Annotated in this window: 52 protein-coding genes and 1 pseudogene; 30 read left to right on the top strand and 23 right to left on the bottom strand. The window is 59.5% G+C overall.

Annotated elements, in window-relative coordinates:
- Positions 1-124: 124 nt before the first annotated feature.
- Both ACR52_RS03550 and sctC read right to left on the bottom strand, forming a co-directional pair.
- On the bottom strand, positions 125-340 hold the full coding sequence (locus ACR52_RS03550) for a FliM/FliN family flagellar motor switch protein (protein ID WP_048720586.1): 216 nt from the start codon (positions 338-340) through the stop codon (positions 125-127).
- An 11-nt stretch (positions 341-351) separates the two neighbouring features.
- Positions 352-1,845 (bottom strand): type III secretion system outer membrane ring subunit SctC, encoded by a 1,494-nt coding sequence (gene sctC, locus ACR52_RS03545; protein ID WP_236692115.1) that lies wholly within the window; start codon positions 1,843-1,845, stop codon positions 352-354.
- Between the two features lie 250 nt (positions 1,846-2,095).
- Between sctC and ACR52_RS03540 the strand changes: the two genes are divergently transcribed.
- From ACR52_RS03540 to cobA, 8 genes are all read left to right on the top strand, one after another.
- A complete protein-coding gene (locus ACR52_RS03540; protein ID WP_048720583.1) occupies positions 2,096-3,322 on the top strand; it encodes a CmpA/NrtA family ABC transporter substrate-binding protein in 1,227 nt (408 codons plus the stop codon).
- 13 nt (positions 3,323-3,335) lie between these two features.
- On the top strand, positions 3,336-3,911 hold the full coding sequence (locus ACR52_RS03535) for an ANTAR domain-containing response regulator (protein ID WP_048720582.1): 576 nt from the start codon (positions 3,336-3,338) through the stop codon (positions 3,909-3,911).
- Between the two features lie 344 nt (positions 3,912-4,255).
- Positions 4,256-5,467, top strand: a complete 1,212-nt coding sequence (locus ACR52_RS03530; protein ID WP_048720581.1) for a nitrate/nitrite transporter — start codon at positions 4,256-4,258, stop codon at positions 5,465-5,467.
- The gene (locus tag ACR52_RS03525) at positions 5,467-7,137 is read left to right on the top strand and encodes a bifunctional protein-serine/threonine kinase/phosphatase (RefSeq protein WP_048721327.1); all 1,671 of its coding nucleotides are present in this window, start codon (positions 5,467-5,469) and stop codon (positions 7,135-7,137) included. Before ACR52_RS03530 ends, ACR52_RS03525 begins: the two co-directional genes overlap by 1 nt.
- A 234-nt stretch (positions 7,138-7,371) precedes the next feature.
- Complete coding sequence (nirB, locus tag ACR52_RS03520; protein ID WP_048720579.1) at positions 7,372-9,825, top strand: nitrite reductase large subunit NirB; 2,454 nt, start codon at positions 7,372-7,374, stop codon at positions 9,823-9,825.
- Positions 9,822-10,139 carry a nitrite reductase small subunit NirD gene (gene nirD, locus ACR52_RS03515; protein WP_048720577.1) on the top strand — a complete coding sequence of 106 codons (318 nt, stop codon included), beginning with the start codon at positions 9,822-9,824 and terminating at the stop codon, positions 10,137-10,139. Before nirB ends, nirD begins: the two co-directional genes overlap by 4 nt.
- Positions 10,139-12,847 carry a nitrate reductase gene (locus ACR52_RS03510; protein WP_048720575.1) on the top strand — a complete coding sequence of 903 codons (2,709 nt, stop codon included), beginning with the start codon at positions 10,139-10,141 and terminating at the stop codon, positions 12,845-12,847. Before nirD ends, ACR52_RS03510 begins: the two co-directional genes overlap by 1 nt.
- Positions 12,848-12,857: 10 nt before the next feature.
- Positions 12,858-13,601, top strand: a complete 744-nt coding sequence (gene cobA / locus ACR52_RS03505; RefSeq protein WP_048720573.1) for a uroporphyrinogen-III C-methyltransferase — start codon at positions 12,858-12,860, stop codon at positions 13,599-13,601.
- A gap of 60 nt (positions 13,602-13,661) precedes the next feature.
- Here cobA and ACR52_RS03500 read toward each other — a convergent pair whose 3' ends face one another.
- The 8 genes from ACR52_RS03500 to ppsA form a co-directional block, all read right to left on the bottom strand.
- Positions 13,662-14,642: an OmpA family protein gene (locus tag ACR52_RS03500; RefSeq protein ID WP_048720571.1), complete on the bottom strand. Its 981-nt coding sequence runs from the start codon at positions 14,640-14,642 to the stop codon at positions 13,662-13,664.
- A gap of 107 nt (positions 14,643-14,749) precedes the next feature.
- Positions 14,750-15,340 carry an RNA polymerase sigma factor SigX gene (gene sigX / locus ACR52_RS03495; RefSeq protein ID WP_048720569.1) on the bottom strand — a complete coding sequence of 197 codons (591 nt, stop codon included), beginning with the start codon at positions 15,338-15,340 and terminating at the stop codon, positions 14,750-14,752.
- 87 nt (positions 15,341-15,427) lie between these two features.
- Positions 15,428-16,252, bottom strand: a complete 825-nt coding sequence (locus tag ACR52_RS03490; RefSeq protein ID WP_003175519.1) for a mechanosensitive ion channel family protein — start codon at positions 16,250-16,252, stop codon at positions 15,428-15,430.
- Positions 16,253-16,254: 2 nt separating this feature from the next.
- Complete coding sequence (locus tag ACR52_RS03485; protein WP_005790375.1) at positions 16,255-16,500, bottom strand: hypothetical protein; 246 nt, start codon at positions 16,498-16,500, stop codon at positions 16,255-16,257.
- An 86-nt stretch (positions 16,501-16,586) separates the two neighbouring features.
- The gene (locus ACR52_RS03480) at positions 16,587-17,582 is read right to left on the bottom strand and encodes a zinc transporter ZntB (protein WP_048720558.1); all 996 of its coding nucleotides are present in this window, start codon (positions 17,580-17,582) and stop codon (positions 16,587-16,589) included.
- Between the two features lie 25 nt (positions 17,583-17,607).
- Positions 17,608-18,099, bottom strand: coding sequence for a ribonuclease E activity regulator RraA (rraA, locus tag ACR52_RS03475; protein ID WP_017527456.1), 492 nt, complete (start codon positions 18,097-18,099; stop codon positions 17,608-17,610).
- 188 nt (positions 18,100-18,287) lie between these two features.
- Entirely contained in the window at positions 18,288-19,277 is a 990-nt protein-coding gene (locus ACR52_RS03470) for an alpha/beta fold hydrolase (RefSeq protein ID WP_048720554.1), read from the bottom strand.
- A 106-nt stretch (positions 19,278-19,383) separates the two neighbouring features.
- Complete coding sequence (ppsA, locus tag ACR52_RS03465; protein ID WP_048720551.1) at positions 19,384-21,759, bottom strand: phosphoenolpyruvate synthase; 2,376 nt, start codon at positions 21,757-21,759, stop codon at positions 19,384-19,386.
- Positions 21,760-21,937: 178 nt separating this feature from the next.
- On the opposite strand from ppsA, the gene ppsR reads away from it, so the two are divergent.
- Positions 21,938-22,756, top strand: a complete 819-nt coding sequence (ppsR, locus tag ACR52_RS03460) for a posphoenolpyruvate synthetase regulatory kinase/phosphorylase PpsR (protein ID WP_048720549.1) — start codon at positions 21,938-21,940, stop codon at positions 22,754-22,756.
- Between the two features lie 153 nt (positions 22,757-22,909).
- Here ppsR and ACR52_RS03455 read toward each other — a convergent pair whose 3' ends face one another.
- On the bottom strand, positions 22,910-24,334 hold the full coding sequence (locus ACR52_RS03455; protein ID WP_048720547.1) for an aminotransferase-like domain-containing protein: 1,425 nt from the start codon (positions 24,332-24,334) through the stop codon (positions 22,910-22,912).
- 160 nt (positions 24,335-24,494) lie between these two features.
- On the opposite strand from ACR52_RS03455, the gene ACR52_RS03450 reads away from it, so the two are divergent.
- Genes ACR52_RS03450 through ACR52_RS03430 form a run of 5 tightly spaced genes read left to right on the top strand, consistent with a single transcriptional unit; the run spans position 24,495 to position 29,977 of the window.
- Positions 24,495-25,388 carry a DMT family transporter gene (locus tag ACR52_RS03450; RefSeq protein ID WP_161799284.1) on the top strand — a complete coding sequence of 298 codons (894 nt, stop codon included), beginning with the start codon at positions 24,495-24,497 and terminating at the stop codon, positions 25,386-25,388.
- A 35-nt stretch (positions 25,389-25,423) separates the two neighbouring features.
- Complete coding sequence (moeB, locus tag ACR52_RS03445; RefSeq protein WP_048720545.1) at positions 25,424-27,286, top strand: molybdopterin-synthase adenylyltransferase MoeB; 1,863 nt, start codon at positions 25,424-25,426, stop codon at positions 27,284-27,286.
- A gap of 15 nt (positions 27,287-27,301) precedes the next feature.
- Positions 27,302-28,216: a PLP-dependent cysteine synthase family protein gene (locus ACR52_RS03440; protein ID WP_048720543.1), complete on the top strand. Its 915-nt coding sequence runs from the start codon at positions 27,302-27,304 to the stop codon at positions 28,214-28,216.
- Between the two features lie 37 nt (positions 28,217-28,253).
- The gene (locus ACR52_RS03435; RefSeq protein ID WP_048720541.1) at positions 28,254-29,246 is read left to right on the top strand and encodes a serine O-acetyltransferase; all 993 of its coding nucleotides are present in this window, start codon (positions 28,254-28,256) and stop codon (positions 29,244-29,246) included.
- Between the two features lie 2 nt (positions 29,247-29,248).
- Entirely contained in the window at positions 29,249-29,977 is a 729-nt protein-coding gene (locus ACR52_RS03430; protein WP_048720540.1) for an alanyl-tRNA editing protein, read from the top strand.
- A gap of 157 nt (positions 29,978-30,134) precedes the next feature.
- On the opposite strand, the gene prpD is transcribed toward ACR52_RS03430, so the two are convergent.
- From prpD to ACR52_RS03400, 6 genes are all read right to left on the bottom strand, one after another.
- On the bottom strand, positions 30,135-31,619 hold the full coding sequence (gene prpD, locus ACR52_RS03425) for a 2-methylcitrate dehydratase (RefSeq protein WP_048720538.1): 1,485 nt from the start codon (positions 31,617-31,619) through the stop codon (positions 30,135-30,137).
- Positions 31,620-31,814: 195 nt separating this feature from the next.
- The gene (prpF, locus tag ACR52_RS03420) at positions 31,815-33,005 is read right to left on the bottom strand and encodes a 2-methylaconitate cis-trans isomerase PrpF (RefSeq protein WP_048720536.1); all 1,191 of its coding nucleotides are present in this window, start codon (positions 33,003-33,005) and stop codon (positions 31,815-31,817) included.
- A 10-nt stretch (positions 33,006-33,015) separates the two neighbouring features.
- Positions 33,016-35,625, bottom strand: a complete 2,610-nt coding sequence (acnD, locus tag ACR52_RS03415; protein ID WP_048720534.1) for a Fe/S-dependent 2-methylisocitrate dehydratase AcnD — start codon at positions 35,623-35,625, stop codon at positions 33,016-33,018.
- A 136-nt stretch (positions 35,626-35,761) separates the two neighbouring features.
- On the bottom strand, positions 35,762-36,889 hold the full coding sequence (gene prpC / locus ACR52_RS03410; RefSeq protein WP_048720533.1) for a bifunctional 2-methylcitrate synthase/citrate synthase: 1,128 nt from the start codon (positions 36,887-36,889) through the stop codon (positions 35,762-35,764).
- Between the two features lie 42 nt (positions 36,890-36,931).
- Entirely contained in the window at positions 36,932-37,840 is a 909-nt protein-coding gene (prpB, locus tag ACR52_RS03405; RefSeq protein WP_048720530.1) for a methylisocitrate lyase, read from the bottom strand.
- Complete coding sequence (locus ACR52_RS03400; protein ID WP_048720528.1) at positions 37,837-38,550, bottom strand: GntR family transcriptional regulator; 714 nt, start codon at positions 38,548-38,550, stop codon at positions 37,837-37,839. The genes prpB and ACR52_RS03400 overlap by 4 nt, the downstream gene beginning before the upstream one ends.
- A gap of 270 nt (positions 38,551-38,820) precedes the next feature.
- On the opposite strand from ACR52_RS03400, the gene rloA reads away from it, so the two are divergent.
- The 4 genes from rloA (at position 38,821) to pabB (ending at position 43,464) form a co-directional block, all read left to right on the top strand.
- Positions 38,821-39,366, top strand: a complete 546-nt coding sequence (gene rloA / locus ACR52_RS03395; RefSeq protein ID WP_048720526.1) for a retropepsin-like aspartic peptidase RloA — start codon at positions 38,821-38,823, stop codon at positions 39,364-39,366.
- A 5-nt stretch (positions 39,367-39,371) separates the two neighbouring features.
- A complete protein-coding gene (gene rloB / locus ACR52_RS03390; protein WP_048720521.1) occupies positions 39,372-40,904 on the top strand; it encodes an osmotic stress tolerance membrane protein RloB in 1,533 nt (510 codons plus the stop codon).
- On the top strand, positions 40,904-41,890 hold the full coding sequence (locus tag ACR52_RS03385) for an alpha-L-glutamate ligase-like protein (RefSeq protein ID WP_048720519.1): 987 nt from the start codon (positions 40,904-40,906) through the stop codon (positions 41,888-41,890). Before rloB ends, ACR52_RS03385 begins: the two co-directional genes overlap by 1 nt.
- A 230-nt stretch (positions 41,891-42,120) precedes the next feature.
- Positions 42,121-43,464, top strand: coding sequence for an aminodeoxychorismate synthase component I (pabB, locus tag ACR52_RS03380; protein ID WP_048720517.1), 1,344 nt, complete (start codon positions 42,121-42,123; stop codon positions 43,462-43,464).
- Between the two features lie 205 nt (positions 43,465-43,669).
- On the opposite strand, the gene thrH is transcribed toward pabB, so the two are convergent.
- Positions 43,670-44,287: a bifunctional phosphoserine phosphatase/homoserine phosphotransferase ThrH gene (gene thrH, locus ACR52_RS03375; RefSeq protein ID WP_048720515.1), complete on the bottom strand. Its 618-nt coding sequence runs from the start codon at positions 44,285-44,287 to the stop codon at positions 43,670-43,672.
- Between the two features lie 152 nt (positions 44,288-44,439).
- On the opposite strand from thrH, the gene ACR52_RS03370 reads away from it, so the two are divergent.
- The 3 genes from ACR52_RS03370 (at position 44,440) to ACR52_RS03365 (ending at position 46,416) form a co-directional block, all read left to right on the top strand.
- Positions 44,440-45,174 carry a phosphoadenylyl-sulfate reductase gene (locus ACR52_RS03370; RefSeq protein ID WP_048720513.1) on the top strand — a complete coding sequence of 245 codons (735 nt, stop codon included), beginning with the start codon at positions 44,440-44,442 and terminating at the stop codon, positions 45,172-45,174.
- A 347-nt stretch (positions 45,175-45,521) separates the two neighbouring features.
- On the top strand, positions 45,522-45,674 hold the full coding sequence (locus ACR52_RS30885; protein ID WP_173439180.1) for a hypothetical protein: 153 nt from the start codon (positions 45,522-45,524) through the stop codon (positions 45,672-45,674).
- Between the two features lie 13 nt (positions 45,675-45,687).
- Complete coding sequence (locus ACR52_RS03365) at positions 45,688-46,416, top strand: aspartate/glutamate racemase family protein (RefSeq protein WP_048720511.1); 729 nt, start codon at positions 45,688-45,690, stop codon at positions 46,414-46,416.
- Between the two features lie 69 nt (positions 46,417-46,485).
- On the opposite strand, the gene ACR52_RS03360 is transcribed toward ACR52_RS03365, so the two are convergent.
- Entirely contained in the window at positions 46,486-47,412 is a 927-nt protein-coding gene (locus tag ACR52_RS03360; protein ID WP_048720510.1) for a LysR family transcriptional regulator, read from the bottom strand.
- 126 nt (positions 47,413-47,538) lie between these two features.
- Here ACR52_RS03360 and ACR52_RS03355 point away from each other — a divergent pair, with 126 nt between their 5' ends.
- Complete coding sequence (locus ACR52_RS03355; protein WP_048721323.1) at positions 47,539-48,285, top strand: 3-oxoacyl-ACP reductase family protein; 747 nt, start codon at positions 47,539-47,541, stop codon at positions 48,283-48,285.
- A gap of 72 nt (positions 48,286-48,357) precedes the next feature.
- Here the strand turns inward: ACR52_RS03355 and ACR52_RS03350 are convergent, their stop codons facing one another.
- Positions 48,358-49,047, bottom strand: coding sequence for an HAD-IA family hydrolase (locus ACR52_RS03350; protein ID WP_048720508.1), 690 nt, complete (start codon positions 49,045-49,047; stop codon positions 48,358-48,360).
- Positions 49,048-49,391: 344 nt separating this feature from the next.
- Here ACR52_RS03350 and ACR52_RS03345 point away from each other — a divergent pair, with 344 nt between their 5' ends.
- From ACR52_RS03345 to ACR52_RS03330, 5 genes and pseudogenes are all read left to right on the top strand, one after another.
- Positions 49,392-49,718 carry a helix-turn-helix domain-containing protein gene (locus tag ACR52_RS03345; RefSeq protein ID WP_048720506.1) on the top strand — a complete coding sequence of 109 codons (327 nt, stop codon included), beginning with the start codon at positions 49,392-49,394 and terminating at the stop codon, positions 49,716-49,718.
- Positions 49,719-49,768: 50 nt separating this feature from the next.
- A pseudogene (locus ACR52_RS29070) lies at positions 49,769-50,003 on the top strand (DUF2784 family protein).
- A 54-nt stretch (positions 50,004-50,057) separates the two neighbouring features.
- Positions 50,058-50,636 carry a DUF4337 domain-containing protein gene (locus ACR52_RS03340; RefSeq protein ID WP_048720504.1) on the top strand — a complete coding sequence of 193 codons (579 nt, stop codon included), beginning with the start codon at positions 50,058-50,060 and terminating at the stop codon, positions 50,634-50,636.
- A gap of 115 nt (positions 50,637-50,751) precedes the next feature.
- On the top strand, positions 50,752-51,087 hold the full coding sequence (locus ACR52_RS03335; RefSeq protein WP_048720502.1) for a hypothetical protein: 336 nt from the start codon (positions 50,752-50,754) through the stop codon (positions 51,085-51,087).
- A 76-nt stretch (positions 51,088-51,163) separates the two neighbouring features.
- The gene (locus ACR52_RS03330; protein ID WP_048720500.1) at positions 51,164-52,204 is read left to right on the top strand and encodes a DMT family transporter; all 1,041 of its coding nucleotides are present in this window, start codon (positions 51,164-51,166) and stop codon (positions 52,202-52,204) included.
- Positions 52,205-52,472: 268 nt separating this feature from the next.
- On the opposite strand, the gene ACR52_RS30100 is transcribed toward ACR52_RS03330, so the two are convergent.
- Entirely contained in the window at positions 52,473-52,766 is a 294-nt protein-coding gene (locus ACR52_RS30100; protein ID WP_152687579.1) for a hypothetical protein, read from the bottom strand.
- A gap of 528 nt (positions 52,767-53,294) precedes the next feature.
- Here ACR52_RS30100 and ACR52_RS03325 point away from each other — a divergent pair.
- The 3 genes from ACR52_RS03325 (at position 53,295) to ACR52_RS29065 (ending at position 54,644) form a co-directional block, all read left to right on the top strand.
- Positions 53,295-53,498 (top strand): hypothetical protein, encoded by a 204-nt coding sequence (locus tag ACR52_RS03325; RefSeq protein ID WP_048720498.1) that lies wholly within the window; start codon positions 53,295-53,297, stop codon positions 53,496-53,498.
- Between the two features lie 575 nt (positions 53,499-54,073).
- Positions 54,074-54,400, top strand: a complete 327-nt coding sequence (locus ACR52_RS03320) for a type II toxin-antitoxin system RelB/DinJ family antitoxin (protein ID WP_048720496.1) — start codon at positions 54,074-54,076, stop codon at positions 54,398-54,400.
- Entirely contained in the window at positions 54,330-54,644 is a 315-nt protein-coding gene (locus ACR52_RS29065) for a type II toxin-antitoxin system YafQ family toxin (RefSeq protein WP_082143093.1), read from the top strand. Before ACR52_RS03320 ends, ACR52_RS29065 begins: the two co-directional genes overlap by 71 nt.
- Positions 54,645-54,706: 62 nt before the next feature.
- Here the strand turns inward: ACR52_RS29065 and ACR52_RS03315 are convergent, their stop codons facing one another.
- Together ACR52_RS03315 and ACR52_RS03310 are read right to left on the bottom strand one after the other, a co-directional pair.
- Positions 54,707-55,891 (bottom strand): hypothetical protein, encoded by a 1,185-nt coding sequence (locus tag ACR52_RS03315; protein WP_152687578.1) that lies wholly within the window; start codon positions 55,889-55,891, stop codon positions 54,707-54,709.
- Between the two features lie 47 nt (positions 55,892-55,938).
- The coding region (locus tag ACR52_RS03310; protein WP_236692114.1) for a hypothetical protein at positions 55,939-56,763 on the bottom strand (825 nt) is incomplete at its 5' end.

Below are 56,763 nucleotides of genomic sequence, written 5' to 3'. Positions count from 1 at the left end.
TCCTATACCGGCTAGCCCGCCAACGTCGTGACTATAGAAATCGGCACACGAGGCCACCCTAGGGAAAAACCCATACATCCGAGGTTATTTGGAAGCCGCATGTAAGACGCTTCGTCATTACCCATTACTGAGGCACGCCGTCGAGATAAACCTCATGCAACTCAACTCCCAATCGATCCTCCAATTGCACCAGTTCTCCCAGCGCCAGCAGCTTGCCGTTGACCCGGATCTCCACGCAGTCGCTGGCCGCGGGCGCCAGGGGTAATATCTTGCCCGGCACAAACGCCGACAGCTGCCTGCGACCGACCAACCGCTCCTGTAGCAGGATTTCCAGATGCATGAGCACGTGCCTTATTCACTGTTAGACGCCTCAATCGGACGCACAAACGCACGTTGTACCCGCTCGTATTGAGTTTGAGTCAAAGGCGGCGGCCCTACAGCGCCGCTGAGGACCTTCGGCTCGTTATCCACCGCTCGGGCCTGGATCACAAACAGACGCACCTCGCCATTGCGGCCCGCCATCGTGCCGCGTGCCGAGGCCTCAGTATCACGCTGGAAGCCCCCCACCCACAGGCGCCGCCCCTGAGGCACACGAATCACCGTGCTGATGCCCACACTTGCGACCACGGACGACTGCTTACGATTGCCGCCCTTGCCCAACTGCTGACCATCCTCGACGGTCAGCTGCATCTCGATTTCATTCCCGTGGGCGAATCGTGGCAACACACTGACCTGAGTGCCATACCGCACGGGTTGCCAATCGCCACTGTCTTCTCCAGGCCTTGGCAGGTAAAAGGTCTGGTTGTCCTGAAACACAGCCGGCACATTTTCCTGGGCAAGAATCACAGGCAGTGTCACCACCCTGGCCCGCCGCCGACGTTCCAGCTTATTGATCAGCGCCATGAGACGGTTATCTTCCAACGGCTCCAGCACGCGCGTCGCCGAGGCCGAGGTGTTGGCCTCGTCAATCCAGCCCATGTCCATTTTCTTGAGTTCCTTGCTGTCCACATCGATGAGCCAGAGCGACACTTCGATCGCGCGCTTGGGCATATCCAGCTCTGCGACGAGTTGCTCGATAAATCTCACCTGGGCAGGCTTGGCTTTGATCAGCAGGCTGTTGGTATCCGGATAGGCAATCACCGAAAGGCTCTCATCAGCCAGCAAGCTGGCCGGTCGTTGTGCGGTATTGCTGCGTTCGTTGCGGAGTACGCTTTCGATCATCGACGCCAACCCCGGCACATTGACCGTGTCATCCCCCATGGTGTACTGACGATCAGCCACGTGCGTGTTGAACACCTGCACCACACCGAATGTCTGTGCACCCAAGCGCAAATCGGCCCGCTGCCGATCCAGTAGTTGCGCCAGCCGCAACACCTGGTCGACATAGTTCGGTGGCCCTTCCACATATAATGTCCGCCTCCCGCTCTCTCGCAGGGGGTATCGTGAGTCATCCAGCCCAGCACGACGCATGAGCCCGCGCAACCTGTCGACGGAAATATGCCGCAGCGCCACCGCCGAGCTTTTCGCTTCACCGGCTTCATACAGGTAGAGCACTTGCCCGTCGCTGTGCCAAATCAGCCCCTGCTGCTGAGCAACCGCCTCCAGGACCTGCTGCGCCGAGCCAAAATCATAGGTCCCGGTGATACGTTGGCGGGCTGCCGCCCGACTGACAACGATGGGCAAGCCGAAGGGCACCGACAACGCGGTAAAAAACGTGTGAAGGCTTTCATCCTGCGCCTGGTAGGCCTCACCCCAGGCAGACGCGCAACCCAACATCAGCACGGCGCACAGCAGCCACCGGCAAAGCCAGTGAACAGTCGGGATTGTGGAGGATTCGGCGTACACCGGTAGGGTTTCCTGGGCGGTCTGGCGTAAAGAAGCGGCCATACTGAAAGCCTGCGGAGTTTCAATCTTGATGGAAAGTTGACGGCGTACTGCGCCTGTCGGCCCGTGGCATGTGCCTTGCTACGCACTCTGTAACAGAGCGCGTGCCAACGACGGTGCGGGCCTACAGACAAAGGCGTCGTTACCTGCAATGGCTTACATCGCCATCTGAGGGAACGACGCTTTTTTTTGAACGAAAAGGTAAGAACTGATGAACGATTCGGTCGGCAACAGCCCGATAAAAGACCCGCTGGCCTGGGTCAACGGCAGTGACGCCCCGGAAAAGAGCAGCCTCGACCTCGGCTTCATGGCCCTGAGCGATTGCGCCTCATTGGTGGTTGCGGCCACCCAGGGTTTCGCCCAACCCTACGGGCTGACGCTGAACCTCAAGCGCCAATCGTCATGGGCCAACCTGCGCGACAAACTGGTGAGCGGTGAACTGGATGCCGCCCATAGCCTGTATGGGCTGATCTACGCCGTGCACCTGGGTATTGGCGGTGTGGCGCCTACCGACATGGCGGTACTGATGGGCCTGAACCAGAACGGCCAGAGCATCAACCTGTCACACGGCTTGCAACAGCAAGAGGTGGTCACTCCTGAGGCATTGGATCGTCACGTGCACCAAAGCCGAACAAAACTGACCTTCGCCCAGACGTTTCCTACGGGGACCCACGCGATGTGGCTGTATTACTGGCTGGCCAGCCAGGGCATCCATCCTTTGGAGGATGTGAACAGTGTGGTGGTACCCCCACCGCAGATGGTGGCGCACTTGCAAGCCGGGCGTATCGACGGTTTCTGTGTCGGCGAACCCTGGTCCGCCAGCGCGGTGAAGCAAAACCAGGGCTTCACCCTGGCGACCACACAGGCGATCTGGCCGAATCATCCGGAAAAGGTTCTCGGCTGCACCCAGGCCTTTGTCGACCAGTACCCCAACACCGCTCGCGTGCTGGTGATGGCAATCCTCGAAGCCAGTCGCTTTATTGAAGAAAGCACCGCAAACCGCCGCTCCACCGCACAGTTGCTCAGTGCGCGCGAATACCTCGATGCCCCGCTCGACTGCATCGAACCGCGTCTGCTCGGCCACTATGAAGACGGCCTCGGCAACCAGTGGCAAGATCCCCATGCGCTGCGCTTTTTTGCCGATGGCGAGGTGAACCTGCCCTACCTCTCCGACGGCATGTGGTTCATGACCCAATTCCGACGCTGGGGCCTGCTGCGCGATGATCCAGACTACCTGGGCGTTGCTCGCCAGGTGCAGCAACTGACGCTCTATCGCCAGGCCGCCGATGCATTGGGCATCGCAGCCAGAGAGCAAGACATGCGCACTAGCCAGTTGATCGACGGCAAAGTCTGGGACGGCGCCGACCCCGCCGGCTACGCCCGCAGCTTCCGCCTCCATGCCATGGCGGATCACGCCGACCGCCAAGCCCTGCGCTGACAGGAGGACTGATATGTTGCGAATCCTGTTGATCAACGACACACCGCGCAAGGTCGGTCGTCTCAAGACGGCACTGATCGAGGCTGGGTTCGAGGTGATTGATGAGTCCGGCCTGACCATAGACCTGCCCGCGCGCGTCGAAACAGTGCGCCCGGACGTGATCCTGATCGATACCGAGTCACCCGGCCGCGATGTGATGGAACAAGTGGTGCTGGTCAGCCGCGACCAGCCGCGGCCGATCGTGATGTTTACCGACGAGCACGACCCGAACGTGATGCGTCAGGCGATCAAGTCCGGCGTCAGCGCCTACATAGTCGAAGGCATCCAGGCCCAGCGCCTGCAACCGATCCTCGACGTGGCCATGGCCCGTTTCGAAAGCGACCAGGCCCTGCGCGCCCAGCTGCACGCCCGCGACCAGCAGCTGGCGGAACGCAAGCGCATCGAGCTGGCCAAGGGCATGCTGATGAAAATGAAGGACTGCAATGAAGAAGAGGCCTACACCCTGATGCGCCGCCAGGCCATGAGCCGTCAGCAGAAACTGATCCAGGTGGCGGAGCAGATTATCGCCATGAGTGAGCTCCTAGGCTGATCTTGATCGTTCCCACGCTCCCGCGTGGGAATGCCGTCTGGGACGCTCTGCGTCCCGCCATCCGCCGCAGGTGACACGGAGCATCACGGGAGACATTCCCACGCAGAGCGTGGGAAGGATCAAGAAGGTGCGTGTTGGCTCAGCTCTTGCTAATGAATCATCACAGGTAACCAACGGCGGTTGCCCCTCCACGACAAAGACGTCGCACACCCGGTTTGCCCTCGCGAACCCGGTGGCGGCGTTTTTTCGTTTTGGCCCCAGTTGCACGGGGTCGGTGGGGCGGCCCTAGCCGGCTGTTCCATCACCAGGCCTTCTTACAAGACTCCCAACCGTTGAGGTGCGTGATGAAATCAAGCTTCTGGAAATCCGGGCACACCCCGACCCTGTTTGCCGCGTTCCTGTATTTCGACCTGAGCTTTATGGTCTGGTACCTGCTGGGCCCTTTGGCGGTGCAGATTGCCGCCGACCTGCACCTGACCACCCAACAACGTGGCCTGGTGGTGGCGACGCCGATCCTGGCGGGCGCGGTGCTGCGCTTTCTGATGGGCATGCTGGCCGACAAGCTGTCGCCCAAGACCGCCGGGCTGATAGGCCAGGTGATTGTGATCGTGGCGTTGTTCGGTGCCTGGAAACTGGGTATTCACAGCTACGAGCAAGCGTTGCTGCTGGGGCTGTTCCTCGGTATGGCCGGTGCGTCCTTCGCGGTGGCTTTGCCCCTGGCGTCGCAGTGGTACCCGGCTGAACACCAGGGCAAGGCCATGGGCATCGCGGGTGCCGGCAATTCCGGTACTGTATTTGCGGCCTTGCTGGCGCCGGTGCTGGCGGCCGCGTTTGGCTGGAACAACGTGTTCGGTTTTGCCTTGATCCCGTTGATCCTCACCCTGATCGTCTTCGCCTGGCTTGCGCGTAATGCCCCCGAGCGCCCGAAAGCCAAATCCATGGCCGACTACTTCAAAGCCCTGGGCGACCGTGACAGCTGGTGGTTCATGTTCTTCTACAGCGTGACCTTTGGCGGCTTCATCGGCCTGGCCAGCGCCCTGCCCGGCTACTTCAATGACCAATACGGCCTGAGCCCGGTGACCGCAGGTTACTACACCGCTGCCTGCGTGTTTGGTGGCAGCCTGATGCGGCCGTTGGGCGGCGCCCTGGCTGACCGGCTCGGCGGGATTCGTACCCTGCTGGTCATGTACAGCGTGGCGGCCGTCAGCATCGCGGCAGTGGGTTTCAACCTGCCAAATTCCTACGCCGCACTGGCACTTTTCGTCTGCACCATGCTCGGCCTTGGCGCGGGTAATGGCGCAGTGTTCCAACTGGTTCCCCAGCGTTTTCGTCGCGAGATCGGCGTGATGACCGGGCTGATCGGCATGGCCGGCGGTATCGGTGGTTTCGCCCTGGCCGCAGGGATGGGCGCGATCAAACAAAGCACCGGCAGCTACCAGCTGGCCTTGTGGTTGTTCGCCAGCCTGGGCGTGCTCGCCTGGTTCGGCCTGTACGGCGTCAAGCGTCGTTGGAGGACCACCTGGGGTTCGGCCGCCGTGACCGCCGCACGCGTCTGATGAGCCTGCAACTGAGCGTCGCCCAGGCCAGCGCCATCGGCCCACGCGCGGAAAACCAGGATGCCCTGCGCGTAGTCACCCCGGTGGCGGAATTGGCCGCGAGCAAAGGCTACCTGTGTGCGATGGCCGACGGCGTCAGCCAATGTGCCGACGGCGGCCTGGCCGCGCGCTCGACCTTGCAGGCCCTGGCGCTGGATTACTACGCCACGCCGCAAACCTGGGGCGTGGCCCAGGCGCTCGAACGTTTATTGTTGGCGCAGAATCGCTGGTTGCAGGCCAACGGAGGTGGCCAGCCGTTGCTGACCACCCTCAGTGCCCTGGTGTTTCGCGGCCAGCGTTTTACCCTGGCCCATGTGGGCGATTGCCGGGTGTATCGCTGGCGAGACGACACGTTACTGCGCATCAGCGAGGATCACGTCTGGGAGCAGCCGGGCATGCAGCATGTGCTCAAGCGCGCGCTTGGCCTGGATCAACACCTGGTGCTGGACTTTCTCGATGGCGAACTGCATGAGGGCGAATGCTTCCTGGTGCTCAGCGATGGCGTGTGGGCCACGTTGGGCGATCACAGCATCAGTGCGATTCTGCGTGAGCAAACCGACCTCGACCTGGCGGTGAACACACTGGTCAACGCCGCGCACCTGGCGGGCAGCCAGGACAATGCCAGCGCCTTGCTGGTGCGCGTCGACACCCTTGGCGCCGCCACCCTCGGCGACGCACTGGTGCAGTTGCAGCAATGGCCGCTGCCGCCGCCGCTGAAAGCCGGCCAGCACTTTGAAGGCTGGCAGGTGGAAAGCGTGCTGGGGCAGAGTCGACAGTCGTTGTTGTACCGGGTACGTGATGCCCAGCAGCAACCCTGGCTGCTGAAAACCCTGCCTTTAAGCCGCGACGATGACAGCGACGCCGGCCAAGCCTTGCTCTCGGAAGAATGGTTTCTGAGGCGGGTTGCCGGGCGCGCGTTCCCTGAAGTTCATGCCGCCAGCGGGCGTCAGCATTTGTACTACGTGATGCGCGAATATTCGGGGCAAACCCTGGCCGAACTGTTCGAGCAACAAGGCCCTTTGCCACTGGCACAATGGCAGTCCATCGCCGAGCGTTTGTTGCGGGCAATAGGCATGCTGCATCGCCGACAAATCCTGCACCGCGACATCAAGCCGGAAAACCTGTTGCTGGGCGACGACGGTGAATTGCGCGTGCTGGATTTCGGTCTGGCTTATTGCCCCGGGCTCTCCGAAGACCGCGCCCACCTGCTGCCCGGCACCCCGAGTTTTATCGCACCGGAAGCTTTTAATGGCGACCGCCCTACGTCGCAACAGGATTTGTACAGCGTCGGTGTCAGTTTGTATTACCTGCTGACAGGGCATTATCCCTACGGCGAAATCGAAGCCTTCCAGCGGCCCCGCTTTACCCAGCCCATCAGCGCCAGCCGCTATCGCCCAGATTTGCCGGACTGGCTGCCCCACAGCCTGGAACGGGCCGTGGCCGCTGCCCCTGCGCAACGCTATGAAACTGCTGAAGAATGGTTGCTGGTGCTGGAACAGGCGGACCGCCGCGAACTCAGTGTGCGGCCACGCCCGCTGCTGGAGCGCGAACCGCTGAAGGTCTGGCGAACCCTGGCCCTGGTCTCACTGCTGATCAATCTGGTGCTGTTGTACTGGCTGTTGCACCACTAAAGAGCAAAACGCTACGGCAGGCCGCGCGCACGCCCAATAAAACCGGGAGCGACGCAACTTGGCACAACCACTGCATTAGCTTTCCCAACAACACACATATAGCCGCCCCTTCAACGTCGAAGGGTCGAGCTTCCCGAGAGAACGGGACCAGGACAAAGGCGTCCTCGCTAGGTAACTAGCGGGGACGCCTTTTTTTGTTTGCGCAAGATTTGTCGAGCCATTGCGGAGAACGACATGAAAAAACTCAAATTGGTGATGATCGGCAACGGCATGGCCGGGGTTCGCACCCTTGAAGAACTGCTTAAGCTGAGCAGCGAGCTGTACGACATCACCGTATTCGGCGCCGAGCCTCACACCAACTACAACCGCATCCTGCTGTCGCCGGTGCTGGCCGGTGAACAGACCTTCGAAGAAATCGTGCTCAACGACCTGAGCTGGTACCTGGACAACAACGTCAAGCTGCTGCTCAACCGCAAAGTGGTGACGATCGATCGGGTCAAACGCAAGGTCATCGCCGACGACGGCACCGAGGCCGAGTACGATCGCCTGCTGATCGCCACCGGCTCGACGCCGTTTATCCTGCCGATTCCCGGCAATACCTTGCAGGGCGTGATCGGTTACCGCGACATCGCCGACACCCAGGCCATGATCGACACCGCCAAGACCCACACACACGCCGTGGTCATCGGTGGCGGCCTGCTTGGGCTGGAAGCCGCCAACGGCCTGATGCTGCGCGGCATGCACGTGACCGTGGTGCACATCGGCGAATGGCTGTTGGAACGGCAACTGGACAAGACCAGCGGCCAACTGCTGCAAACCGAGCTGGAAAGCCGTGGCCTGGTGTTTCGCCTGTGCGAACAGACCCAAGCCCTGCACGACGCTGGCAATGGCCGCGTCGGCTCGGTGCAATTCAAGAATGGCGACATCATCCCCGCCGACCTGGTGGTGATGGCCGCCGGGATTCGTCCTAACACCGAACTCGCGGAAAAATCCGGCATCCCGTGCAACCGTGGGATTCTGGTCAACGACACGCTGCAAACCTACGACCCGCGCATCTACGCCATCGGCGAATGCGCCAGCCATCGCGGCATTGCCTATGGCCTGGTGGCGCCGTTGTTCGAACAGGCCAAGGTCTGCGCCAACCACCTGGCCCAGTTGGGCTTCGCCACCTACAAGGGCTCGGTGACGTCGACCAAGCTGAAAGTCACCGGCATTGACCTGTTTTCCGCCGGCGACTTCATGGGCGGTGAAGGCACCGAGACCATCACCCTCTCCGACCCGATTGGCGGGGTGTACAAAAAGCTGGTGATCAAGGACGACATCCTGGTCGGCGCCTGCCTGTACGGCGATACTGCCGACGGCGGTTGGTATTTCCGACAGATCCGTGAGAACCACGCCATCGGCGAGATCCGCGATCACCTGATGTTCGGCGAAAACGCTCTTGGCGATGTAGGCCACCAAGGCCAGGACAAAGCCATGAGCATGGCCGACAACGCTGAAGTCTGCGGGTGCAACGGCGTGTGCAAAGGCACCATCGTCAAGGCGATCCAGGAGCAGGGGCTGTTCAGTGTCGATGAGGTGAAAAAGCACACCAAGGCGGCCAGTTCCTGTGGTTCCTGCGTCGGGCTGGTGGAACAGATCCTGATCAACACCGTGGGCGGTGCGGCTGACGTCAAGCCAAAGAGCGAAAAAGCCATCTGCGGCTGCAGCGACCTCAACCACGGGCAAATCCGCCAGGCCATCCGCGACCAGCACCTGCTGACCATTGCCGGCACCATGAGCTACCTGAACTGGCGCACGCCCAACGGCTGCGCCACCTGCCGGCCGGCGTTGAACTACTACCTGATTTCCACCTGGCCCGGCGAGGCCAAGGACGACCCGCAATCGCGGCTGATCAACGAACGGGCCCACGCCAATATTCAGAAAGACGGCACCTACTCAGTAGTCCCAAGGATGTGGGGCGGTGTGACCAATCCTTCGGAACTGCGGCGCATCGCCGATGTGGCCGACAAGTACAACGTGCCGATGGTCAAGGTCACCGGCGGCCAACGCATCGACTTGCTCGGCATCAAGAAGCAGGATTTACCTGGCGTATGGAAAGACCTCGACATGCCGTCGGGCCACGCCTACGGCAAATCCATCCGTACCGTGAAAACCTGCGTCGGCAGCGAGTTCTGCCGCTTCGGTACACAAAACTCCACGCAACTGGGCATCGAGCTGGAGCATGACCTGTTTAATATGTGGTCTCCGCACAAGGTCAAGCTGGCGGTCTCCGGTTGCCCACGCAATTGCTCGGAAGCGGGCATCAAGGACGTGGGAATTATCGGCGTCGACTCCGGCTGGGAGATGTACATCGGCGGCAACGGCGGGATCAAGACCGAAGTCGCAGAGTTCTTCGTCAAGCTGAAAACCGCCGAAGAAGTGCGCGAATACAACGGCGCGTTCCTGCAGCTGTACCGAGAAGAGGCCTTCTATCTGGAACGCACCGTGCACTACTTGCAGCGGGTGGGCATGGAGCACATCAAGAAAGCCGTATTGGAAGACCCGGCCCGCCGCCAGGCCCTCAACGAGCGCCTGCAGTTCTCGCTGTCATTCGAACAGGACCCGTGGAAAGAACGCCTGGAACAGCCGCTGCTGAAAAAGGAGTTCGACGTCATTCCCGTCAAACATTTGGAGGTACCGGCATGAACTGGCTGGATATCTGCGCCCTCGAAGAAATCAACGCCCTGGGCTCGCGCATCATCAGCGGGCCGAAAGGCGATATCGCGATTTTTCGTACCAGCGACGACGAAGTTTTCGCCCTCGACGACCGCTGTCCGCACAAGGGCGGCCCGCTGTCCCAAGGCTTGATCTACGGCAAACGCGTGGCCTGCCCGCTGCACAACTGGCAGATCGACCTGGCCTCCGGGGAAGCCCAGGCCCCGGATATCGGCTGCGCCCATCATCACCCCGCCCGCGTGGAAAACGGCCGGGTGATGCTGGCCCTGCGGGACGCCGGTTGATGAACCGCCAGACCACCGCGTCCACCTGCTGTTATTGCGGGGTGGGTTGCGGCGTGCTGATCGAGCATGACGGCGAGCAGATCCTCGGCGTGCAAGGTGACCCGAGCCATCCGGCTAACTTCGGCAAGCTGTGCAGCAAAGGTGCGAGCCTGCACCTGACCGGCGACCTGAGCGCCCGTGCGTTGTACCCGGAATTACGCCTGGGCAAAGGGCTGGCGCGTACGCGCACCGACTGGGACACCGCACTGGAACATGCGGCCAACGTGTTCGCCGAGACCATCGCCGAACACGGGCCGGACAGCGTGGCCTTCTATATCTCCGGTCAACTGCTGACCGAGGACTATTACAGCTTCAACAAGCTGGCCCGCGCGCTGGTGGGCACCAACAATATCGATAGCAACTCGCGGCTGTGCATGTCTTCGGCGGTGGTCGGCTACAAGCGCAGCCTGGGCGCCGATGCACCGCCATGCAGTTATGAAGACCTGGAGTCCAGCGATTGCGTGATGATCGTCGGCAGCAACATGGCCTACGCTCATCCGGTACTGTTCCGACGCCTGGAGGAAGCCAAGGCGCGGCGCCCGCAGATGAAAGTGGTAGTCATTGATCCAAGGCGTACGGATACCTGCGACTTGGCTGACCTGCACCTGGCAATCCTGCCGGGTACGGATGTCGCGCTGTTCCATGGGATTTTGCATCTGTTGTTGTGGGAAGACTGGATCGATGGCGACTTTATCCAGGCGCATACCGATGGATTGGCCGAACTGAAACGCCTGGTACATGACTACACGCCGCAGATGGTGACGCAACTGTGCGGAATAAGTGTTGAACAGCTGCGCCAGTGTGCCGAGTGGGTGGGCACCTCCAGCAGTTTTCTGTCGCTGTGGTGCATGGGGCTGAACCAATCCACTGCCGGCAGTGCGAAAAACAGCGCCCTGATCAATCTGCATCTGGCCACTGGCACCATCGGCCGGCCAGGTTGCGGGCCGTTTTCCCTGACAGGCCAGCCGAACGCCATGGGTGGGCGCGAAACCGGCAGCTTGTCGAACTTGCTGCCAGGCCATCGTGAAGCAGCCAATCCTGAACATCGCGCGCAGGTCGCTGCTTATTGGGGCGTAGATAAACTGCCCGCTGCGACCGGCCTCACCGCTATCGAACTGTTTGAACAGGTGCAGGCCGGGAAGATCAAGGCGCTGTGGATTGCCTGCACTAATCCCGCCCAATCACTGCCAGACCAGAACGCCGTGCGCGCAGCCTTGGCCGCGTGCCCCTTTGTGGTGTTACAGGAGGCCTTTCGCACGACTGAAACCGTCGCCTACGCCGACCTGTTGTTGCCCGCCGCCAGTTGGGGTGAAAAGGAAGGCACGGTCACCAACTCCGAACGGCGCATCTCCCACGTGCGCCGGGCGATCTTCCCACCGGGAGAAGCGCGGCCGGACTGGGCAATTACCGTGGATTTCGCACAGCGCCTGGAGCGTCGACTGCGTCCGGGGTTGAGCAGCCTGTTTGCCTTTGAGCAACCGGCGCAGATCTTCGATGAGTACAAACTACTGACCCGTGACCGCGACCTGGACTTGTCTGGCATCAGCCATGCCCTGCTCGACCAGATCGGCCCGCAACAGTGGCCATTTCCCACGGGCGCACAGACCGGAACGCCGCGCCTGTACACCGATGCTGTTTTCCCGACCGACAGCGGCCGTGCACACTTTGTCGCCGACCCCTACCACGCCGCCAAGGAGCAGCGCGACGCACGCTTCCCCCTGACCCTGATCACGGGCCGCCTGCGCGACCAGTGGCATGGCATGAGCCGCACTGGCACGGCGGCGCAGCTGTTCGGGCATGTCAACGAGGCATTGCTGAGCCTGCACCCGGATGAACTGCGCCGCCATCGCTTCAAGGAAGGTGACCTGGTCAACCTGAAAAGCCGGCGCGGCAACGTGATCGTCGCTGTCAGCAGTGATGACAGCGTGCGGCCTGGCCAAGCTTTTCTGCCGATGCACTGGGGCGACCGTTTCCTCAAGGGTGGCGTCAATGTCCTCACCCTGCCGGCTTTCGATCCCTTGTCGAAGCAGCCGGAACTCAAGCACAGCGGCGTACGCCTGGAAGCGGTGCAACTGCCCTGGCAGCTGTTTGCATTGATAGAAGGCAATGTGCAGCAGCATTTGGAAGCCTTGCGCCCGCTGTGCGAGGGTTTTGCCTACGTCAGCCTGAGCCTGGCCGGGCGTGAGCGGCCGGCGCTGCTGGTGCGCGCGGCGCACAGCGAGGCGCCCGATCTGCACTTGCTGACCCAAATAGACCAGCTGCTGGGCCTGCATGACGGCCCGGTGATGGCTTATGACGACCCGCGCCGCTCAATTGGCAAGCGCGTGAAAATCGAGAAAGGCCGTATTACTGCGGTGCGCCTGGCCGGTGAAACCCTGGCGCGCCATTGGCTGCAGAGCCTGTGGTTTGAAGGTCGTACCGACGACCAACTGCGGCGCTGGCTATTGGCGCCATTAAGCGCACCACCGGGCGCCGCCGCGGCCAGCAGCAAGATCCTGTGTAACTGCAAAAACGTCAGCGAAAACGCGGTGTGCGCCGGCATTGCCCGTGGCCTGGGCCTGGATGGGCTCAAACAGGAACTGGGGTGCGGCACGCAATGCGGCTCCTGTGTACCGGAAATCAAACGTCTATTGGCCAGCAACCCGCAGCCAATCGCAATCAGTGTGTGAGGGGAACAACATGAGCGCAAAAGTCTGGTTGGTGGGCGCTGGGCCCGGTGATCCGGAGCTGCTGACCCTCAAGGCGGTACGGGCGATGCACGAGGCCGATGTGGTGCTGATCGATGACCTGGTCAACCCGGCAGTGCTGGAACATTGCGCCAATTCGCGGGTGATCACTGTAGGAAAGCGTGGCGGCTGTCGCTCTACACCGCAGGATTTTATCCATCGCCTGATGCTGCGTTATGCGCGCCAAGGCAAGTGCGTGGTGCGACTCAAGGGCGGTGACCCGTGCATTTTCGGCCGGGGTGGTGAAGAAGCAATGTGGCTGCGCGAACGCGGGATCGAGGTGGAGTTGGTCAATGGCATTACGGCGGGCCTGGCCGGGGCGACGAATTGTGCTATTCCGCTGACGTTGCGCGGTGTCAGTCGCGGGGTGACGCTGGTCACGGCGCATACCCAGGATGACAGCCAGTTGAACTGGCGCGCATTGGCCGAAGGCGGCACGACGCTGGTGATCTATATGGGGGTGGCGAAGCTGGAGGAGATTCGCGAGCAATTGCTGGAAGGTGGCATGGCCGCGAACATGCCGGTGGCGATGATCGAAAATGCCTCATTGCCGCAGCAGCGCGAATGCCGCAGCGAACTGTCACGCATGCAGGAGGATGCACAGGCGTTCGCCTTGAAGAGCCCGGCGATCCTGGTCATCGGTAGCGTTGCCGCTGCAGAACAGGCTGCTTATGTCGCCGTAGCAGCAAGCGCCTGAGGTAAATCGCAGGCGAAAAAAAGCCCGGCCTAAGCCGGGCTTTTTTCTACCACTCAGTAATTACTGAGCTTGAGCTTCAACCGACGCTTCTACGCGACGGTTAACAGCACGACCAGCTTCAGTTGCGTTGTCAGCAACTGGGCGGGACTCGCCGTAACCTACGGAGGTGATACGGCCAGCAGCAACGCCGTCTTTAACCAGGACTTGCTTAACAGCGTCAGCACGACGCTGGGACAGCTTCTGGTTGTAAGCGTCTGGACCTACGGAGTCAGTGTGACCAGCAACTTCTACGTTGGTAGCTGGGTACTGAGCCATGAAGTCGGCCAGGTTTTTCACGTCGCCGTAGCTGTTAGGCTTAACAACGGCCTTGTCGAAGTCGAACTTAACGTCCAGCTCAACACGAACAACCTGAGCAACCGGAGCTTCTGGCTCTGGAACTGGCTCTGGAGCTGGTGCTGGGGTAGGAGCTGGAGCAGCTGCGCCAGCGTTACCGCCGAAGTTCACGCCCAGGCCGACCAGTGCGGAGTAGTCCCACTTGCCGTTGTCCATTGCGTAGTCAGCTTCAACACCGGCACGAGCGTACAGGTTGTTGGTGAAGTAGTACTTCACGCCGGTACCAACGATAGCCAGAGTGGACTGATCGCGACCGCTGTGGCCGTCAGCACGTACGTTGCCACGGCTCTGGTGACCGAAACCACCTTCTACGTATGGACGCAGGGAGTCAACGCCAGCCTGACCGAAGTGGTAGGTACCAACCAGGCTACCAGTGTCGCCTTTGATTTTCTGGCTGCCAGTACCGTCGTTCGAACGGGTGTGGTTGGTTTTGTCGTACGACAGGTTCAGCTCGAGGTCGTCGGTCAGGAAATAACCAATGCGAGCGCCTGGGTTGAAGCCGTCTTCGATGTGCTTAACGCTATCGTTGTACTGCTTCTTGTAGAACAGCTCGCCTTCAACTGCGCCTTGGCCTTGTGCCAGAACGCCGAAAGAAGTAGCGGCAATAAGAGAACCAATGGCCAAGCCCAAGGTGTTTTTCAGTTTCATCCGTTAAATCCCCATCTGGTGATTGTAAAGCAGTCCCACAAACCGGGGGACAACTCGGCGACAAGTCTAACAGAACTTGCCTACACGTAAGAGATATTTGCCACGCACTAAGTTTCAGTCTCGCCCGCAAATTTCTCACGTAATTTATCAAGAGCACGTTTGTAACGCATTTTTGTAGCACTCAAACCCATATGCATGATGTCAGCGATTTCCTGAAATTCCAGCTCTGCGACAAATCGTAGCACCAGAATTTCTCGGTCAATCGGGTTCACATGCACCAACCAGCGATCAAGCCCGGCCTTCTCCTCGGGTGCCGGCGTCTTTTCTTCAGACGCCTCCTCGAGGGGGTCCAGGCTCAAAGCGTCCATCAAGCGACGCTTTCGCCGTTCCTTCCGATACTGTGTGATGCACTCGTTGTACGTGATGCTGTACAGCCATGTCTTGAACTTCGATTTGCCCTCGAAGTTCTTCAGGCCATACAACACCTTGAGCATCACTTCCTGACAGACATCGTCCGCATCTCTATCGTTCCCTAAATACCTTGAACAAACGTTGAACAGAGTGCGTTGATATCTGCGCATCAATTCTTCGTACGCGCGAGTTACGTGAAACAGCTCCGTGTGCGAGCGCGCGACCAACTCCTCATCAGAGAGCTCACGGGGGTCATAGCGCGTGGACAGCGTTTGGGCTTTATTCAAAACAAGTCGTGCCGACAGTCAGGTCAATGTCCGCTGCAACCCGGTCAGCCGGGTTTGCGGCGGCGTACATTAGCAGGGTTTGCCGGGTTAGCGGCTACTGACCTGCTGTTCCAGGAGAATCCGGTTGGACAGCGATACCAGGTCGCCGTCATCGGTAAGCACCGTCGTCTTGACTGTGCCGATCTCCTCGATTTGCCCTTCGACCTCGCCCACACGCACCTGTTGCCCCACCTGATATAGCTCACGCACATAGATTCCCGCAAGAATCTGACCGGCAATTTCCCGGCTTCCCAAGCCCATGGCCAGCGCAACGGCCAGACCAACGGTAATCAAAACAATCACAATCACATGGTTGAGCAGGTCAGTTTTGACCTCCAGCTGGCTGATCGCGACGGAAATACTGATGATGATCACCAGCCCCTGGGCAATTCGCCCCAGGCCCGCAGCGTAGTCCAGACCCACCCCTTCAGCGGCCCCGCGCACCAGCCCATTGGCCAGTTGCGCGAGCAGAACGCCGACCAGCAACACCAACGCGCCGCCGAAAACCTTCGGCAAATACAGTGCCAGCATGTCGAGCGTAGCTGAAACTCGCTCAAGCCCAAGGGATTGCGCCGCAGAAACCAGAAAAATCAGCAAAACAAACCAATAAACGATCTTGCCGATCAGGGTAGAGATCGGCACCTGCAACCCGGCGCGGCCAAGCAACTTGGTCAGACCGGTGCCCGCCATCAGGCGATCAAGGCCAAGTTTTGCCAGCAACTTGGACAGCAGGGTGTCGAGCAGCTTGGCCACGACAAAGCCCAGCAACACCAGCACCAACGCACCAAACAGGTTGGGAATGAAATTCGCCACCTTGGTCCACAATGCGGTCATCGCGGTGACTAGGCTCTGGGTCCAGAGATCAAGTTCCATATTCAATCAGCCTTATCAGCAGTGCGAGCAAGAGGTTTACGACGGGAAACGGGCGAGACATGGGCCGAACCATTGTTCAGGGCCATCATCAACGCCGGCAGCCAGCGGCCGAGCAGACCGAACAGGTCACCCGCCCCTACCTGACGGTTGGCGGTTTTCAACACGCGGCCCAGGCAGGCATCGTCGTCGCGGTTGGACGGCGAGGCATTGAGCATGTCACGCAAAGACTGTTCGAACGGATCGTGCATAAAAACCTCTCGCAAGTGATTTAAAAGACGAGGGTAAAATTCTCGGGGTCACATAGGACCCTTCCTACGTTCAGGTCATGTTCAGGTCAAACCCAGCGTAATCGACGAAACAGCCACCACTGCCCGAGCGCCACCGAGACCATCAGCAGGCAGGCAATCACGAATCCGTAAGGGCTGGCAGAGAACGGTATCCCTCCCACATTTATACCCAGCAGACCGGTCAGAAAACTCATCGGCAAGAAGATTCCGGTGATGATCCCGAAGCGATACATGGTGCGGTTCATGCGCACGCTCAAGCGCCGGTCTTCGGCCTCAAGCACAAGCCCCACGCGCTCCCGGGTCAGTTCAAGCTCCTCCAGATAGCGCGTCAGGCTGTTGTTCAATTCGTTCCAGTAGTCGGCATCGTCGTCACAGAACCACGGCAACTTGATCCGCGTCAGCTGGGCAAAAATATCCCGCTGCGGCGACAGAAAACGCTTGAGCCCGGCCGCTCGTCGGCGAATCTGCAAAATGCTGCCATGCTCCGGTGTATACCGTTCGTCGGTATCGAGTTTTTCTTCCTCTATATCGACGATCTCGGACAGGTCGGAGACCAGATCCTGCACTTTATTCGTCAGGTACTGCGCCATATAAAGGATGAGTTCCGACGCGGTTTTTGGCCCTTTACCGTCCGTCAGTTGCACCAGCAGCTCATCTGTGGCGCGTAGCGGGCGCAAACGCAGGGAGATCACCCGGCTGGCGGCGGCGAAGATACGCACCGAGACCATGTCTTCCGGCTCCGCACCCGGGTTGAGGTTGACGCCGCGCAGAAACAGCAGCAGTTCGGCGTCCGGCAACGGCAACAGGCGCGGGCGGGTATTCTCCTCCAGCAGCAGGTCACAGGCGAATTCGCTCAAGCCACTGGATTTGCGCAGCCAGGTCTGGGTCTGGGGATGACTGCGATCCCAGTGCAGCCACAGGCTTTCCTGGGGCTGCAGTTGCAATTCGTCGAGCTCAGTCCGGGCAATCGAACGCGCACCGCCTTTACCGTCCAGCACCAGGGCATGTACCAGCCCCCATTGCGCGTTTTCTTCCTCGAACATCCTCACCCCTGTCGGCTATTGCGGTTTATTCAGGCATTTTCAGCGGGCTGGGCGACACGATCACGCCATTATTGTCGGCGTAGATGTATTCACCTGGGCGGAACGTCACGCCAGCAAACGTGACCACCACATTCAGGTCGCCGATGCCGCGTTTGTCGGTCTTCATCGGGTGGCTGGCCAGGGCCTGCACGCCCAGGTCGGTCTGGGCAATCACGTCCACATCGCGAATGCAGCCGTAGATCACCAGCCCTTCCCAGCCGTTTTTCGCGGCCTTCTCGGCGATCATGTCGCCCAGCAACGCGCGGCGCAGCGAACCCCCACCGTCGACCACCAGCACCTTGCCGGCACCCGGCTGATCAGCCTGTTCCTTGACCAGGGAGTTATCTTCGAAGCATTTGATGGTGACGATCTCGCCGCCAAAGGAATCTCGGCCGCCGAAGTTGCTGAACATCGGCTCGACCACCTGCACCAGTTCCGGGTAGGCGTCGCACAGGTCGGGGGTCACGTAATGGTTCATTGAAAAATTCCTTTCCGTCAAAGAGGTGTCTTTCGAAAGAAGCGCCAGCCCAAGCAGGTGCGAAACATCCCACTCGTTTCGCCGCAACGCAATAGCCACTGCGCGACTGAATATGACCAGAAGCGTTTAACGCGTCATAGCTTAGCCGCAACCACACACGAGCGAAACGCCCTTTGCAGAGCCCTGCATCAAACGGTAGCGAGTGCCTCGGCCTGAACGCCGAACAACGGTGTCAGCGGGTCATTCAGCCACTGCGCCACCAGCGGCCAGACTTCAGCCTGTGCGGCTTTGCTGACGAGCATCTCTACATGCCCGAAATCGCCGGTAAAGCCTTGCCGGCGTCCCAGGCACAGGTATTGGCGATGCTCGGAGCCGACTTGTTCGAAGAGCTTGCGACAGGCCCAGTCCGGGTCCTGATGGTCGCCTGCGGCGCTGACTGCCAGCAGCGGCACGTCAATGTCTGCGAGGCCCTTCCACCAATCGTGCTTTCCTTCGCCAAAGCGACCGAACAGGCCATTCCAGCGCATGGCTTCGATCATCACACCCGCTGGCTCGTCCTCCGGGCCACGCTTGAGCCGCGAGCCGGAGACTTCGCCGAAGCGTTTCAGGAACAATCGGCCGGTCCACTCCAACGGTGGAATTTTCAACGGCCAGTGGGTGCGACTGACCTGGCAGCCAAACAAGGCCACCGAGGCCACCGCAGGCGCGCCAAGGTGCTGGCCACCCAGGGCCGCCGCCAACGTCGTACCGCCGAGAGAATGACCAATCCAGTGAGGAATCTGCGCGCTTTGCTCACGCACAAACGCGCCGATAGCCGGTAGATCATAGCGTGCGTAATCGGCGACGCGATTTTTGGCGTAGTCATGGTTGCGCTTGGACAGGCCGTGGCCGCGCATTTCCGGGATCCACACATCGAACCCCTGCCGCGCCAGATAAGCGCCCAGGCCGATGCCCTTCGGCGAGTACCAGAATCGTCGATTGGAAAAACTGCCATGCAACAAAATAACCGGTATACCCCGGTTTTCCGGGACATCGGCCAGGCCCAAACGGGTCACGGCCAGCTCGACGGTAGCGTCGGGGCTGTTGCCGGGTTTGAGGCGATACACATCTTCACTCAGGTCGCCACGACGTTCAGCGCTGATCAGGGCGACGGGAAACAGATTGCTGCTGCTTTGCATAATGCTCTTGCACAAAAAAGGGCGGCGTCCGGTAGGAGTTCCGCCCTGTACAGATAAGAATGCCGGTCAACCTTAACGATTGACCGGCACTTTTGACGTAACGACCTTAGGCGGGCGCTTGGCCTTCAGCAAGGAAGAACCAGGTTTCCAGCACGGAATCGGGGTTCAGCGAGACACTTTCGATGCCCTGTTCCATCAGCCATTTGGCTAGGTCAGGGTGGTCGGAAGGGCCTTGGCCGCAGATACCGATGTACTTGCCGGCCTTGTTACAGGCCTGGATGGCGTTCGCCAGCAGCTTCTTGACCGCAGGATTTCGCTCGTCGAACAAGTGGGCGATGATCCCCGAGTCGCGGTCCAGGCCCAGGGTCAGCTGAGTCAGGTCGTTGGAGCCGATGGAGAAACCGTCGAAGAACTCCAGGAACTCTTCGGCCAGGATCGCATTGGACGGCAGTTCGCACATCATGATGACGCGCAGGCCGTTTTCTCCGCGGGACAAGCCGTTTTCGGCCAGCAGGTCCACCACCTGGCTCGCTTCGCCCAGGGTGCGCACGAACGGCACCATGATCTCGACGTTGGTCAGGCCCATCTCGTTGCGCACGCGCTTGAGGGCACGGCATTCGAGTTCGAAGCAGTCACGGAACGCTTCGCTGATGTAACGCGAGGCGCCACGGAAGCCCAACATCGGGTTTTCTTCTTCCGGCTCGTAGAGCTTGCCGCCGATCAGGTTGGCGTATTCGTTGGACTTGAAGTCCGACAGACGCACGATGACCTTTTTCGGGTAGAACGCCGCCGCCAGGGTGCTGATGCCTTCCACCAGCTTCTCGACATAGAAGCCTACCGGGTCGTTGTAGCCGGCAATGCGCTTGTCGACGCTTTCCTTGATGTCCAGCGGCAGGCCGTCGTAGTTCAACAGGGCCTTGGGGTGCACCCCGATCATGCGGTTGATAATGAACTCCAGGCGGGCCAGGCCCACCCCGGCGTTCGGCAACTGCGCGAAGTCGAAGGCGCGGTCCGGGTTGCCGACGTTCATCATGATCTTGAACGGCAGGTCCGGCATGGCATCGATGGAGTTTTGCTTGATGTCGAAGCCCAGTTCACCTTCGAAGATGAAGCCGGTGTCGCCTTCGGCGCAGGAAACGGTCACGCCCTGGCCGTCTTTCAACAGTTGGGTGGCATTGCCGCAACCGACGACCGCAGGGATGCCCAGCTCACGGGCGATGATCGCCGCGTGGCAGGTACGCCCGCCACGGTTGGTGACGATGGCACTGGCGCGCTTCATGACCGGTTCCCAATCCGGGTCGGTCATGTCGGAGACCAGTACGTCACCAGGCTGGACCTTGTCCATCTCGGACACGTCCTTGATGATCCGCACTTTGCCTGCGCCGATGCGCTGGCCGATGGCACGGCCTTCCACCAGCACGGTGCCGGTTTCTTTGAGCAGGTAGCGTTCCATGACGTTGGCCGAGGTACGGCTCTTCACGGTTTCAGGACGGGCCTGCACGATGTACAGCTTGCCGTCGTCACCGTCCTTGGCCCACTCGATGTCCATCGGGCACTTGTAGTGCTTTTCGATGATCATCGCTTGTTTGGCCAGTTCAGTGACTTCAGCGTCGCTCAGGCAGAAACGCGCGCGCTCGGCCTTGTCGACATCAACGGTTTTCACCGAGCGACCGGCCTTGGCCTCGTCGCCGTAGATCATCTTGATGGCCTTGCTGCCCAGGTTGCGGCGCAGGATGGCCGGGCGGCCGGCCTCAAGTGTGTGCTTGTGCACGTAGAATTCGTCCGGGTTCACCGCGCCTTGTACGACGGTTTCGCCCAGGCCGTAGGCGCCGGTGATAAACACCACGCCACGGAAGCCGGACTCGGTGTCCAGGGTAAACATCACGCCGGCAGTGCCGGTTTCCGAACGCACCATGCGCTGCACACCGGCAGACAAGGCCACCAGCTTGTGGTCGAAACCCTGGTGTACGCGGTAGGAAATGGCGCGATCGTTGAACAGCGAAGCGAACACTTCCTTGGCCGCGCGGATCACGTTTTCCACGCCGCGAATGTTGAGGAAGGTCTCTTGCTGGCCGGCAAAGGAGGCGTCGGGCAAGTCTTCGGCGGTGGCCGAGGAGCGCACGGCGACGGCCATGTCCGGGTTGCCGGCCGACAGGGTGGCGAAGGCGGTACGAATTTCGGCGTTGAGCTTCTCGGGGAACTCGGCTTCCATGATCCATTGGCGGATCTGGGCGCCGGTCTTGGCCAAGGCGTTGACGTCATCAACGTTCAAGGCATCCAGGGCAGCGTGGATCTGGTCGTTGAGGCCGCTCAGTTCGAGAAAATCGCGGTAAGCCTGGGCGGTGGTGGCGAAACCACCGGGCACCGAGACACCAGCGCCTGCAAGATTACTGATCATCTCGCCGAGGGATGCGTTCTTGCCCCCCACGTGCTCTACATCATGGACGCCGAGCTTATCGAGGGAAACTACGTACTCTACCAAGGTGATCTCTCCACTTTCTGTATTGGAAAAGCTCAGGACGCCGGCTGCTCAGTAGGAGCATTCGCCAGCGCTTGTGGCCTGGACCTGGAAAATAAGTGAGAATGCGGCCCACTGCGGGACGGCAAAATCGCGCCTATCATATCCAAGATTCGCCATCAGCTTAAGGCCCAGGGCTCAAATGAAACGATCTGCTTTCTTTATCTCCGACGGCACCGGCATCACAGCCGAAACATTGGGTCAAAGCCTGCTCGCGCAGTTCGAAAACATTACCTTCGCCAAATTCACGCGGCCTTATATCGACAGCGTGGATAAAGCGCGGGCTATGGTACAACAAATCAATCTGGCGGCTGAAAAAGACGGCTTTCGCCCGATCATTTTCGACACCATCGTCAATCAAGACATTCGTGAGATCCTCGCAACCTCCAATGGTTTCATGATCGACATTTTCTCGACCTTCCTGGCGCCGCTGGAACAAGAGCTGAGTGAACACTCCTCCTATTCCGTAGGAAAGTCCCATTCCATTGGTCATAATTCCAACTATATGGAGCGCATCGAGGCGGTGAACTTCGCCCTCGACAACGACGACGGCGCCCGTACTCACTACTACGACAAGGCCGACCTGATTCTGGTGGGCGTGTCTCGCTGCGGCAAAACGCCCACCTGCTTGTACATGGCCATGCAATTCGGTATCCGCGCAGCCAATTACCCGCTGACCGAAGACGATATGGAACACCTCACGCTGCCGGCCGCCCTGCGTTCGCACCAGCACAAGCTGTTCGGCCTGACCATCGACCCGGATCGCCTCACGGCCATCCGCAACGAGCGCAAGCCCAACAGCCGCTACTCCAGCTATGCGCAGTGCGAATTCGAAGTGCGTGAAGTAGAAAATTTGTTCCGTCGCGAGAATATTGCGCACATCAATTCCACGCATTTTTCGGTGGAAGAGATTTCGGCGAAGATTCTGGTGGAGAAAGGCGTGGAGCGGCGCTTCAAATAAGCCAGAAGCCACTCCCCCCTGGGGGGCGAGCTCATTGTGGCGAGCGGGGTTTCTGTGGCGAGGGAGCTTGCTCCCTCGCCACAGGTACAGTGTTTGCCCTTGACTGAACGACATTGGCGCAAGCCTGCTTGTCACAACCGGCCAGCTCGCTTCCTACAGGTGAAACCGCCCGCCGCCCTGCCCCAGCGCCGTCGCCAGCGCATCAAACCCCTCGCGCAACAACTGATCATCCCCGGACGTGTTGCAGATGCTCGCACGAATAAACTGCGGCACCGCCGTCTGCCCCACGGCAAATGCCTCGGCGGTGGCGATCAGGTAATTGTTCTGCTTGAGCTCTGCCTCTATTTCCGACGCGCGCCAGGGCTCCGGGACTTCAATCCAGAAGTGCGGGCTGTTGAGGTGGGTACGGTATTCCAGGCCCGCCAACAGGTCTTGAACCAGCGCCTTGCGTCGGCTGATTTCGTTGATCTGCTGGCGCAGCAGGTATTCGGCCGTGCCGTTTTCGATCCATTGGGTGGCCAGTTCCAGGGTCACCGGCGTGGCCATCCAGCAGGTCGAGCGCAGGGCTGCGGAGATTCGGCTGACCAGCGCCGGCGGCGCATGCACGTACCCGACGCGTAAGCCTGCCGAGACCGCCTTGCTCAGGCTGCTGATCAAAATCGTACGCTCGGGCGCGAAATAGCTGAGGGGCGGCGGACGATCCTCAACCAGCACGCCGTGGGCCTCATCCTCAAGAATCAGCAGGTTGTGCTCGCGGCACACCTTGACCAAGGCTTCCCGCCGCGCAAACGACAGCACCGCCGTTGTAGGGTTTTGGATGGTGGGCGTGCAGTACAACGCCGAAACCCGGTGATTTCGACAGACTTCATCCAACGCACTCGGTAGCACGCCTTCTTCATCCATTTCCAGGCCGATCAGCCTTACACCGAGCATGCGCGCGGCAGTGATCAGCCCAGGGTAAGTCAGTTGTTCGGTGACCACTGTGTCGCCCGCCCGCAACAACGCCATCATCGCGCAGAGCAAGCCGTGCTGGCCGCCATTGACGCAGATGACCTGTTCGGGAATCGGATGGAAATCACGCTGCACCAGCCACTGCGCACCCGCATCGCGGTAACGCGGCAGGCCGGCGTCCGGGGTGTAGGCGCTGATGTCCTGAAGAAACTTGGCGTTGGTCGACAGGGTTTGGAAGCTCTGGGCCAGGAAGGCTGTCTCCTGCCCTGGAATGTGCATGTTGCGGCTCATGTCGAAGTACTGGCGCGGCTCCTCGCTGAAGTTGCGAAAGCCTTCATCGCGCTGGCGCTCCATCCCACGCTTGCGCACGAACGTACCGTCACCGACCCGCGCCACCACCAACCCCAGGCGTTCGAGTTCGCCGTAGGCCCGGCTGATGGTGCCGATAGTCACGCCCAGATTGTCGGAAAGCACCCGATGGGGCGGCAGTTTTCGTCCTGGTTCAATCAAGCCTTCAAGGATGCCCCGTTCCATGACATCGGACAGGCGCTTGTACTTCACCCCCTGCCCGTTGGACAAGCCCTCACGCATAATTGACACCATGTCAATATTTGTTTTGACAGCCATCTTTCGCCCTAATAGTGTGCTTTTACGGGTTCAATCGCCAAATAAAATAACTCATTACAAGTTCAATATAGAGTTCAATTCTGGCTCAGGGAAGTAATAAACGATGCCAATGTCCGCCGTTCTCGAAAACACAGCAAAAGCAAAAACTCAAAAACAGTGGTTGGCCGGCCTGGTGACCAGTGTGATGTTCCTCATCGTATGCCTGAGTTGGGGCACCACCTGGCTGGGGATCAAGATTGCCGTGGAGAGCGTGCCACCGCTGACGTCCGCCGGCCTGCGCTTCCTGATCGCGTTCCCGCTGTTCCTGTGTTTCGCCCTGGTACGTCGCGAGCCGATCCTGTTCCCTCGTGAGAGCCGCTGGTTCTTCGTGTTCGTGACGCTGTCGTACTTCAGCGTGCCCTACTACCTGCTCAACTACGGCGAGATGCACGTCTCGTCAGGGCTGACCGCGCTGCTGTTCAGCTGCATGCCGGTGTTCATCCTGATCTTTTCCGCGCTGTTCCTGCGCGAGCGCATCTACTTCTCCCAGGTGGTCGGCATCGGTATCGGCTTCGGCAGCCTCTACATGATCATCAAGAGCCAGGGCTTGCACCTGGACCACGCCGAGTTCTTCGGGGTACTGGCGATTCTGACCGCTGCGATCATGCACGCCTTGTGCTACGTGATTACCAAGCAAAAAGGCAGCGCCATCAGCGTGATTACCTACAACACCCTACCCATCGGGATTGCCGGGTTGATGCTGTTCGTGGCCGGGCTGTGGTTTGAAACACCGACCTTCGAAGACATCACCCTGCGCTCCTGGAGTGCCCTGTTCTATCTAGGGCTGGTGGCGTCGGTAGGCGGGTTCATCGTGTATTTCATGCTGCTCAAGCGCCTTAGCCCGATCATCCTGTCGTTCGTGTTCATCATCTTCCCGGTGTTCGCAGTGATCATCGGCGCCTGGTACGAAGGCCTGGCGATTTCCCGCGACCTGATGCTGTATTCGGCCATTCTGCTGGCCGGCTTTGCGATCACCAAGTTGCCCGTTGAAAAACTCCTGGCCAAGAAAAATTGACCCTTCCGACCCTCCCACAGCCATGCGAGAGAAACATGGACGTCCTCCGCCCCAACGCCCTGGAACAAATTTACGCCCACGCCAGCCGCAGCTATCCCGAGGAGTGTTGTGGTTTTGTCTTCGCCGACGGCAGCGTGTACCTGGGCAGCAATATCCAGAACGAGCTGCACCACAGGAACCCCGAGATTTACCCGCGCAGTGCGGCCAATGGCTACACCTTTTCAGTCGCCGACACCCTGCTGCTGAGCAAGGCGTTTCGCAGCGATAACCCGGTGGTGGTGATCTACCACTCCCACCCGGACGTCGGCGCTTATTTCAGCGACGAAGACCAGGACAAGGCGCTGTTCATGGGCGAGCCGATCTACCCCGTCAGCTATCTGGTGGTCGACGTTCGCCAGGGCCAGGCCCTGGGTTCAAAACTGTTTGCCTGGGATGGCAAGCATTTCGCCCTTCAACCCTTCAACGACCTGCACACGGAGTTGTCCATGAACGCTGTCTCTTTCCCCGACATTCTGGTCCGCGTGGCCAAGCTGCCGGAATCGACCCTCGAGAGCACCGGATCGACATTGCGCGAAGTCATTGAAAACCTCTGCGACAGCCACCCCCAGTTACGCTCGCACCTGTTTCACGATAAAAACAATCAGCTCAAGGAACACTTCCTGTTTACCGCCGAGGAAGAGCTGATCAGTGCCGATGACCCGCTACCCGAAAAAGCCAGGATCGAAGTACTGCTCGCCACCTCCGGCGGCATCGACGTCGATGCCCTTAGCAATGAAGAGGTACAACGCTACGTGCGGCACATCACCCTGCCCGGCGTCGGTCGCGAGGGCCAGTTGAACCTGAAGAAAGCCAAGGTGCTGATCATCGGCACCGGCGGCCTGGGTTCGCCTATCAGCCTGTACCTGGCGGCAGCCGGCATCGGCACCCTGGGCCTGGTGGACTTCGATGTAGTGGAAAGCAGCAACCTGCAACGCCAGATCGTCCACGGCAACAGCACCTTGGGCCTGCCCAAGGTCGAGTCGGCCAAGCAGCGCTTGCAGGACCTCAACAGCCACATCCAGATCAACGCCCACAACACCGCCTTGAATGCCGACAACGCCCTGGAACTGGTGGGCGCCTACGACCTGGTGATCGACGGCACCGACAATTTCGACACACGCTACCTGGTCAACGACGCCTGCGTGCAACTCGGCAAGCCCCTGGTATACGGCGCCATCTACCGTTTCGACGGGCAGATCAGCGTGCTCAACTACAAAGGCGGGCCATGCTATCGCTGCCTCTTCCCCCAGGCGCCACCCGCGGAACTGGCGCCCAATTGCAGCGCCGGCGGAGTGATTGGCGTGCTGCCCGGCGTGGTCGGGATGATCCAGGCCACTGAGGCAATCAAACTGCTGATCGGCATTGGCGAGCCCTTGTCCGGCCGCTTGATGCGCTTCGATGCGCTGGCGATGAAGTTCAGCGAAATCCGCTTCAAGCGCCGCGCCGATTGCCCGTGCTGCTCGGAACTGCGCCACAGCGAAACCCAGGTACCGGCAGTCTGCGCAGATGCCGTACCTAGCCAGCCCTCCCTGGCCCAAGAGCGCTACATCAAGCCCAGCGTGCTCAAGCAAGTGCTTGAACACCCCAGCAGCGCCGACGTACTGGTGGATGTGCGCGACGCCAGCGAACTGGAAGTGTGCAAATTGCCAGGCGTGGTGCACATCCCACTGGCTGAACTGGACGGGCAACTCGACAGCCTCAGCCGGGACAACACCCACTACCTGATCTGCTACGCCGGAACCCGCGCAGAGCAAGCCGCCAGTACCTTGCTGGCCGCGGGTTTCACCAATACCAAAGTCCTGCAGGGCGGCATGAAGCATTGGGTACGCGACGTCGAACCCGATATGCCTTTGTATTGATCCGAGGATTGAACGATGTTGCATAACTCAATACTCGACGTCATCGGCCACACGCCGATCGTGCGCCTGGCGCAGTTTTCCGAAGACCTCGGCATCGAGGTCTACGCCAAACTGGAATCGTTCAACCCTGGTGGCAGCCACAAGGCGCGCATCGCCCTGGGCATGATCCTCGACGCCGAGCGCCGGGGCGTGCTGATTCGTGACTCCGGCCAAACCATTATCGAACCCAGCGGCGGCAACACCGGCATCGGCCTGGTGATGGCCGGTAACGTGCTCGGCTACAAAGTGGTGCTGGTGATCCCCGACAACTACAGCCCTGAAAAACAGAAGCTGCTGCGCCTGTATGGCGCCAAAGTGGTGCTGTCGGACAGCCGCCTGGGGAACAACTCCCACGGCGAAAAGTGCATGGAGCTGCAGCTCGAAAACCCCAACTACGTGATGCTCAACCAGCAACGCAACGGCGCCAACCCGCAGACCCACCGCGACACCACCGCACCGGAAATCCTCCGTGCCTTCGGTGAGCAGCAAGTGGACTATTTCGTCAGCGGCATCGGCACCGGCGGCCATATCACCGGCATCGGTGAAACCCTCAAGGCCGCCTGGCCAGCCCTGCGCGTGATGGGCGTGGAGCCTGAGGAATGCGACCTGCTGAAAAACCAGCACGCGCCGCACCACATTCAAGGTCTGTCGATTGGTTTGATCCCGAGCATCCTTAACCTGGACGTACTGGACGGCATGCTCAAGGTGTCGCGCCTGGCGTGCATCGACATGATGAAACGCATCATGCGCACCGACGCCATAAGCCTGGGTTTGTCCTCGGCAGCCAACATGGTCGCCATCGTCCAACTCGCCCCCGAACTGCCGCCCGAAACGGTGGTGTTGACCATGGTCTACGACAATGCCGACAGCTACCTGCCCAGTTTTGAATAACCGGTTTCCCAACCATCCAGAATGCGGGGGTGCCTCCATGGGGGGCTTTATCGACATGCAACAGCTGCACGATGAGTTGCTCACCCACCTCATCAAAACCCTCACGCCTACGCAGATGAAGCAGCTGGAACCGCATCTGGCACCGCTGATCCAGAACGCGGCCCAGGCGGTGGCCGAAGACCTGATCGCCTATGCCTACCGCGACCCGGCGTCGCGCGGGCGTGGCGAGCTGATCCTGGAGTCCTACGCCTCGTTCAAGGCGGTGCTGTTCTACCGGCTCGCACACTTGGTGTGGAATTTTTCCGACCAGACCAACGGCGTGTTTTCGCGCATTGCCCTCAAGCTCAGCAACCAGGGCAAGATCCTCTCCGGCGCCGAGATTCACCCGGCGGCGCGCATCGGCCGGCGCTTTGTGCTGGACCACGGCTACGGCACGGTAATCGGCGAAACCTGCGAAATCGGCAACGACTGCTACATCCTCTGCGGCGTGACCCTCGGCGCGCGCGGCATCGCCAACAACCCGGACGGCAAGCGCCACCCGCGCCTGGGCAATAACGTCGAAGTCGGCTCCGGCGCCCGCGTGCTGGGTTATGTGCTGATCGGCGACAACGTGTTTATCAGCCCGTCCTGCGTGATCACCCAGGACGTGCCGGCGGGTACCAAGGTCAAGGTGGTCAACCAGATCCAACTGCAAAAAAACGATGAGTCGGACCACAGCAATTACCTCGGCGCCTTCGCCCTGGATGAGCGCCTGCACGTGGTTGGCGAAATTAACGCGAGCCACAAGGTCACGGTGCTGGACGCCGATTTCCATCCCTTGCAGGGGCTGATGCTGGAGCCGACCGTGAAGGAGCGTCACCACCTGCAATTTCGCCTGCGCCGCACCGAAACGAGCGACCACCTGCCACGCCTGCCGCTGAACCTGAAAGTCTGCGGGCCGGAATTCGAAATCACCCTGCTCTCCCCCCCTGGCTTGAGTGCAATGGTGCGCCACTTGCTGCAAGCCAGCCCATTGAACGTCGGAGGTTGAACATGTCCGTGCACACCATGGAAACCCTGGCGCTGTTCGACAGCGCGCCCTATCAGAACGCATTCAGCGCCCGGGTGATTGCCGTCAGCGAACACGGCATCGCCCTGGAGCACACCCTGTTCTACCCCACCGGTGGCGGGCAACCGGGTGACACCGGCCACTTCGTCCTGCCGGACGGTACGCGCGTCGACATCGTCGGCACGGTGCGCGACCCGGTATTGCGTTCGATCATCTGGCACCAGGTGGAAGATTGCCCCGAGCAGTTGACCGCCGGGGTAGAGGTGGACGCCAGCCTCGATTGGGAGCGGCGCTACCAGCACATGAAAATGCACACCTGCCTGCACCTGCTGTGCTCGATCATCGACGCACCGGTGACCGGATGCAGCATTAGCGCTGACAAGGGTCGCCTGGATTTCGACCTGCCGGAAATGACCCTGGACAAGGACAGCATCACTCGCGACCTCAACACACTGATCGCGCAGGCCCACGAGGTGAAGACCTTGTCGATGCACGCCTCGGAGTACGCCACGCTGCTGCAGATCACCCGCACCCAGGCGGTTGCTCCGCCGGTGATCCAGGGCTCGGTACGGGTGATTGAAATTGGCGGGATCGATATCCAGCCGTGCGGCGGCACCCATGTGATCAACACCGAGGAAATCGGCCGGGTGTTTTGCGAGAAAATCGAGAAGAAGAGCAAGCACAACCGTAGGGTGATTTTGCGGTTTGAGTGAACGCGGCCCACTGTGTGCCGGCTTCCTGTGGCGAGCAAGCTTGCTTGCGCTGGGGTGCGAAGCGCCCCCAAAAAGCTAGCGGCTGCTGCGCACCCGAGCGGGAGCAAGCTCCCTCGCCACAGGAAATCCGCTCCCACATTTGGTTATGCGCTGTTTATCAGATCGTGAACAGGTCAACGAAACGGTTTACCGGCGTCGCTTCAAGCCGCGCCTGGTCCTTGCACAACGCAAAAATCTCACCGCTGCGCTGAGCGGTAAACCGCGTGGCCAGATTGGTCTTGAATTTATCTTCCAACAGCGGAATCCCGTCCTCCCGTCGACGGCGATGCCCAATCGGGTACTCCACCGCGACCTGTTCGGTACTGGAGCCATCCTTGAAGAACACCTGCACCGCGTTGGCAATCGAGCGCTTGTCCGCCTCCAGGTATTCGCGGCTGTAACGCAGGTCTTCGACGATCACCATCTTGTCGCGCAGTTCATCGATGATCGGATGCGCGGCATGGAATTCATCCTCGTACTGCTCGGCCACCAGGTTGCCGAACGCCAGGGGCACGGCGGTCATGTATTGCAAGCAGTGGTCGCGGTCTGCGGCGTTGGCCAGTTGCCCGACTTTGGAGATGATGCGAATCGCCGACTCATGGGTGGTGATCACGATGCGTTCGATGTCATGCAGGCGATGCTTCACCTGCGGGTGCAACGTCACCGCCGCTTCGCAGGCCGTTTGCGCGTGGAATTCGGCGGGGAAGCTAATCTTGAACAGCACGTTTTCCATTACATAAGTGCCGTAAGGCTGGGACAGGCTAAACGCGCGCTTGTCGTCGGGTTTGAGCGCAAGGTCCTTGTTGGTGTGGCTGAACAGCACGTCATAGAACCCCCACTGCGGCGCGCTCAATACGCCGGGGATGCCCATCTCGCCTCGCAGGGCGATATCCGCCAGGCGTAGGCCACGGCTCGATGCATCCCCCGCCGCCCAAGATTTGCGCGAGCCGGCGTTCGGTGCATGGCGATAAGTGCGCAATGCCTGACCATCGACAAAGGCGTGAGACAGCGCCGATAGCAGTTGCTCGCGGTTGGCGCCCATCAGCTTGGCGGTGACTGCCGTGGAGGCGACTTTCACCAGCAGCACGTGGTCGAGGCCGACGCGGTTAAACGAGTTTTCCAGGGCAATCACACCCTGGATTTCGTGGGCCATGATCATCGCTTCCAGCACTGCACGCACGGTCAGCGGCGCGTCGCCATTGGCCACGCGTTTTTGCGAAAGGTGGTCGGCCACAGCAAGGATGCCGCCGAGGTTGTCCGAGGGATGGCCCCATTCGGCAGCAAGCCAGGTGTCGTTGTAGTCGAGCCAGCGCACGATGCAGCCAATGTCCCAGGCAGCCTTGACCGGGTCCAGGCGGAACGACGTGCCCGGCACCCGCGCACCGAATGGCACCACCGTGCCCTCGACGATAGGCCCCAGGTGCTTGGTGCACTCGGGAAAACGCAAGGCCAGCAGGCCGCAACCGAGGGTGTCCATCAGGCAGTTGCGGGCGGTGTCGAGGGCATCGCGGGATTCGATCTTGTAGTTCAAGACGTAGTCGGCGATGTCCTGCAAGACCTGGTCGTAGTCGGGGCGGTTGTTCTGGTCGACGTTGGCGCTCATGGCAGATCTCCAAAAATGGGTGGGGTCAATCCTCGGGCTAACGGTTACTGGAAGCAGATCTTGGATGCCTGCCTTTTGGAATAGAGATCCCCTGTGGGAGGGGGCTTGCCCCCGATGGCGGTGGATCAGTGATGAATGTGTCGACTGACCGCTATCGGGGGCAAGCCCCCTCCCACATTGGATCCGTGCAGGTTTTTAGAAGGCGTCGCCGGGGATGCGTACGAAGCCTTCCATTAATACCCGTGCACTGCGGCTCATGATGGCTTTTTTCACCACCCATTCGCCGTTGACCTGGCTGGCTTCGGCGCCGACGCGCAAGGTGCCCGAGGGGTGCCCGAAGCGCACGGCATTACGTTCAATACCGCCCGCAGCGAGGTTGACCAACGTGCCGGAAATCGCCGCCGCCGTGCCAATCGCCACCGCCGCCGTGCCCATCATCGCGTGGTGCAACTTGCCCATCGACAGCGCGCGCACCAGCAGATCCACATCACCCGCCTTGATCGCCTTGCCGCTGGAGGCCACGTAGTCCGCAGGCTTAGCCACAAACGCCACCTTCGGCGTGTGTTGACGCTGAGCGGCTTCGTCCAGGTGCTTGATCAAGCCCATGCGCAACGCGCCGTAGGCACGCACCGTCTCGAACATCGCCAGGGCTTTCGGGTCGCTGTTGATCGCGCCTTGCAGTTCGGTACCGGTGTAGCCGAGGTCTTCGGCGTTGATGAAAATCGTCGGGATACCGGCGTTGATCAGCGTCGCCTTGAAGGTGCCGACACCGGGCACCTCCAGGTCGTCGATCAGGTTGCCGGTGGGGAACATAGAGCCCCCGCCGCCCTCTTCTTCCGCGGCCGGGTCCATGAACTCCAGCTGTACTTCGGCAGCCGGAAAAGTCACGCCGTCCAGTTCGAAGTCGCCGGTTTCCTGCACCGCGCCGTCGGTGATCGGCACGTGGGCGATGATGGTCTTGCCGATATTGGCCTGCCAGACGCGCACCACGGCCACGCCGTTGTGCGGCACACGCGATGGGTCGATCAGGCCGGCGCTGACCGCGAACGAACCAACCGCCGCCGACAGGTTGCCGCAGTTGCCGCTCCAGTCGACGAAGGGCTTGTCGATGGAGACCTGGCCAAACAGGTAATCCACGTCATGCTCGGCGCGGGTGCTCTTGGCCAGGATCACGCTTTTGCTGGTGCTCGAGGTGGCGCCGCCCATGCCGTCGATCTGCTTGTCGTAAGGGTCGGGGCTGCCGATTACCCGCAGCAGCAGGGCATCACGGGCAGCACCCGGCAACTGCGCTGCTTCGGGCAGGTCCTGGAGGCTGAAAAACACACCCTTGCTGGTGCCGCCACGCATGTAGGTGGCGGGGATCTTGATTTGCGCTACGTGTGCCATGGTTGTCCTCTCAGGCGGTCGCCGCCGATTCCAGGAAGTCCTGGGCAAAACGTTGCAACACGCCGCCCGCCTCATAGATCGACACTTCTTCGGCGGTGTCCAGGCGGCAAGTCACCGGCACTTCGACACGCTCGCCATTTTTACGGTTGATCACCAGCGTCAACTGCGCACGCGGGGTGCGTTGGCCGATCACGTCATAGGTCTCGCTGCCGTCAATCTGCAGGGTATGGCGGTCGGTGCCCGGCAGGAATTCCAGCGGCAACACGCCCATGCCCACGAGGTTGGTGCGGTGAATGCGCTCGAAACCTTCGGCAGCAATCGCTTCCACACCGGCCAGGCGCACTCCCTTGGCGGCCCAGTCGCGGGACGAGCCCTGGCCGTAGTCGGCGCCGGCGATGATGATCAGCGGCTGCTTGCGTTCCATGTAGGTTTCGATGGCTTCCCACATCCGCGTGACTTTACCTTCCGGTTCAATACGCGCCAGGGAACCCTGCTTGACCTTGCCGTTCTCCAGCACCATTTCGTTGAACAGTTTCGGGTTGGCGAACGTTGCGCGCTGCGCAGTCAGGTGGTCGCCGCGATGCGTGGCATACGAGTTGAAGTCGACTTCCGGCAGGCCCATTTTCGCCAGGTATTCACCGGCGGCGCTGTCGAGCATGATCGCGTTGGACGGCGACAGGTGATCGGTGGTGATGTTGTCCGGCAGCACCGCCAGCGGGCGCATGCCCTTGAGCGGACGCGCGCCGGCCAACGCGCCTTCCCAGTACGGCGGACGGCGGATATAGGTGCTTTGCGGGCGCCAGTCGTACAGCGGGGTGACTTTCGGGCCGGTGTCTTCGTGGATCGCGAACATCGGGATGTAGACCGCGCGGAACTGCTCCGGCTTGACCGACGCCTTGACCACTGCATCGATCTCTTCATCGCTTGGCCAGATGTCTTGCAGGCGAATTTCCTTGCCATCGGCGTCGAGGCCGAGCACGTCCTTTTCAATATCGAAACGGATGGTGCCGGCGATCGCATACGCCACCACCAGCGGCGGCGACGCCAGGAACGCTTGCTTGGCGTACGGGTGAATACGCCCGTCAAAGTTGCGGTTGCCCGACAACACGGCGGTGGCGTACAGGTCGCGGTCGATGATCTCTTGCTGGATCACCGGGTCGAGCGCACCCGACATGCCGTTGCAGGTGGTGCAAGCAAAGGCCACGACACCAAAACCCAATTGCTCCAGCTCGGTAGTCAAGCCCGCTTCGTCAAGGTACATGGCCACGGTTTTCGAGCCCGGTGCCAGCGACGACTTGACCCACGGTTTGCGCGTCAGCCCCAACTTGTTGGCATTGCGCGCCAGGAGGCCTGCGGCAATCACGTTGCGCGGGTTGCTGGTGTTGGTGCAACTGGTGATGGCAGCAATGATCACCGCGCCGTCGGGCATTTGCCCCGGCACTTCATCCCACTGGCCGGAGATACCTTTGGCGGCGAGGTCACTGGTGGCGACGCGCGCGTGAGGGTTGCTCGGGCCGGCCATGTTGCGCACGACGCTGGACAGGTCGAAGGTCAGGCCGCGCTCGTATTGCGCGCCTTTGAGATCGTCCGCCCACAGGCCAGTGTGACGCGCGTACTGCTCCACCAGGGTGACTTGTTCGTCTTCGCGGCCGGTGAGTTTCAGGTAGGCGATGGTTTGTGGGTCGATGTAGAACATTGCCGCTGTGGCGCCGTATTCCGGGGCCATGTTGGAGATGGTCGCGCGGTCACCCAGGGTGAGTTTTGATGCACCTTCGCCGAAGAACTCCAGCCATGCACCGACCACTTTCTGTTTACGCAGGAACTCGGTCAACGCCAGCACCATGTCGGTGGCGGTGATGCCCGGCAGCAACTTGCCGGTCAGCTCGACGCCGATGATTTCCGGCAGGCGCATCCACGAGGCGCGGCCGAGCATCACGCTCTCGGCTTCGAGGCCGCCGACGCCGATGGCGATCACGCCCAGGGCATCCACATGAGGGGTGTGGCTGTCGGTGCCGACGCAGGTATCCGGGAAGGCTACACGCTTTCCGTTTTCATCTGGGCGCACCTGGATCACCGGAGACATTTTCTCCAGATTGATCTGGTGCATGATGCCGTTGCCCGGCGGGATCACGTCGACGTTCTTGAAGGCCTTTTTGGTCCACTCGATAAAGTGGAAACGGTCTTCGTTGCGACGGTCTTCGATAGCGCGGTTTTTCTCGAACGCGTCCGGGTCAAAACCACCGGCTTCGACGGCCAGGGAGTGGTCGACGATCAATTGGGTCGGCACCACCGGGTTGACCTGGGCCGGGTCGCCGCCTTGCAGGGCGATGGCGTCGCGCAGGCCCGCGAGGTCGACCAGAGCGGTCTGGCCGAGGATGTCGTGGCACACCACACGCGCCGGGAACCAGGGGAAGTCGAGGTCGCGCTTACGTTCGATCAGTTGGCTCAGGGAGGCGTTGAGGGTGGCCGGGTCGCAGCGACGCACCAGGTTTTCCGCGAGCACGCGGGAGGTGTAGGGCAAGGTGGCGTAGGCGCCTGGGCTGATTGCATCGACAGCCGCGCGGGCGTCGTAGTAATCGAGGCGGCTGCCGGGGAGCGGTTTGCGAAATTCAGTGTTCATCGTCAGGACTCGGTCACGGTAGTTACAAAAGAAGCCGACCGATCCGGGGCTGGAATGCAATCCAAATGTGGGAGGGAGCAAGCCTCCTCCCACATTTTTAATCGGGCTTCCAATCCGGGAGCGTCGGTCTTCTCATTCAGCGACGTTCGATTGGCACGAACTTGCGCTGTTCGACGCCGATGTACTCGGCGCTTGGACGGATGATGCGGTTGTTGGCGCGCTGCTCGAACACGTGGGCAGCCCAGCCAGTCAGGCGCGAGCACACGAAAATCGGGGTGAACAGCTTGGTCGGGATACCCATGAAGTGGTACGCCGAGGCATGGTAGAAGTCGGCGTTGGGGAACAGTTTTTTCTGTTCCCACATGGTCTTGTCGATAGCTTCGGAGACCGGAAACAACACTTTGTCGCCCACTTCATCGGCGAGTTTTTTCGACCAGCCCTTGATCACTTCATTGCGCGGGTCGTTGTCTTTGTAGATCGCGTGGCCAAAGCCCATGATCTTGTCCTTGCGCGCCAGCATGCCGAGCGTGCCTTCGACCGCGTCTTCTGCCGACGAGAAACGCTCGATCATTTCCATCGCTGCTTCGTTGGCACCGCCGTGCAGCGGGCCGCGCAGGGAGCCAATGGCTGCGGTGACGCAGGAATACAGGTCGGACAAGGTCGACGCGCAGACACGGGCGGTGAAGGTCGAGGCGTTGAATTCGTGCTCGGCGTAGAGGATCAGCGACACATTCATGACTTTTTCATGCAGCTCGCTCGGCTTTTTGCCATGCAGCAGGTGCAGGAAGTGGCCGCCGATACTCGGCTCGTCGGTCACGCAGTCGATGCGTTTGCCGTCGTGGCTGAAGCGGTACCAGTAGCACATGATCGCCGGGAAGGCGGCGAGCAGGCGGTCGGTGACATCGCATTGCACGCTGAAGTCTTTTTCCGGTTCGATATTGCCGAGGAACGAGCAACCGGTGCGCATCACGTCCATCGGGTGGGCGTCGGCGGGGATGCGTTCCAGCACTTCTTTCAGCGCCTGAGGCAGGTCGCGCAGTGTGCTGAGTTTTTTGCTGTAGGCGGCCAGTTCGGTTTTGGTCGGCAATTCGCCGTACAGCAGCAGGTAGGCGACTTCTTCAAATTGCGCATCGGCGGCCAGTTCGCGCACATCGTAGCCGCGATAGGTCAAGCCGGCACCGGCCTGGCCCACGGTGGACAGTGCGGTCTGACCGGCCACCTGGCCACGCAGGCCGGCGCCACTCAGTACTTTTGCTTCAGCCATGGTTCTTCTCCAATTTTGTAGTTATTCAGGGAGGCGTGTTCGTTACTTCTTCGCGGCGAACAGCGCGTCGAGCTTCTGCTCGAAGGTGTGGTAGTCGATGCGATCGTAAAGCTCCATGCGGGTTTGCATGGTGTCGATCACGTTCTGTTGGGTGCCATCGCGACGGATCGCGGTGTACACGTTTTCGGCGGCCTTGTTCATGGCGCGGAAGGCCGAGAGCGGGTACAGCACCAGGGAAACATCCGCAGATTTCAACTGTTCGACGGTGTACAGCGGCGTCGAACCAAATTCGGTGATATTGGCCAGGATCGGCGCCTTCACACGGGCGGCGAACAGCTTGTACATCTCCAGTTCGGTGATGGCTTCCGGGAATACCATGTCGGCGCCGGCCTCGATACAGGCAGCGGCACGCTCCAGGGCAGACTCAAGGCCTTCGACGGCAAGGGCGTCGGTGCGCGCCATGATCACGAAGCTGTCATCGGTGCGCGCATCCACGGCCGCCTTGATGCGGTCGACCATTTCCTGCTGGGACACGATTTCTTTGTTCGGGCGATGGCCGCAGCGCTTGGCGCCGACCTGGTCTTCGATATGGATGGCGGCCGCGCCGAACTTGATCATCGACTTGACGGTGCGCGCCACGTTGAACGCCGAAGAGCCAAAACCGGTGTCCACGTCCACCAGCAGCGGCAGGTCGCACACGTCGGTGATGCGGCGCACGTCGGTCAGCACGTCATCCAGGCCGGTGATGCCCAGGTCCGGCACGCCGAGGGAACCGGCAGCCACGCCGCCACCCGACAGGTAGATCGCCTTGAAGCCGGCGCGCTTGGCCAGCAGTGCATGGTTGGCGTTGATCGCGCCGACCACTTGCAATGGCTGTTCACTGGCGACTGCGTCACGGAAACGCTGGCCCGGGGTGCTACTGCCGTTGTTATAAGAGCTGTTGGAACTCATGACTCACCTCGTGATTGGGGAGCGCCGTCCGGGAAGTGACGGGCGATGTTGCGTTTGGAAGCACCGATATGCCGGCGCATCAACAGTTCGGCCAATTCACCATCGCGATCGGCAATCGCGTCAAGAATGCGGTGATGCTCGGCAAAAGCCTGGCGTGGACGATTCGGAGTGGCAGAGAACTGGATGCGGTACATGCGCACCAACTGGTACAGCTCGCCGCAAAGCATTTGGGTCAGGGTGCGGTTGCCGGCGCCTTGAATGATCCGGTAATGAAAATCGAAGTCGCCTTCCTGCTGGTAGTAGCCAAGGCCGGCTTGAAAGGCTTCGTCGCGCTCATGGGTGTGCAACACCTGGCGCAGCTCTTCGATTTCCACATCGGTCATGCGCTCGGCGGCCAGGCGGCAGGCCATGCCTTCGAGGGATTCGCGGATTTCATAGAGCTCGACCAGCTCGGCGTGGCTCAACGACACCACTCGCGCGCCGACGTGAGGTATGCGCACCAGCAGGCGCTGGCCTTCCAGGCGGTGGATCGCCTCGCGCAGAGGGCCGCGGCTGATGCCGTAGGTGCGCGCCAGCTCCGGTTCGGAGATCTTGCTGCCGGGGGCGATTTCGCCCTTGACGATGGCGGCCTGGATACGTCGAAAGACGTTCTCCGACATTGTCTGGGATTCGTCTGACGGCGCCACCGAGGCTTGCGCTTGATCGAGCATATTGTCGACACCTTTAAAAGCAATGCCGCAAAAACTAGCCAATCAGACCCAGATAGTCAAAGAATAAATACACATTGTCGACAATCGTCTAATAACCACCGATGCGCACTCGCGGGGCATGGCCGCCTGCCAGCGCTGGCGCCAGAAAAGCATCATGTTAGAATGCTCGCCGCTTTTGCCTGACATCACTTGATGAAACGGCGCACCAGAGATTGCGCAGCAATGCCAGTCGCCTTGAATTGAACATCGCACTGCACCGCCTCAGGATCTATGAGACTCAAGCCCTTCCTTCTGATGTGCCTACTGTTCATACCGGGACTTATATCGGGGCTAAGTGCTGCCGCCGAGAAAACCGTGTATGGGCTGAATGAATACGCCAAACTGGCCGGTATCGACCTGGAAGTCGCAGCCAAACTCGACACGGGCGCCAAGACCGCCTCGTTGAGCGCCCGCGATATCAAACGCTTCAAACGCAACGGCGAATCCTGGGTACGCTTCTACCTGGCGATCGACACCGCCCATTCCCACCCCATCGAACGCCCCCTGGCCCGCGTCAGCAAGATCAAGCGCCGTGCCGGTGACTACGACCCCGATGAGGACAAGAACTACACCGCCCGTCCGGTGATTGCCCTGGATATCTGCATGGGCACCGCTTTACGCAGCATCGAAGTGAACTTGACTGACCGCAGCGCCTTCCAATACCCGCTGCTGATCGGCTCCGAAGCGCTTAAACGCTTTGATGCGCTGGTCGACCCCAGTCTTAAATATGCAGCAGGCAAACCTGCCTGCGCCACCGACGCTCATACCGCCGAGTAAACCGAATGCGCTCTCTGACCCTGCACCTGAGATTCCTGATCGCCATCCTGGTGGTGTTGGGAATTTCGGTCACCGCCTATCAGATCTTCGTGCTGGGGATCCCCGTCACCGAGGACGCCACCGACGACTTGTGGAACATCGACGCCAAGGTCGAGTTCGTCGCCAACCCGAAAGACCCGGTGAAGATCCAGATGTTCGTGCCGCCGCTGAGCCGCGACTTCGTCAGCCTTAACGAGAGTTTTATCTCGAACAACTACGGGGTGAGCGTCAACCGCACCGACGGCAACCGCAAGGTGACCTGGTCGGCACGTCGCGCCAAAGGCAACCAGACCCTCTACTACCGCCTGGTACTGACCAAGCGTTACAGCGGCGAAAAGGTCAAGATCAAGGGCCCGACCTTCCGCGACAGCATCGCTGTGGAAGGCCCGGAAAAAATCGCCGCCGAAGCCCTGCTGGCACCGATCCGCCAGCACTCGGCCGACGTCGAGACCTTTATTACCGAAGCCATCAAGCGCACCAACAACCTCAACGACGACAACGTCAAGCTGCTGCTGGCGGGCGACCCTTCGATCCCGCACAAGGCCAAGATCGTCGAACTGCTGCTGTCCATCGCCCATGTGCCGGTGGAAAAAGTCCACACCATCCGCCTCGTCGCCGACCAGCCGCAAACCCCGGAACTGTGGCTGCGCAGCTTCAATGGCAATGACTGGCTGTACTTCAACCCGGAAACCGGCGAACAAGGCCTGCCCGCCGACCGACTGCTGTGGTGGACCGGCGATGAAAACCTGATCACGGTCGACGGCGGCAAGAAAGCCATGGTGACCTTCAGCCTGAACAACAGCGAGATGAACGCGATTCGCCTGGCCAAGTTGACCGACGAAAACACCGACGCCAACTTCCTCGAATACTCGCTGTACGGCCTGCCGCTGCAAACCCAGCAGACCTTCATGATCATGGTGATGATCCCGATTGGCGTGCTGGTGATTTTGATCCTGCGCAACCTGATCGGCCTGCAGACCCTGGGCACCTTCACCCCGGTGCTGATTGCGCTGGCGTTCCGCGAGACGCAATTGGGCTTCGGGATTGTGCTGTTTACGATTATCACGGCGCTGGGCTTGTCTCTCAGGTCGTACCTGGAACATTTGAAGCTGCAGATGTTGCCGAGGTTGTCGGTGGTGCTGACCTTTGTGGTGGTGCTGATCGCGGCCATCAGCCTGTTCAGCCACAAGCTGGGGCTGGAGCGCGGGCTGTCGGTGGCGCTGTTCCCGATGGTTATTCTGACCATGACCATCGAACGCCTGTCGATCACCTGGGAAGAACGCGGCGCCAACCATGCGCTGAAAGTAGCGATCGGTACGCTGTTCGCCGCGTCCCTGGCCCACATCATCATGAGCGTGCCGGAGCTGATCTACTTCGTGTTCACCTTCCCGGCGATCCTGCTGATCCTGGTGGGCTTCATGCTGGCCATGGGGCGTTATCGCGGCTACCGCCTGACCGAGCTGGTGCGTTTCAAGGCCTTCCTCAAGGCTGACTCGTAATGTTCGGCTTCTGGAAGACCTGGAAGGCCCTCGAAGCGCGGGGGATCATGGGCATCAACCGGCGCAATGCGGACTACGTGCTCAAGTACAACAAGCGCAGCCTGTACCCGATCGTGGATGACAAGATCATCACCAAGGAACGCGCGATGGCGGCCGGCATCCATGTGCCGGAAATGTACGGGGTGATCTCCACAGAGAAGGAAATCGACAAACTTGACGAGATCCTCAAAGGGCGCAGCGACTTCGTGATCAAGCCCGCCCAGGGCGCTGGCGGTGACGGCATCCTGGTGGTAGCCGACCGTTTTGAGGGGCGCTATCGCACGGTGTCCGGCAAGATCATCAGCCATGAAGAAATCGAGCATCAGATTTCCAGCATCCTCACCGGCCTGTATTCCCTGGGCGGCCACCGCGACCGTGCGCTGATCGAATACCGCGTGGTGCCCGACCAGATCTTCAAGAGCATCAGCTACGAAGGCGTGCCGGACATCCGCATCATCGTGCTGATGGGCTACCCGGTGATGGCCATGCTGCGCTTGCCGACCCGTCAGTCGGGCGGCAAGGCCAATCTGCACCAAGGCGCGATTGGCGTGGGCGTCGACCTTGCTACCGGCCTGACGCTGCGCGGCACCTGGCTGAACAACATCATCACCAAGCACCCCGACACCACCAACGCGGTGGACGGCGTGCAACTGCCCAACTGGGACGGCTTCATGAAGCTCGCCGCCGGCTGCTACGAGCTGTGCGGGTTGGGGTATATCGGCGTGGACATGGTGCTGGATCAGGAAAAAGGCCCGCTGATCCTCGAACTGAATGCACGGCCGGGGCTGAATATCCAGATTGCCAACGATTGCGGGCTGACCTTGCGCACCCATGCCGTAGAGGCACGGCTGGAGGAATTGAAAGCTGCCGGCGTGACGGAAACCCCTGAAGAACGGGTGAAGTTCGTGCAGGAGATGTTTGGGCATATCCCGCCGGTGGAAGGCTGACCCCATCGGTCGTCGATCGTCGATCGTTCCCACGCTCTGCGTGGGAATGCATACCGTGACGCTCTGCGTCACAAGCGGACGCAGAGCGTCCAAGGCGGCATTCCCAAGCAGAGCGTGGGAACGATCAAACGATCAATCAAGCTGCAAGCTGTAAGTTTCAAGAAAGAGCAACCGTGTTTTTAACTTGCAGCTTTAAGCTCGAAGCTTGCAGCTGCCGCCAAGGCCCCCTCATGTCGACCTGCTCTGTACACCCGCTGCCCTACCGGGCCAACCCCGCCGAGTATTTTGCAGCGATTCGCCCTGCCCCCGGCGCGGTGCTGCTGGACAGCGGCCGACCGGCGGCCGAACGCGGTCGTTATGACCTGCTCAGTGCCTGGCCCGAGGTAACTCTGACGGTTCAGCCTGACGAAAACGGCAGCGATTTCCTGCAACGGTTGCGTGCAAATCTCACGCAGTTGGGTGAAGCGCTATTGCCAAGCGGTTATGAGTTGCCGTTTGCCGGCGGCCTGATCGGCTACCTGAGCTACGACTTCGGTCGGCATCTCGAGCACATGCCGCACTTGGCAGTGGACGACCTGCACCTGCCGGACGCACGTTTTGGGCTGTATGCCTGGGCGCTGATCAGCGATCACCTGGCGCAGACCAGCCAGTTGGTGTTCCACCCTGCGTTGGCCGACAGCGAACGGCAACGGCTGATCGCCTTGTTCAGCCAGCCTGCCACCGAATCACCGGCGACCTTCAAGCTCCACGGCCCCATGGCACCGGACCTGACCGCCGAGGCCTACGAGCAAGCCATCGTGCGTATCCAGGCTTACATCCAGGCAGGCGACTGTTACCAGGTCAACTTCGCCCAGCGTTTTCGCGCGCCGTACAGCGGTGATCCATGGGTCGCCTATTGCGCCCTGCGTGAAGCCTGCCCCACTCCGTTTTCCGGGTTCCAGAGCCTGCCGGATGACGGCGCGGTGCTGAGCCTGTCGCCGGAGCGTTTTGTGCGCATCAGCGAACGCCACGTCGAAACCCGCCCGATCAAAGGCACGCGCCCGCGTGGCCTGACGCCAGAAGAAGACGCCGCCCATGCAGCCGAACTCATGGCCAGCCCCAAGGACCGCGCCGAAAACCTGATGATCGTCGACCTGCTGCGCAACGACCTCGGCCGCACCTGCCGCACCGGCTCGGTGAAGGTACCGGAGTTGTTCAGCCTGGAAAGCTACCCCAACGTGCACCACCTGGTGAGCAGCGTCACCGGCACACTTGCCGACGACAAGGACGCCCTCGACCTGATCGCCGGCAGCTTCCCCGGCGGCTCCATCACCGGCGCGCCGAAGATTCGCGCGATGCAGATCATCGACGAACTGGAACCCACCCGGCGTGGCTTGTACTGCGGTTCGCTGGTGTACCTGGATGTACGCGGCGAGATGGACAGCTCCATCGCGATTCGCAGTTTGCTGGTCAAGGACGGGCAGGTGTGCTGCTGGGGCGGCGGCGGGATTGTGGCGGATTCGCAGTGGGAGGCGGAGTATCAGGAGTCGATGACGAAGGTGCGGGTGTTGTTACAAACGCTGGAAGGCTTGTAGCAACTTAGACCACCTTTATCAGGTACGACCTGCGGCGAGGGCGCTTGCTCCCGTTGGAGGGCGAAGCACTCCCCAATCCGTCCTGATACAACGCACTTTTAAGTTTAAGGCTGCTACGCAGCCCAACGGGAGCAAGCTCCCTCGCCACTTCGTTTGATGGCTGGCATGAAGATCGTGAGCCCTTTAGTTTTACTAGAACCGAGAGTTACAAGCTCAACGGCCGATTCGAAGCCTTGATGAACTCTGCTTTCAACGCCTCAAACGTATGCACCGCCGGGAACTGCGGGAACTCGCGAATCACATTCTCCGGCGCGTGGAACAGAATCCCGCGATCCGCCTCGCCCAGCATGGTGGTGTCGTTGTAGGAATCGCCGGCAGCAATCACACGGTAGTACAAGGTCTTGAAGGCCAATACCGACTGACGCTTGGGATCCTTCTGACGCAGTTGGTAACTCACCACACGGTCGTTTTCATCGGTGATGAGGCGGTGGCACAGCAGGGTCGGGAAACCCAACTGGCGCATCAGCGGCTGGGAAAACTCGTAGAACGTGTCTGACAGGATCACCACCTGGAAGCGCTCGCGCAGCCAGTTGACGAACTCAACGGCGCCGTCCAGCGGCTTGAGGGTGGCGATCACTTCCTGGATGTCGGCGAGCTTGAGCCCATGCTCATCCAGAATGCGCAGGCGCTGTTTCATCAGCACGTCGTAGTCGGGAATGTCCCGGGTGGTGGCCCGCAGGGATTCAATACCGGTTTTTTCGGCGAAGGCGATCCAGATTTCCGGAACCAGCACCCCTTCCAGGTCGAGACAGGCAATTTCCACAAGACACTCCCATTTGAAATTATTGAGTTGAGCGAGCAAAAGGACTGCCGAACTCTAGCGATTCATGCTCGCCGCCGCAACGCAGAGCGTATTTTGGTAACATCGCTCCCCTATAGAGCGCTCAGCGCCACTGACCTGTAGGAACCGTCCTGATGAACCAAGCCTTCGACGTCGTTGAACTCGCCGCGACTTACGCCAACAAATCCGCCCAGGACATTCTCAAGCTGGCGTTCAGCCAGTTCGGTGATGACCTGTGGATCTCCTTTAGCGGTGCCGAGGACGTGGTGCTGGTGGACATGGCCTGGAAGCTGAACAAGAACCTCAAGGTGTTCAGCCTCGACACCGGCCGCCTGCACCCGGAGACCTACCGGTTTATCGAGCAGGTGCGGGACCATTACAAGATCGACATCGAACTGATTTCGCCGGACCAGAGCAAGCTGGAACCCTTCGTCAAGGAAAAGGGCCTGTTCAGCTTTTATAAAGACGGCCACGGCGAATGCTGCGGTGTGCGCAAGATAGAACCGCTGCGCCGCAAGCTTTCCGGCGTGCGCGCCTGGGCCACCGGCCAGCGCCGCGACCAAAGCCCCGGCACCCGCAGCCAGGTGGCGGCGCTGGAAATCGACACGGCCTTCTCCACCCCGGAACGCACCTTGTACAAGTTCAACCCGCTGGCACAGATGACCAGCGAGGAGATCTGGGGTTACATCCGTATGCTGGAGTTGCCGTACAACAGCCTGCATGAGCGCGGTTTTATCAGCATCGGCTGCGAGCCGTGCACCCGCCCGGTATTGCCGAACCAGCACGAGCGCGAAGGCCGCTGGTGGTGGGAAGAAGCCACGCAGAAGGAATGCGGACTGCACGCCGGGAACATTATCAGCAAGGCCTGACGCCTAAAATCCCGTACACAATAATGTCACCACAGGTGCCATTTTTGTGTGCACTTAAAAATCATCCGCACCGAAAAGTTACACCCCTCCCCGCTCGATTCTTTCTGGCCGTCCTGGCTCAACTCTCGCTGAAAAATAAATAGCTGTTCAAACGGTCAATTTATATTGCTTTAAATTCAGCCAGTTGCTTAAACACCCTACAAAAACGAAATTATTCACGGCTTTCATCGACCGAAAACTGGCACACATGTGGCTTAAGGTTAAAACACTTTGTATACAAAAAATACAAAACCTACATACACCTTTCCATCAGCGGCTCCGCTGCCGATGTGCTGGAGCCTGCCGGAATGCGTACAAGCCTCTCGAACCACATCGCACTGGATCTGCCCTCCTCCGCCCTGAACCCCGAAGCCGTGAGCCCCAGCCCGTTGATGCTCAGCCCACGGCTGCACAACGATGTCAGCGGCGAAAGCATTGCAGTTGATAACGTCAGTCATTAAACAAGGACATTCCATGCGCATCCTCGTGGTCAACGTCAACACCACCGAATCCATCACTGAAACCATCGCCCAGCAAGCGCGCGCGGTGGCCTCGCCAGGCACCGAGATTGTCGGGCTCACGCCGTATTTCGGCGCCGAATCGGTGGAAGGTAATTTCGAAAGCTATCTGGCGGCCATCGCGGTGATGGACCGGGTGATGGCCTACGACCAGCCGTTTGATGCGGTGATCCAGGCCGGTTACGGCGAGCATGGTCGTGAAGGTTTGCAGGAATTGTTGAACGTGCCGGTGGTGGACATCACCGAAGCGGCGGCCAGCACTGCGATGTTTCTGGGCCATGCGTACTCGGTGGTCACCACCCTGGACCGCACGGTGCCGCTGATTGAAGACCGACTGAAACTGGCCGGCCTGTATCAGCGCTGCGCCTCGGTGCGGGCCAGCGGCATGGCGGTGCTGGAGTTGGAAGAAGACCCGCTGGCCGCCATGGAAGCCATCGTACGCCAAGCTGAACTGGCGATTCTCGAGGACCAGGCCGAGGTGATCTGCCTGGGTTGCGGCGGCATGGCCGGACTGGATGAGCAGATTCGCCAACGCACCGGCGTGCCGGTGGTGGATGGTGTGACAGCGGCGGTGACGATTGCCGAATCACTTGTGCGGTTGGGGTTGTCGACGTCGAAGATCAGGACGTATGCGACGCCGCGGCCGAAGAAGGTTGTAGGCTGGCCGCCACAATTCGGACGGTGACACACGTGTAAGAGCCCGGCTCGCCGGCGATGGCAATCTTGAGGACGCCATCGCCGGCAAGCCGGGCGCCTAAAGGGTGGCGTTGAATCTGTCGCTCAGGCGTTGCTCGGCGAATTGCTCGATGATGAAGTCCACAAACGCCCGGGTCTTGCCGGGCAACAGTTTGTGTTCGGCGTAGTAGATGGAAATATTGCCGTCATCCACGTACCAATCGGGCAATACCCGCACCACTTCGCCGCTGTCGAGGAACGGCACAGCCATCGGCATGCTGACCAACGCAATGCCCAGGCCCTGAGCGCTGGCGCAGCAGGCGGCTTCGGAGTCGCTCATGGTCATCCGGGGCTTGAGCACCAGCGGGCGGCATTCACGCTCCAGGCTGGTCAGTTGCCAGGAGCGCACGCGGCCGGTTTGCGGCGAGCGGATCAGAATGCCAAGGCAGTGCGACAAATCTTCAGGCGCCAGCACCGGCCGGCGTCGCGCCAGGTAATCCGGTGACGCCACCAGCACCCGATGCGCGGGTGCCAGCTTGCGCGCCACCACGCCCTGGGGCAGTTCAAAACCACCGCCGATGGCGGCATCGAAGCCCTGGCCGATCAGGTCGACCTGGCGGTTATCGAAATGCCAGTCCGGGCTGATATCCGGGAAGCGCAGCATGAATTCCGCCAGCAGCGGCACCACATAGCGATTACCGAACACCGTACCCATGCTGACCTTGAGCGTGCCTACCGGCCGCCCTTCGGCGCTGGCCAGGTTGGCCACGGCGTTCTGGATGGTGGTGAGGCTGCCGCTGACCTCTTCAAGGAACAGCTTGCCGGCTTCGGTCAGTGTCAGGCGTCGCGTACTGCGCTGGAACAGCCGCACGCCGAGCCGCGCTTCCAGCTTGGCGACGCTTTTGCCCACCGCCGCCGGCGTCAGGCTCAGGTGCCGGGCCGCTTCGGCAAAGCTGCCGCCTTCGGCGCTGCGCACAAAACATTCGATACTGCCAAAGCTTTCCATATCGCCCCACTCTAAACTTTTGGTTTACACAGACTATAGCAATCAAGGTCTACCGGCAGGGGTGGGTGAGGTCGATACTCAGCTCCATCAACAAGGCATACCGCCTTGAACCGTTTGGAGATCGACATGACCACCCAAGACCTCAGCGGCAAAGTCGCCTTGATTCAAGGCGGCTCCCGCGGCATCGGCGCCGCCATCGTCAAGCGCCTCGCGGCACAAGGCGCAGCTGTAGCCTTTACCTACGTCAGCTCGGCGGCCAAGGCCGAGGAACTGCAGAACAGCGTGATCAGCGAAGGCGGCAAAGCCCTGGCGATTCACGCCGACAGCGCCGATGCTGCGGCGATCCGCAACGCAGTCAACGCTACCGTCGAAGCTTTTGGACGCCTGGATATCCTGGTGAACAACGCCGGTGTACTGGCTATCGCCCCGCTGGAAGATTTCAAGCTGGAAGACTTCGACCAGACCCTGGCGATCAACGTACGCAGCGTGTTTATCGCGACTCAGGAAGCGGCCAAGCACATGGGCGACGGTGGCCGGGTGATCAATATCGGCAGCACCAACGCCGAGCGCATGCCGTTTGGCGGTGGTGGTCCGTATGCGATGAGCAAGGCGGCGCTGGTGGGTTTGACCAAGGGCTTGGCGCGGGACTTGGGACCACGCGGCATCACGATTAATAACGTACAACCTGGGCCGGTGGACACTGATATGAACCCGGCGAACGGTGATTTTGCCGAGACTCTGATCGGGTTGATGGCGGTGGGGCGTTATGGGCATGTGGAGGAGATTGCCAGTTTTGTGGCGTATCTGGCGGGGCCGGAGGCGGGTTACATCACGGGTGCCAGCTTGACCATTGATGGTGGCTTCAGCGCCTAAGATTTCTGGAGCACTGCAAGTGCTAAATGTGGGAGGGGGCTTGCGCCCTCCCACATTTTTGACCGCGTTCATTCAACGCAGGGGCGGCAGGCCATAGGCGGCCAAGTCGAAGTCTGCGAGCTTGCGGATGATCTGGTCGGCGTGGTGGTACTTACTGTCGGCCATGGCTTCATCAGGCACGGCGATGGCGGTCATGTGGGCCGCTTTCGCAGCGGTGACGCCGAACGGCGAATCTTCGAGCACCAGGCAATCTTCCGGCGCTACGCCCAGGCGGCGGGCGGCGGTGAGGAAGATGTCCGGCGCGGGTTTGGCGGCACCGACCTCCGGGTCGTCAGCGGTGACGATGGTACCGAACAGGCTAAACCACTCGCGGTGCAACGTCGTCTTGTGGCCAAACGAATTGCGCGACGAACTGGTGCCCACGGCAATCGGAATATTGTGTTCCTTCAAGTGCCGGACCAGCGCCTCGGCACCGGGCATGCCCAAAGCCTTGGGGAAACGCTCGCTCATCAGCGGTTCGCGGATCTCCAGAAACTCAGCCGGTGTGATCGGCAAATCCAGCGCCTTGACCAAGTAATCCGCCAGATCCTGGGCGCCACGACCGATGATGTGCTGCTTGATGCTCCAGTCGTAGGTACGACCGTAGCGTTCGGCGATGATCTTCGTGACTTCGGTGTAGATGCCTTCCGTGTCCAGCAACAAACCGTCCATATCAAAAATCACGGCCTTGATTGGACCGACTGCGCTACGCGGTGCATTCATCACTACAACCCTGGAGGAAGGACTAAAAGGATTCAGCACAATAACGGCCCACGCTGCCTGCAAGCAACCGTTGTGGCTCGACCACTGCCCCGCACTGTTCAGCTACGCCAAGGTTGTGGTGAGCAAACGCCCGCGAACGTCAGTGCGTTCCAAGACACGGTTGGCAGTGCTGGCTGTGTTTGCAAAGTGAGGCTTATATCTGGCAACAGTCCTTATCGATTGCCTCTGAGAGACAAGCTAACGTTGACAGACACCGGGTATGGAATATTTGCAAAAAACGCCCAAATGACTAATTAAAGACTTATTAATATATAAGATATAAATAAGCTTCCAGCAGGAAAAACATGGTTAGTACGTCCCCCCACATACAAATCATCAATGACCTTGAAGGCAAGCCAGCGTTTGTGGTCATTCCTTACTGGCAATACTTCACACAGCAAGGTCGCAGCCACCTGATCCCAAATCAGGTGGTCAGCCTGATAGTCGACGGTCTGACTCCCATCCGCGCCTGGCGCGAATACCTGAACCTGACCCAGGATGACGTTGCCAAACGCCTGGGCATTTCCCAATCCGCATTTGCCCAGCAAGAAGCGGTCAACAAACCTCGTCGGACGACGCGGGAAAAGATTGCCAAGGCATTTGGCATCAATGCCAGCCAACTCGAGCTATAACACCATTCGGAAAAGTCCGCCCCCTCGATCACCTGAAAGCGAACCCAAACATACTCTATCGCGTAGCTGCCGATAGCCTGGTGCTGTTTCACCTCACCTTCATCTTGTTCGTTCGGCCTCGCCGGGCAAGCCAGCTACGGCGGCGGGTTTATCGAGCACTACATCCTGAGCCTGATCTATCCGGCCGGCTTGACCCCGCAGATCCAGTTGGGCTTGGGCGCCCTGGTGCTGCTCATCAATATCGCGGTGTACGGGCGGCTTATCCGACGTTACGTACAGGCTTGAGACAGCTTCACTGGTGAAGAATCAAACTCCCTCACTCCCTTCATAGCCGCCCCCATGTCCGAAGCCTTCGAAGTCCCCAGCCCTCACGAAAAACACATCGAACACACCACCGAACATGCCCACGCGCGCGGGGACAATTTCGCCAGCCGCATCGCCGTGATGACTGCCCTGATGGCCACCCTCGGCGCCATGCTCAGCTACCAGGCCGGCTCCACCGAAAGCGAAGCGGCGATGGACAAGAACAACGCCGCCATCTTCAAGACCGAAGCCGCCAACCAGTGGAATTACTACCAGGCCAAATCCAGCCGACAGAACCTGGCGGAACTGGCCACGCATATTCCCGGCGTCGATGCGGCGCACTACAACGATGAAGTCCAGCGCTACAAAAGCCAGAAAGAAGACGTGCGCAAACAGGCTGAGAAACTGGAGGCCACTTCAAAGGAATGGGACGACAAATCAGAACAGGCCTTGCACCAGCATCACCGGTGGGCACAGGCGATGACCGCGATTCAGATCGCAATTTCGCTGGCGGCGATCACGTTGCTGACAAGGAAGGAATGGTTGAAGCGCATGGCGTATGCCGCCGGGGGGGTGGCGATGGTGTTGGGGAGCCTGGCGTGGCTGCATCTCTAGCCATTGTGGTTGGGCGCGCCTGAAGGGGCTGTTTGTTTTCAATTTGTTACTGAAGCGATTAGAGTATCGCGCCCCCGAGAATTGAATCTCGGGCTTTAGTCCATGGAGTTACACAGTGAAGTACGTCAGCAAAGTAGTTGCAGCAGCCGTTCTCGGTTTCACCCTCGCAGGCTGCACCGGCACCGCCATCAAATCCCCGCAGTACGACAGCAGCCAATACACGGTGCTGGGTCACAGCGAAGCCAGCGCCACCGGCGTCATGCTGTTCGGCATTATCCCGATCGGCCAGAACAGCCGCTTTGTTCGCGCCCAGGATGCTGCCATCAAAGCAAAAGGCGGCGACGCGCTGATCAATACCCAAGTCCAGGAAAACTGGTTCTGGGCGTGGGTACTCAGCGGTTACACCACCAAAATCTCGGGTGATGTGATCAAGCTGAAAACTGCGCAATAAGTGTGACGTTGCCACTATCGCCCGGGATTTAACCTGAGCGGGCGACGTATCATGGGCCATCTTTCGAGGATGGCCCATGAACCTCAGTATCGTTTACGCCCTCGCGGCCGCCGCCCTGTTCGGCGCCAGCACCCCGCTCGCCAAAAGCCTCGGCCTGGGCCTCTCGCCCGTGCTGCTCGCCGGCCTGCTGTACCTCGGCAGCGGCATCGGACTCGCCTCTGTACGATTAATCCGTGATCGCGGCTGGAAACCTTCCGGGCTGACTCCATCGGAATGGCCCTGGCTAATCGGCGCCATCACCTTTGGCGGCATCCTCGGGCCCGTGGCCTTGATGTTCGGCCTCACCCGCACCGCCGGGTCTACGGCCTCTCTCATGCTCAACCTTGAATCGGTGTTGACCGCCGTTATCGCCTGGCTGGTGTTCAGAGAAAACGCCGACCGCCGCATCGTCTTGGGGATGATCGCAATTGTGTTGGGCGGCGTGGCGTTGTCATGGCCCGAAGGCGGCGGCGCCAGTCACGATTGGACGGGGCCGCTCGCCGTCGCGGTGGCCTGCCTGTGCTGGGGGATCGATAACAACCTGACGCGCAAAGTATCTGCGTCGGACGCGTTGTTTATTGCCGGCGCCAAGGGATTGATTGCGGGGTTGGTGAATTGCAGTTTGGCGCTTTATCTCGGCGCGCAGATTCCGGCTGCGGCGCAACTGGGGCCTATCCTGCTGGTTGGGTTCCTGGGCTATGGCGTCAGCCTGGTCATGTTTGTGCTGGCGCTACGCGGGCTGGGCAGTGCGCGTACCGGGGCTTACTTTTCTACCGCGCCCTTCCTCGGTGCTGCGCTGGCCTTGCTGGTAATGGGAGAGTCAGTGACAGGGGCCTTCTGGATTGCGTCGGCGTTGATGGCTATCGGTGTGTGGCTGCACCTGACAGAGCGCCATACGCATGATCATCAACATGAGCCGACGGAGCACGGGCATCGGCATGTGCACGATGAGCATCATCAGCATGAACATGGGTTTGAATGGGATCCGGCGGTACCGCATAGCCATGTGCATACGCATGGTGCGATGAAGCATAGCCATGCGCATTTCCCGGATGTGCATCATCGGCATAGGCATTGAGGATGAGGATCATGCCCACCGTATAGGCGGCTTTGGGCAACGTCCTATAATCCATTCAGAAGTGGCAGGCTCCCGTTTCTAAATCTCCACGCCTGTAGTCGCTCGATCGCCCACATGGCGAACGGGTTTGGCGACTCGATGATAAATCGACAGAAACGTCCCGGCGTATTTGCGGGATGAATTCCGCTGCGCGACGGGTGCGATTTGCTGGATGTCATCGGGCGGCGTATGGATATGCCACGAGCGTGATATAGGATCAGATACGTTTTCAACCCACAGAAATAACAAACCGCTGACTTCTCTCGAAACCAGCGGTTTTGTGTAAATAACGTTTGCCGGGCGCTTTAAATAAATCCGTCCCCTTTGCCCTGCCTTTGCCCTCTTTGCCCTCTTTGCCCCTTATGCGCAGCGAAAAATACTCAGCATCTGTCCCATTTGAGCGTTTTTCAGACGCCAAAAACCACAAACCCCCGGCTTTCTCTAGGAAAACCAGGGGTTTGTGTTTACTTAATGTGGCGGTGAAGGAGAGATTCGAAACTACCCGCAAAGTTACTTTCATCATGCAAGTGCCCGGTTTACGCGGCCTGCAGCGATGCTCCCTCTCCAAAAAATCGGCATTCTCAGTCCCATGGTAGTCCCATGGGTTTTGCACCGAGTTAGTGCGCCAGGGTTGAGAGGGGGTAAAAAACGGCGTGCCGGACGGTTTATGTTGAGGCATGGGAAAAAGGTAATATTGGTAATACGCTCGAAAAAACAGAATAAAGCCCTTAAATTTCAATAGCTTGATGAATATTTAGAAAGGTAATAATTTGGTAATTTATAGGTTAGGTCATTACCTTTTCATCGAGTAATTCCTAGCACCCTCAATCCCCAGCAAAACCGGGCACCTGGCTGAATATTACCTTTGCCATTACCAAATATTACCCCTCAAGGTAATACGCCCAGCCCACGAATTACGAGGGCTACAGCAAAGTTGGTAGCCTTCCTAACCAAAATTACCTTTTTCCCAGCCCTGATTCCAAAATAGCCATCCGCTAGGCAAGTCCTCGCGCTGGGGTCTAGTCTGTGGATTTACGATTGGAGCCTTCGTATGGCACATGAATATTCGCTCTCAGATGTGCTTGAGAGGATGTATGAAAATCAGTTGGCCCTTGAAGCAGCCTTGATGGAGCTAACGCTTCGCCTCGAAGAACAAGGCTCAGTCGAAGCAGGTGAAAACGTGCGTGGCGCCTTGGAGACGATTGGTGAGAACGCCGGCCATATCAAGCAAGGTTTGGCCCGCCTCAAACGGTAAGAAGCCAATTAGGGTGGAGACAGGTTTTGAAATGCCCTTTTATCGCTGAAACCCATACGCCTCGCGGCCTATGGCATATTTTCGATCTAATCGAAGGTAATCATGGACGGTGAGAAAATAGATCTATCTCGTTTCGGAAAATGTCCGTATTCCTATGTTTTTCTCTTTTTCGATCAATGAATCCGGGGAAGCTGCCCTCCCTCTCCAGTCATGATTACCTCTCAGCGTTTTGTAACCACACTGCACTTTTTCGCAAAACTTTGCATTTCGTGAAATTGCTATTTACCCCAGCGAGCCCATAGCGGGCTTGGCCTGCGTGCTCGATTGCACCACCCTTGACCTTTGCACAAAAAACACGCGTAAAGCCCGTCGGCGGGAGGGGGATAAGTGCTTTTCGTCTCGTTTTTTTCTTTCGACTGTCATTTTCCGGGCAGGAGCCCCTGCTTTGTGTTTTCGACATACGGGCAGGCTAACGTCCTGTTCAGGACAGAAAGTGCTTGATCAAATTTGATGGGTTGACCCATACTTTGACCGTAGCCACAACGTAGCTACGTTTTGTCTCAGGGAGTGATATCATGAATGCATTGCTTAAAACCACTGACGTGCGTTGCCGCATTGACGAGGATTTGAAGGAGCGTGCCACTGCTGTGCTCAATGCCTGTGGGCTTAGTCTCAGTGACGCCATGCGTCTTTTCCTCCGCCAGGTTGTGACAACACAGGGATTGCCTTTCGAGGTGCGCGTCCCTTCGGAGAAGACCGCTCGTGCTATGGCACAAGCGCGTGAGATTCGTCGCCAGTTTGATTCGATCGACGACATGCTAAGGGACGCTGATGGCGAAGCCGGAGAAGAAGCAAAAGCGCGCAGACCTGCCAAAGCAGTGCGCGCAAACGCCAGAGTTTAAGAAATCCTGGGAACGATATAAGCGCGCTGGGCGTCGAGACATGAACGAGGTCCGTGCAGTAATGGTAATGCTGTTCCTCGGAGAGGTGCTACCTGCTGAATATCGTGATCATGCTTTGACTGGGGACAAAGATGGCTTTAGGGAGTGCCACATTGGTGGAGACTTCCTGATGATTTACGAGCACTCCAGAGCTGACCTTGTAACCTTCGTAGATCTTGGTAGTCATGCCGAGTTGTTTGAATAGAAACAGCATTGCTTATGCAAACAATAAGGCGCCTATTGGCGCCTTGTTTTTTCTGAAACACACTACTCGGTAGTGTCGGGCGAGTCTGATGTGGTGTACACCCTGAAGTCTGCGATTGCCTCGGGTATCAAAATACCCAGCCGGCCAGTTTTTTTGTTAAATCCTAGCTCCCCAGTTTCAATTATTCGCCTTACATGTTCTACAACATCTTTATCAAGCTGCCCCATTACGAACTCTATGAAATCCTCAACAGCCTTATGATCTTGATGTATTGAGTCGTAACCAACTGATCGCATTGACGCACCTATGGATACACTCCAAAAGTCATCATACTGTATGAATAGAGGTAGATTCCCTCGAAAGTAGATATCGCCAATCGAAAGCTTCCCAACCTCAACATTCCCATGCAAAAGGTCGTTCCTCTCATTCATGAGAGTATGAAAAGCTTTACACTCTTGAGCAGCATAATCAATTAAGCCGTTAAATCCATTGCAATTCAAGTGAAGTGACTGTATTCGAATGTCTATTGGTTGCCGAACTATACTTTGAAAAAGCCGATCATTTGCCTTTATCTCGGGTTTAGCCAAGGCAAAAATCAGGAGATTTATGAATGACTCCGCAAGAACTGGAAGCATAGATCTAAGGCCGAAGACTAAACCTACTGCCGCACTGTATCTAGCATTCAGTGCTATCCAGCGCTCATTAAACCCTTTCATATCCTCTGCGGTTTTAGGGTGCACTATTTTGTCACTGGCCGGATTTATACCTAATGCGTCCAGTTGGTTAAAGTTTTCCGTCACTGCACGTCTAATGCGTTCGTAAGGATTTATAAACTGCGTCCATTTCTCGAGTTCCGTCCTAAATGCTGTGATTTTTTTTCCGTACTTTCCAATATCTCCCTTGATCTGGTTTATGAACATCTCCAGATCAAGCCCCTTTCCTTGAAAATCACCAGCTAGCAGAACCTCTGTTCTGAAGTTCATTCCCATTATTGAGATCAATCCGTCAGAGTTTGCTAATGTCCACTCCCAGTGTATTAGGTTGTCAGAGTCATCTTTTCTTGCAAGATTTAGCAGGCCATTTGGCTCCCCATACTTGGCATATAGATAGCAATACAGATCTAGAGGTTTTATCTCGTTGGTAAACTCCCAGCGCATTTCATTCTTAGGTAAAAGTCCACCAGCAACAATTTTAGCAACGCAACCGGTAGGGATGGCCTGTAGATCTATAAAGTAAGTATCTGACATAAAAATCCCATATTTTTGTGTTGTGGTTTTCCGGCTAAGTAATAAAGCTAAAGCGTTATAGACCGGAGCTGCTTCACTAGCGTCAATGTCATGACAGCATTTTCTGTAAATCTACTGGAGTCCGTCGGGCTTGGCGATGGTCCAGGCGAGTGGGTATGTCCAGCCATCTGGACGTTCATCTGCTGCACCAGGTCGAGCAAATCGCACAGCACCTGCAGCACGTTGACGCCCTCGGATCCCAACCAAGTCTTGGGTGCCGCAAGCCGCTGGCTGACCGCTGCCACACTCTTACGCAATCCCTGAATCCTTTCCTCCATATCGCCACCCACCGTGGCGTTGTGCTTCTGCCCCACCACCAGGTTCAAGTCCCGCCCAGTCGCCTGGTGTAAATCATCCACAGCCGCCAGGCTCGCAGATCCGCCCGACAGCAGCTTGAGCGCACCCAGCGCCTCGATCGTCTTGATCCCACCCACTGACTCAGTGGAATGATCATCCACCGTCCTGGTGTGATTCTGGAACGTCTCCGTGTTCCCCATCGCCTCTACTTCCCGCTCGATCGCCTTATCCCGGATCTTGCCGTCAGTCTGACGCAGCCAGTTGCCATCCGCGTCGACGCGCTGCTGGCAAGCCTCGCTGTGCTGCCACACCTGGTCACCCTTCGGGACGCTGGGCATGCTCAAACCGTGGGGCAGAATGGTTGTAAGCGCTCCATAAACCCCACATTCAAAGCGCTTATCGGATCCCGGATGCTGTGCTCCCGATTCCCTCAGGAGCCAGCTCGCCATGATGCGACCCGATGCCAAAGTCGAAAAAGTGTATCTGTACCCCAAGCCGGTCGACTTCCGAAAATCCATCGACGGCTTGGCTGCGCT

Source organism: Pseudomonas fildesensis (assembly GCF_001050345.1).
Lineage (GTDB): Bacteria > Pseudomonadota > Gammaproteobacteria > Pseudomonadales > Pseudomonadaceae > Aquipseudomonas > Aquipseudomonas fildesensis.
The sequence above is the reverse complement of the archived record's forward strand: the minus strand, read 5'-3'. Positions and strand labels throughout refer to the sequence as shown.

What these genes read in the sequence shown, in the direction of transcription:
- ACR52_RS03550 (WP_048720586.1), bottom strand. Translation starts at nt 340, where the DNA reads ATGCATCTGGAAATCCTGCTACAGGAGCGGTTGGTCGGTCGCAGGCAG.
- ACR52_RS03540 (WP_048720583.1), top strand. Translation starts at nt 2,096, where the DNA reads ATGAACGATTCGGTCGGCAACAGCCCGATAAAAGACCCGCTGGCCTGG.
- ACR52_RS03535 (WP_048720582.1), top strand. Translation starts at nt 3,336, where the DNA reads ATGTTGCGAATCCTGTTGATCAACGACACACCGCGCAAGGTCGGTCGT.
- ACR52_RS03530 (WP_048720581.1), top strand. Translation starts at nt 4,256, where the DNA reads ATGAAATCAAGCTTCTGGAAATCCGGGCACACCCCGACCCTGTTTGCC.
- ACR52_RS03525 (WP_048721327.1), top strand. Translation starts at nt 5,467, where the DNA reads ATGAGCCTGCAACTGAGCGTCGCCCAGGCCAGCGCCATCGGCCCACGC.
- nirB (WP_048720579.1), top strand. Translation starts at nt 7,372, where the DNA reads ATGAAAAAACTCAAATTGGTGATGATCGGCAACGGCATGGCCGGGGTT.
- nirD (WP_048720577.1), top strand. Translation starts at nt 9,822, where the DNA reads ATGAACTGGCTGGATATCTGCGCCCTCGAAGAAATCAACGCCCTGGGC.
- ACR52_RS03510 (WP_048720575.1), top strand. Translation starts at nt 10,139, where the DNA reads ATGAACCGCCAGACCACCGCGTCCACCTGCTGTTATTGCGGGGTGGGT.
- cobA (WP_048720573.1), top strand. Translation starts at nt 12,858, where the DNA reads ATGAGCGCAAAAGTCTGGTTGGTGGGCGCTGGGCCCGGTGATCCGGAG.
- ACR52_RS03500 (WP_048720571.1), bottom strand. Translation starts at nt 14,642, where the DNA reads ATGAAACTGAAAAACACCTTGGGCTTGGCCATTGGTTCTCTTATTGCC.
- ACR52_RS03490 (WP_003175519.1), bottom strand. Translation starts at nt 16,252, where the DNA reads ATGGAACTTGATCTCTGGACCCAGAGCCTAGTCACCGCGATGACCGCA.
- ACR52_RS03485 (WP_005790375.1), bottom strand. Translation starts at nt 16,500, where the DNA reads ATGCACGATCCGTTCGAACAGTCTTTGCGTGACATGCTCAATGCCTCG.
- ACR52_RS03480 (WP_048720558.1), bottom strand. Translation starts at nt 17,582, where the DNA reads ATGTTCGAGGAAGAAAACGCGCAATGGGGGCTGGTACATGCCCTGGTG.
- rraA (WP_017527456.1), bottom strand. Translation starts at nt 18,099, where the DNA reads ATGAACCATTACGTGACCCCCGACCTGTGCGACGCCTACCCGGAACTG.
- ACR52_RS03470 (WP_048720554.1), bottom strand. Translation starts at nt 19,277, where the DNA reads ATGCAAAGCAGCAGCAATCTGTTTCCCGTCGCCCTGATCAGCGCTGAA.
- ppsR (WP_048720549.1), top strand. Translation starts at nt 21,938, where the DNA reads ATGAAACGATCTGCTTTCTTTATCTCCGACGGCACCGGCATCACAGCC.
- ACR52_RS03455 (WP_048720547.1), bottom strand. Translation starts at nt 24,334, where the DNA reads ATGGCTGTCAAAACAAATATTGACATGGTGTCAATTATGCGTGAGGGC.
- moeB (WP_048720545.1), top strand. Translation starts at nt 25,424, where the DNA reads ATGGACGTCCTCCGCCCCAACGCCCTGGAACAAATTTACGCCCACGCC.
- ACR52_RS03440 (WP_048720543.1), top strand. Translation starts at nt 27,302, where the DNA reads ATGTTGCATAACTCAATACTCGACGTCATCGGCCACACGCCGATCGTG.
- ACR52_RS03435 (WP_048720541.1), top strand. Translation starts at nt 28,254, where the DNA reads ATGGGGGGCTTTATCGACATGCAACAGCTGCACGATGAGTTGCTCACC.
- ACR52_RS03430 (WP_048720540.1), top strand. Translation starts at nt 29,249, where the DNA reads ATGTCCGTGCACACCATGGAAACCCTGGCGCTGTTCGACAGCGCGCCC.
- prpD (WP_048720538.1), bottom strand. Translation starts at nt 31,619, where the DNA reads ATGAGCGCCAACGTCGACCAGAACAACCGCCCCGACTACGACCAGGTC.
- prpF (WP_048720536.1), bottom strand. Translation starts at nt 33,005, where the DNA reads ATGGCACACGTAGCGCAAATCAAGATCCCCGCCACCTACATGCGTGGC.
- acnD (WP_048720534.1), bottom strand. Translation starts at nt 35,625, where the DNA reads ATGAACACTGAATTTCGCAAACCGCTCCCCGGCAGCCGCCTCGATTAC.
- prpC (WP_048720533.1), bottom strand. Translation starts at nt 36,889, where the DNA reads ATGGCTGAAGCAAAAGTACTGAGTGGCGCCGGCCTGCGTGGCCAGGTG.
- prpB (WP_048720530.1), bottom strand. Translation starts at nt 37,840, where the DNA reads ATGAGTTCCAACAGCTCTTATAACAACGGCAGTAGCACCCCGGGCCAG.
- ACR52_RS03400 (WP_048720528.1), bottom strand. Translation starts at nt 38,550, where the DNA reads ATGCTCGATCAAGCGCAAGCCTCGGTGGCGCCGTCAGACGAATCCCAG.
- rloA (WP_048720526.1), top strand. Translation starts at nt 38,821, where the DNA reads ATGAGACTCAAGCCCTTCCTTCTGATGTGCCTACTGTTCATACCGGGA.
- rloB (WP_048720521.1), top strand. Translation starts at nt 39,372, where the DNA reads ATGCGCTCTCTGACCCTGCACCTGAGATTCCTGATCGCCATCCTGGTG.
- ACR52_RS03385 (WP_048720519.1), top strand. Translation starts at nt 40,904, where the DNA reads ATGTTCGGCTTCTGGAAGACCTGGAAGGCCCTCGAAGCGCGGGGGATC.
- pabB (WP_048720517.1), top strand. Translation starts at nt 42,121, where the DNA reads ATGTCGACCTGCTCTGTACACCCGCTGCCCTACCGGGCCAACCCCGCC.
- ACR52_RS03370 (WP_048720513.1), top strand. Translation starts at nt 44,440, where the DNA reads ATGAACCAAGCCTTCGACGTCGTTGAACTCGCCGCGACTTACGCCAAC.
- ACR52_RS30885 (WP_173439180.1), top strand. Translation starts at nt 45,522, where the DNA reads ATGCGTACAAGCCTCTCGAACCACATCGCACTGGATCTGCCCTCCTCC.
- ACR52_RS03365 (WP_048720511.1), top strand. Translation starts at nt 45,688, where the DNA reads ATGCGCATCCTCGTGGTCAACGTCAACACCACCGAATCCATCACTGAA.
- ACR52_RS03360 (WP_048720510.1), bottom strand. Translation starts at nt 47,412, where the DNA reads ATGGAAAGCTTTGGCAGTATCGAATGTTTTGTGCGCAGCGCCGAAGGC.
- ACR52_RS03355 (WP_048721323.1), top strand. Translation starts at nt 47,539, where the DNA reads ATGACCACCCAAGACCTCAGCGGCAAAGTCGCCTTGATTCAAGGCGGC.
- ACR52_RS03350 (WP_048720508.1), bottom strand. Translation starts at nt 49,047, where the DNA reads ATGAATGCACCGCGTAGCGCAGTCGGTCCAATCAAGGCCGTGATTTTT.
- ACR52_RS03345 (WP_048720506.1), top strand. Translation starts at nt 49,392, where the DNA reads ATGGTTAGTACGTCCCCCCACATACAAATCATCAATGACCTTGAAGGC.
- ACR52_RS03340 (WP_048720504.1), top strand. Translation starts at nt 50,058, where the DNA reads ATGTCCGAAGCCTTCGAAGTCCCCAGCCCTCACGAAAAACACATCGAA.
- ACR52_RS03330 (WP_048720500.1), top strand. Translation starts at nt 51,164, where the DNA reads ATGAACCTCAGTATCGTTTACGCCCTCGCGGCCGCCGCCCTGTTCGGC.
- ACR52_RS30100 (WP_152687579.1), bottom strand. Translation starts at nt 52,766, where the DNA reads ATGATGAAAGTAACTTTGCGGGTAGTTTCGAATCTCTCCTTCACCGCC.
- ACR52_RS03325 (WP_048720498.1), top strand. Translation starts at nt 53,295, where the DNA reads ATGGCACATGAATATTCGCTCTCAGATGTGCTTGAGAGGATGTATGAA.
- ACR52_RS03320 (WP_048720496.1), top strand. Translation starts at nt 54,074, where the DNA reads ATGAATGCATTGCTTAAAACCACTGACGTGCGTTGCCGCATTGACGAG.
- ACR52_RS29065 (WP_082143093.1), top strand. Translation starts at nt 54,330, where the DNA reads ATGGCGAAGCCGGAGAAGAAGCAAAAGCGCGCAGACCTGCCAAAGCAG.
- ACR52_RS03315 (WP_152687578.1), bottom strand. Translation starts at nt 55,891, where the DNA reads ATGTCAGATACTTACTTTATAGATCTACAGGCCATCCCTACCGGTTGC.